This is a genomic window from Pseudomonas psychrophila (assembly GCF_001043005.1).
In the GTDB taxonomy this organism is placed as follows: domain Bacteria; phylum Pseudomonadota; class Gammaproteobacteria; order Pseudomonadales; family Pseudomonadaceae; genus Aquipseudomonas; species Aquipseudomonas psychrophila.
The window spans coordinates 1,034,564-1,089,400 of the sequence record NZ_JYKZ01000001.1 but is presented as its reverse complement, the minus strand read 5'-3'; the positions used below and the strand labels follow the sequence as shown (position 1 = coordinate 1,089,400).

General features: G+C 57.5%; 55 protein-coding genes and 4 tRNA genes (2 of these 59 only partly in view). 37 read left to right on the top strand and 22 right to left on the bottom strand.

Going from position 1 to position 54,837, the window contains the following annotated elements:
* Window positions 1-1,701 carry the 5' portion of a hypothetical protein gene (locus TU76_RS05070; protein WP_048351192.1) on the bottom strand. Its footprint begins 132 nt before the window's first position, so the window shows 1,701 of its 1,833 coding nt (coding positions 1-1,701); it begins with the start codon at window positions 1,699-1,701; its stop codon lies beyond the left edge, outside the window.
* 142 nt (window positions 1,702-1,843) lie between these two features.
* Between TU76_RS05070 and TU76_RS05065 the strand changes: the two genes are divergently transcribed.
* Both TU76_RS05065 and TU76_RS05060 read left to right on the top strand, forming a co-directional pair.
* Window positions 1,844-2,332, top strand: a complete 489-nt coding sequence (locus tag TU76_RS05065) for a TIGR00645 family protein (RefSeq protein ID WP_019824027.1) — start codon at window positions 1,844-1,846, stop codon at window positions 2,330-2,332.
* 142 nt (window positions 2,333-2,474) lie between these two features.
* The gene (locus TU76_RS05060) at window positions 2,475-3,092 is read left to right on the top strand and encodes a BamJ family beta-barrel-assembly machinery protein (RefSeq protein WP_019824026.1); all 618 of its coding nucleotides are present in this window, start codon (window positions 2,475-2,477) and stop codon (window positions 3,090-3,092) included.
* 62 nt (window positions 3,093-3,154) lie between these two features.
* On the opposite strand, the gene TU76_RS05055 is transcribed toward TU76_RS05060, so the two are convergent.
* From TU76_RS05055 to TU76_RS05045, 3 genes are all read right to left on the bottom strand, one after another.
* On the bottom strand, window positions 3,155-3,427 hold the full coding sequence (locus TU76_RS05055; RefSeq protein WP_019824025.1) for a PA4570 family protein: 273 nt from the start codon (window positions 3,425-3,427) through the stop codon (window positions 3,155-3,157).
* A 194-nt stretch (window positions 3,428-3,621) separates the two neighbouring features.
* Window positions 3,622-3,963 (bottom strand): zinc ribbon domain-containing protein YjdM, encoded by a 342-nt coding sequence (locus TU76_RS05050; protein ID WP_019824023.1) that lies wholly within the window; start codon window positions 3,961-3,963, stop codon window positions 3,622-3,624.
* A gap of 121 nt (window positions 3,964-4,084) precedes the next feature.
* Window positions 4,085-5,053: a polyprenyl synthetase family protein gene (locus TU76_RS05045; RefSeq protein WP_019824021.1), complete on the bottom strand. Its 969-nt coding sequence runs from the start codon at window positions 5,051-5,053 to the stop codon at window positions 4,085-4,087.
* 241 nt (window positions 5,054-5,294) lie between these two features.
* Between TU76_RS05045 and rplU the strand changes: the two genes are divergently transcribed.
* The 5 genes from rplU (at window position 5,295) to TU76_RS05020 (ending at window position 9,061) form a co-directional block, all read left to right on the top strand.
* The gene (gene rplU / locus TU76_RS05040; RefSeq protein WP_003443915.1) at window positions 5,295-5,609 is read left to right on the top strand and encodes a 50S ribosomal protein L21; all 315 of its coding nucleotides are present in this window, start codon (window positions 5,295-5,297) and stop codon (window positions 5,607-5,609) included.
* 34 nt (window positions 5,610-5,643) lie between these two features.
* Entirely contained in the window at window positions 5,644-5,919 is a 276-nt protein-coding gene (gene rpmA, locus TU76_RS05035) for a 50S ribosomal protein L27 (protein WP_003443913.1), read from the top strand.
* 197 nt (window positions 5,920-6,116) lie between these two features.
* On the top strand, window positions 6,117-7,343 hold the full coding sequence (gene cgtA / locus TU76_RS05030; protein ID WP_019824019.1) for an Obg family GTPase CgtA: 1,227 nt from the start codon (window positions 6,117-6,119) through the stop codon (window positions 7,341-7,343).
* Between the two features lie 123 nt (window positions 7,344-7,466).
* Window positions 7,467-8,585 carry a glutamate 5-kinase gene (gene proB, locus TU76_RS05025; RefSeq protein WP_019824017.1) on the top strand — a complete coding sequence of 373 codons (1,119 nt, stop codon included), beginning with the start codon at window positions 7,467-7,469 and terminating at the stop codon, window positions 8,583-8,585.
* A 14-nt stretch (window positions 8,586-8,599) separates the two neighbouring features.
* The gene (locus tag TU76_RS05020) at window positions 8,600-9,061 is read left to right on the top strand and encodes a CreA family protein (protein ID WP_019824015.1); all 462 of its coding nucleotides are present in this window, start codon (window positions 8,600-8,602) and stop codon (window positions 9,059-9,061) included.
* Between the two features lie 277 nt (window positions 9,062-9,338).
* Here TU76_RS05020 and rpsT read toward each other — a convergent pair whose 3' ends face one another.
* Window positions 9,339-9,617: a 30S ribosomal protein S20 gene (rpsT, locus tag TU76_RS05015; RefSeq protein ID WP_048351191.1), complete on the bottom strand. Its 279-nt coding sequence runs from the start codon at window positions 9,615-9,617 to the stop codon at window positions 9,339-9,341.
* 250 nt (window positions 9,618-9,867) lie between these two features.
* Between rpsT and murJ the strand changes: the two genes are divergently transcribed.
* From murJ to ispH, 6 genes are all read left to right on the top strand, one after another.
* On the top strand, window positions 9,868-11,406 hold the full coding sequence (murJ, locus tag TU76_RS05010) for a murein biosynthesis integral membrane protein MurJ (protein ID WP_048351190.1): 1,539 nt from the start codon (window positions 9,868-9,870) through the stop codon (window positions 11,404-11,406).
* A gap of 118 nt (window positions 11,407-11,524) precedes the next feature.
* Window positions 11,525-12,475 carry a bifunctional riboflavin kinase/FAD synthetase gene (gene ribF, locus TU76_RS05005; protein ID WP_046808593.1) on the top strand — a complete coding sequence of 317 codons (951 nt, stop codon included), beginning with the start codon at window positions 11,525-11,527 and terminating at the stop codon, window positions 12,473-12,475.
* Window positions 12,472-15,303: an isoleucine--tRNA ligase gene (gene ileS / locus TU76_RS05000; protein WP_048351189.1), complete on the top strand. Its 2,832-nt coding sequence runs from the start codon at window positions 12,472-12,474 to the stop codon at window positions 15,301-15,303. Before ribF ends, ileS begins: the two co-directional genes overlap by 4 nt.
* Window positions 15,296-15,814 carry a signal peptidase II gene (gene lspA / locus TU76_RS04995; protein WP_019824005.1) on the top strand — a complete coding sequence of 173 codons (519 nt, stop codon included), beginning with the start codon at window positions 15,296-15,298 and terminating at the stop codon, window positions 15,812-15,814. The genes ileS and lspA overlap by 8 nt, the downstream gene beginning before the upstream one ends.
* A complete protein-coding gene (fkpB, locus tag TU76_RS04990; protein ID WP_046808591.1) occupies window positions 15,807-16,244 on the top strand; it encodes an FKBP-type peptidyl-prolyl cis-trans isomerase in 438 nt (145 codons plus the stop codon). Before lspA ends, fkpB begins: the two co-directional genes overlap by 8 nt.
* Before the next feature lie 65 nt (window positions 16,245-16,309).
* Entirely contained in the window at window positions 16,310-17,257 is a 948-nt protein-coding gene (gene ispH, locus TU76_RS04985) for a 4-hydroxy-3-methylbut-2-enyl diphosphate reductase (protein WP_019824001.1), read from the top strand.
* On the opposite strand, the gene TU76_RS04980 is transcribed toward ispH, so the two are convergent.
* A complete protein-coding gene (locus TU76_RS04980; protein WP_046808601.1) occupies window positions 17,254-17,760 on the bottom strand; it encodes a GspH/FimT family protein in 507 nt (168 codons plus the stop codon). The genes ispH and TU76_RS04980 overlap by 4 nt on opposite strands.
* Before the next feature lie 256 nt (window positions 17,761-18,016).
* On the opposite strand from TU76_RS04980, the gene pilV reads away from it, so the two are divergent.
* The 5 genes from pilV to thiO are packed head-to-tail and all read left to right on the top strand — an operon-like array spanning window position 18,017 to window position 21,262.
* On the top strand, window positions 18,017-18,475 hold the full coding sequence (gene pilV / locus TU76_RS04975) for a type IV pilus modification protein PilV (protein WP_048351188.1): 459 nt from the start codon (window positions 18,017-18,019) through the stop codon (window positions 18,473-18,475).
* Window positions 18,472-19,167 (top strand): PilW family protein, encoded by a 696-nt coding sequence (locus TU76_RS04970; protein WP_019823995.1) that lies wholly within the window; start codon window positions 18,472-18,474, stop codon window positions 19,165-19,167. The genes pilV and TU76_RS04970 overlap by 4 nt, the downstream gene beginning before the upstream one ends.
* Window positions 19,168-19,174: 7 nt before the next feature.
* Window positions 19,175-19,717: a pilus assembly PilX family protein gene (locus tag TU76_RS04965; protein WP_048351187.1), complete on the top strand. Its 543-nt coding sequence runs from the start codon at window positions 19,175-19,177 to the stop codon at window positions 19,715-19,717.
* A gap of 9 nt (window positions 19,718-19,726) precedes the next feature.
* A complete protein-coding gene (locus TU76_RS04960; RefSeq protein ID WP_019823991.1) occupies window positions 19,727-20,128 on the top strand; it encodes a type IV pilin protein in 402 nt (133 codons plus the stop codon).
* 33 nt (window positions 20,129-20,161) lie between these two features.
* The gene (gene thiO / locus TU76_RS04955) at window positions 20,162-21,262 is read left to right on the top strand and encodes a glycine oxidase ThiO (RefSeq protein WP_048351186.1); all 1,101 of its coding nucleotides are present in this window, start codon (window positions 20,162-20,164) and stop codon (window positions 21,260-21,262) included.
* Between the two features lie 101 nt (window positions 21,263-21,363).
* On the opposite strand, the gene TU76_RS04950 is transcribed toward thiO, so the two are convergent.
* Both TU76_RS04950 and TU76_RS04945 read right to left on the bottom strand, forming a co-directional pair.
* The gene (locus tag TU76_RS04950) at window positions 21,364-21,594 is read right to left on the bottom strand and encodes a PP0621 family protein (protein WP_019823987.1); all 231 of its coding nucleotides are present in this window, start codon (window positions 21,592-21,594) and stop codon (window positions 21,364-21,366) included.
* Between the two features lie 118 nt (window positions 21,595-21,712).
* Entirely contained in the window at window positions 21,713-22,726 is a 1,014-nt protein-coding gene (locus tag TU76_RS04945; RefSeq protein WP_019823985.1) for an outer membrane protein assembly factor BamD, read from the bottom strand.
* A 148-nt stretch (window positions 22,727-22,874) separates the two neighbouring features.
* Here TU76_RS04945 and rluD point away from each other — a divergent pair, with 148 nt between their 5' ends.
* The 7 genes from rluD to TU76_RS04910 all read left to right on the top strand — a co-directional run bounded on the left by rluD (window position 22,875) and on the right by TU76_RS04910 (window position 27,978).
* Complete coding sequence (gene rluD, locus TU76_RS04940) at window positions 22,875-23,837, top strand: 23S rRNA pseudouridine(1911/1915/1917) synthase RluD (protein ID WP_019823983.1); 963 nt, start codon at window positions 22,875-22,877, stop codon at window positions 23,835-23,837.
* Window positions 23,834-24,565: a peptidoglycan editing factor PgeF gene (gene pgeF, locus TU76_RS04935; protein ID WP_048351185.1), complete on the top strand. Its 732-nt coding sequence runs from the start codon at window positions 23,834-23,836 to the stop codon at window positions 24,563-24,565. Before rluD ends, pgeF begins: the two co-directional genes overlap by 4 nt.
* Window positions 24,566-24,689: 124 nt before the next feature.
* Window positions 24,690-27,257 carry an ATP-dependent chaperone ClpB gene (gene clpB / locus TU76_RS04930; protein ID WP_019823979.1) on the top strand — a complete coding sequence of 856 codons (2,568 nt, stop codon included), beginning with the start codon at window positions 24,690-24,692 and terminating at the stop codon, window positions 27,255-27,257.
* 308 nt (window positions 27,258-27,565) lie between these two features.
* Window positions 27,566-27,641: transfer RNA gene (locus TU76_RS04925), tRNA-Asn, on the top strand.
* A gap of 9 nt (window positions 27,642-27,650) precedes the next feature.
* Window positions 27,651-27,727, top strand: a tRNA-Pro gene (locus TU76_RS04920).
* A gap of 5 nt (window positions 27,728-27,732) precedes the next feature.
* Window positions 27,733-27,808, top strand: a tRNA-Lys gene (locus tag TU76_RS04915).
* Window positions 27,809-27,901: 93 nt separating this feature from the next.
* A tRNA-Pro gene (locus TU76_RS04910) sits at window positions 27,902-27,978 on the top strand.
* A 228-nt stretch (window positions 27,979-28,206) separates the two neighbouring features.
* Here TU76_RS04910 and TU76_RS04905 read toward each other — a convergent pair.
* Both TU76_RS04905 and glsA read right to left on the bottom strand, forming a co-directional pair.
* Complete coding sequence (locus tag TU76_RS04905; RefSeq protein WP_048351184.1) at window positions 28,207-29,784, bottom strand: amino acid permease; 1,578 nt, start codon at window positions 29,782-29,784, stop codon at window positions 28,207-28,209.
* 24 nt (window positions 29,785-29,808) lie between these two features.
* Window positions 29,809-30,753: a glutaminase A gene (glsA, locus tag TU76_RS04900; protein WP_048351183.1), complete on the bottom strand. Its 945-nt coding sequence runs from the start codon at window positions 30,751-30,753 to the stop codon at window positions 29,809-29,811.
* A gap of 163 nt (window positions 30,754-30,916) precedes the next feature.
* Between glsA and gad the strand changes: the two genes are divergently transcribed.
* Window positions 30,917-32,314 carry a glutamate decarboxylase gene (gad, locus tag TU76_RS04895; RefSeq protein WP_019823973.1) on the top strand — a complete coding sequence of 466 codons (1,398 nt, stop codon included), beginning with the start codon at window positions 30,917-30,919 and terminating at the stop codon, window positions 32,312-32,314.
* Window positions 32,315-32,336: 22 nt separating this feature from the next.
* Here gad and TU76_RS04890 read toward each other — a convergent pair whose 3' ends face one another.
* The 4 genes from TU76_RS04890 to TU76_RS04875 all read right to left on the bottom strand — a co-directional run bounded on the left by TU76_RS04890 (window position 32,337) and on the right by TU76_RS04875 (window position 35,086).
* On the bottom strand, window positions 32,337-33,638 hold the full coding sequence (locus tag TU76_RS04890) for an NAD(P)/FAD-dependent oxidoreductase (protein WP_019823970.1): 1,302 nt from the start codon (window positions 33,636-33,638) through the stop codon (window positions 32,337-32,339).
* A 66-nt stretch (window positions 33,639-33,704) separates the two neighbouring features.
* Window positions 33,705-33,878: a DUF3094 family protein gene (locus tag TU76_RS04885; protein ID WP_019823968.1), complete on the bottom strand. Its 174-nt coding sequence runs from the start codon at window positions 33,876-33,878 to the stop codon at window positions 33,705-33,707.
* Window positions 33,879-33,932: 54 nt separating this feature from the next.
* Window positions 33,933-34,460 carry an MOSC domain-containing protein gene (locus tag TU76_RS04880; protein WP_019823965.1) on the bottom strand — a complete coding sequence of 176 codons (528 nt, stop codon included), beginning with the start codon at window positions 34,458-34,460 and terminating at the stop codon, window positions 33,933-33,935.
* Window positions 34,457-35,086: a DUF1780 domain-containing protein gene (locus tag TU76_RS04875; RefSeq protein ID WP_046810282.1), complete on the bottom strand. Its 630-nt coding sequence runs from the start codon at window positions 35,084-35,086 to the stop codon at window positions 34,457-34,459. The genes TU76_RS04880 and TU76_RS04875 overlap by 4 nt, the downstream gene beginning before the upstream one ends.
* A gap of 124 nt (window positions 35,087-35,210) precedes the next feature.
* Here TU76_RS04875 and TU76_RS04870 point away from each other — a divergent pair, with 124 nt between their 5' ends.
* Complete coding sequence (locus tag TU76_RS04870) at window positions 35,211-35,897, top strand: energy-coupling factor ABC transporter permease (RefSeq protein WP_019823961.1); 687 nt, start codon at window positions 35,211-35,213, stop codon at window positions 35,895-35,897.
* A gap of 102 nt (window positions 35,898-35,999) precedes the next feature.
* Here TU76_RS04870 and yacG read toward each other — a convergent pair whose 3' ends face one another.
* From yacG to TU76_RS04850, 4 genes are read right to left on the bottom strand one after another with little or no spacing between them, the layout of a single operon-like run.
* Window positions 36,000-36,203: a DNA gyrase inhibitor YacG gene (gene yacG, locus TU76_RS04865; RefSeq protein WP_016779444.1), complete on the bottom strand. Its 204-nt coding sequence runs from the start codon at window positions 36,201-36,203 to the stop codon at window positions 36,000-36,002.
* Complete coding sequence (gene coaE, locus TU76_RS04860; RefSeq protein WP_019823957.1) at window positions 36,200-36,823, bottom strand: dephospho-CoA kinase; 624 nt, start codon at window positions 36,821-36,823, stop codon at window positions 36,200-36,202. Before coaE ends, yacG begins: the two co-directional genes overlap by 4 nt.
* 1 nt (window position 36,824) lies before the next feature.
* Entirely contained in the window at window positions 36,825-37,691 is an 867-nt protein-coding gene (locus tag TU76_RS04855; RefSeq protein ID WP_162837098.1) for a prepilin peptidase, read from the bottom strand.
* Window positions 37,688-38,905: a type II secretion system F family protein gene (locus tag TU76_RS04850; protein WP_048351182.1), complete on the bottom strand. Its 1,218-nt coding sequence runs from the start codon at window positions 38,903-38,905 to the stop codon at window positions 37,688-37,690. Before TU76_RS04850 ends, TU76_RS04855 begins: the two co-directional genes overlap by 4 nt.
* A gap of 212 nt (window positions 38,906-39,117) precedes the next feature.
* On the opposite strand from TU76_RS04850, the gene TU76_RS04845 reads away from it, so the two are divergent.
* Window positions 39,118-39,525 (top strand): pilin, encoded by a 408-nt coding sequence (locus TU76_RS04845; RefSeq protein WP_019823951.1) that lies wholly within the window; start codon window positions 39,118-39,120, stop codon window positions 39,523-39,525.
* A gap of 68 nt (window positions 39,526-39,593) precedes the next feature.
* Here the strand turns inward: TU76_RS04845 and TU76_RS04840 are convergent, their stop codons facing one another.
* Window positions 39,594-40,487 carry a LysR family transcriptional regulator gene (locus tag TU76_RS04840; protein ID WP_048351181.1) on the bottom strand — a complete coding sequence of 298 codons (894 nt, stop codon included), beginning with the start codon at window positions 40,485-40,487 and terminating at the stop codon, window positions 39,594-39,596.
* Between the two features lie 89 nt (window positions 40,488-40,576).
* On the opposite strand from TU76_RS04840, the gene TU76_RS04835 reads away from it, so the two are divergent.
* The 3 genes from TU76_RS04835 (at window position 40,577) to TU76_RS04825 (ending at window position 43,564) form a co-directional block, all read left to right on the top strand.
* On the top strand, window positions 40,577-41,506 hold the full coding sequence (locus TU76_RS04835; RefSeq protein WP_048351180.1) for a DMT family transporter: 930 nt from the start codon (window positions 40,577-40,579) through the stop codon (window positions 41,504-41,506).
* 67 nt (window positions 41,507-41,573) lie between these two features.
* Window positions 41,574-43,070 carry a DNA-3-methyladenine glycosylase 2 gene (locus TU76_RS04830; protein ID WP_048351179.1) on the top strand — a complete coding sequence of 499 codons (1,497 nt, stop codon included), beginning with the start codon at window positions 41,574-41,576 and terminating at the stop codon, window positions 43,068-43,070.
* Entirely contained in the window at window positions 43,067-43,564 is a 498-nt protein-coding gene (locus tag TU76_RS04825) for a methylated-DNA--[protein]-cysteine S-methyltransferase (protein WP_019823942.1), read from the top strand. The genes TU76_RS04830 and TU76_RS04825 overlap by 4 nt, the downstream gene beginning before the upstream one ends.
* 55 nt (window positions 43,565-43,619) lie before the next feature.
* Here the strand turns inward: TU76_RS04825 and nadC are convergent, their stop codons facing one another.
* Window positions 43,620-44,468, bottom strand: a complete 849-nt coding sequence (gene nadC / locus TU76_RS04820; protein ID WP_048351178.1) for a carboxylating nicotinate-nucleotide diphosphorylase — start codon at window positions 44,466-44,468, stop codon at window positions 43,620-43,622.
* A gap of 347 nt (window positions 44,469-44,815) precedes the next feature.
* On the opposite strand from nadC, the gene TU76_RS04815 reads away from it, so the two are divergent.
* From TU76_RS04815 to ampE, 3 genes are all read left to right on the top strand, one after another.
* Entirely contained in the window at window positions 44,816-46,312 is a 1,497-nt protein-coding gene (locus TU76_RS04815) for a DUF1631 family protein (protein WP_019823939.1), read from the top strand.
* Window positions 46,313-46,395: 83 nt separating this feature from the next.
* Entirely contained in the window at window positions 46,396-46,959 is a 564-nt protein-coding gene (ampD, locus tag TU76_RS04810) for a 1,6-anhydro-N-acetylmuramyl-L-alanine amidase AmpD (RefSeq protein WP_019823937.1), read from the top strand.
* Window positions 46,956-47,792: a regulatory signaling modulator protein AmpE gene (gene ampE, locus TU76_RS04805; RefSeq protein WP_048351177.1), complete on the top strand. Its 837-nt coding sequence runs from the start codon at window positions 46,956-46,958 to the stop codon at window positions 47,790-47,792. Before ampD ends, ampE begins: the two co-directional genes overlap by 4 nt.
* A gap of 124 nt (window positions 47,793-47,916) precedes the next feature.
* Here ampE and TU76_RS04800 read toward each other — a convergent pair whose 3' ends face one another.
* Window positions 47,917-48,699 (bottom strand): TatD family hydrolase, encoded by a 783-nt coding sequence (locus TU76_RS04800; RefSeq protein ID WP_048351176.1) that lies wholly within the window; start codon window positions 48,697-48,699, stop codon window positions 47,917-47,919.
* 2 nt (window positions 48,700-48,701) lie between these two features.
* Window positions 48,702-49,697: a catabolite repressor/activator gene (gene cra / locus TU76_RS04795; RefSeq protein WP_019823931.1), complete on the bottom strand. Its 996-nt coding sequence runs from the start codon at window positions 49,695-49,697 to the stop codon at window positions 48,702-48,704.
* 337 nt (window positions 49,698-50,034) lie between these two features.
* Between cra and ptsP the strand changes: the two genes are divergently transcribed.
* The 3 genes in view from ptsP to TU76_RS04780 are tightly spaced (at most 11 nt apart) and all read left to right on the top strand, a layout consistent with a single transcriptional unit that may run on beyond the window.
* Window positions 50,035-52,896 (top strand): phosphoenolpyruvate--protein phosphotransferase, encoded by a 2,862-nt coding sequence (ptsP, locus tag TU76_RS04790; protein WP_048351175.1) that lies wholly within the window; start codon window positions 50,035-50,037, stop codon window positions 52,894-52,896.
* Window positions 52,896-53,837, top strand: a complete 942-nt coding sequence (gene pfkB / locus TU76_RS04785; RefSeq protein WP_048351174.1) for a 1-phosphofructokinase — start codon at window positions 52,896-52,898, stop codon at window positions 53,835-53,837. The genes ptsP and pfkB overlap by 1 nt, the downstream gene beginning before the upstream one ends.
* An 11-nt stretch (window positions 53,838-53,848) precedes the next feature.
* Window positions 53,849-54,837, top strand: partial view of a PTS fructose-like transporter subunit IIB gene (locus TU76_RS04780; protein ID WP_019823928.1) — the 5' portion only. It continues 751 nt past the right edge of the window; the window shows 989 of its 1,740 coding nt (coding positions 1-989); its start codon is at window positions 53,849-53,851; its stop codon lies off the right edge, out of view.

Below are 54,837 nucleotides of genomic sequence, written 5' to 3'. Positions count from 1 at the left end.
GGGCGGGCCATCGGGCTCGTCACTATGGCGCACCGCTATGACTTCCTTCAGGTAGTTGCCCGTTCCATCCTTGGCATAGAAGCGCCAGGCCTCGGCCGGGAACACTTTTTGATCAACGATCAGGGTATTACCCTTGAGCTCAAGGCCTTTGGGCAGGTGTGTGACCTCCAGTACCTGTTTGTCTATGTCAGCGATAAACAGGGGGATTGAGCCCACGGCATAGGCCGGTGTTTCGGGGAACAGATTCAGGTCGTAGGTGATGACGCCTGCCTCTGGGTCCACATCAAAGGCTTCGGTGGGCAGTTCGAGTGGCTCACTGCGATTACCTTTTTCGTCTTCGGCAAAGAAGGTCACGGGTGCGTCAGATCGTTGCGGTAGCGCCCCGAGCATTTCGTCGTTGAAGGTGGCGGGGTGGCTGAACTCCAGGGTTGCTGCGCTGGCGTCGTCCACTGACTGGCTGATCACTACGCTCTTCTCCAATTGCTCGGGGTCAAGGGTGGCGTTCTTGAGGTAGTTGGCGGCCTGGTCGTCGTACACCACAACGCTGATCGGTAGTGGCTGAATGTCTTTGCCCACTACGGCCTTGTCAAGTTTGAGCACTGGCAGGTCGAGAGACTTGCGGGTGAGATCGGCCGTGGAGAAATCGAGCACGTTGATATCGACATGTTTCACCGTGCCGTTGAAGTACACCTTGCTGTAATGGTGGGGGTGCTTCTGATCAAAGGCTTTTTGCTCGTTATCCAGTTGCTGCTCGAACGCATCACTCCAGGCTGTTTGCTTGAGCATCTCGGCCAGTTGCTGCTGATAAAAAGCCAGTTGCTCGGGATTTTCGTTGATCGAGCCTGAGCGCGACAGGAACTGCCCGGAGTGGTCGCGGGCCTGAATGATTAGCGGGTTTAGCGGAGTGTCTCGCACTTGCTCTGCCAGTGGGGCGCTGTTGACGATATCCACTTCGGCATAGTTCTGACCCAGTGCCAGCAGGGTCACGCTGATGGTCCCGTCAGTGCGGGTCTTGCCCATATCTTTGGCGTCCAGGTTGAAGTTGACGACCTTGCCCGGCGCGATAACTTCGACTTTGCCGTGAAGGATGAGGGGTTGAGGCTGTTGTGTGTTCTCGACCTCAATCCCGTCAATGTAAGGGTAAGTGACGGTCAGATCGTCCGGATTGCTCAGGTTGGCGCTTGAGGGGCTTAGCTGGATGCCTGGATCGGTTTCAGACCACTCTGGAGCGAAGGGCACCACTTGCTTGTTGCTCAGCGTCACAGACTGCCATTCCAGCGCGTGGGGGAAGGGGAACTCGGACGCGCTATTGAGCGGGAACGGGAAAACGGGCTCCAGGTCGGTCAAGTAATCGGAGCTTGTGTTTTTGCGCAGCACAAACAGACCGTTGATGTAGGTATCGCTGAGCGCCTGGCTGCTGGGGTAATGCTTGAGCAGCGCAAGGTCGTCCGTGCCGTATTCGGTCTCAACGGGTTTGTCTTGCAGCTTGAGGCGCGCGCGCTCCAGCAACAGCAAGGAACCGCCCAGGTCGGCGATTGCATCTTTGAGCTGTTGATCCTTGATGGTGTCCAGGCTCTGTTCAAACGCGGCGCTGCGTTCTTCCAGGCTGGCCTGCTGGTGCTCGTCGTCAGGCGAGCAACCGCCAATGGCGAGCAACGTCATCGAAAACCCAAAACAGGCCAAGGGAAATCGCAGATACATGGTTCGGTTTTCCTGTCCGTAAACGATGCTTGGGAAATGGACACTAGCAGAAAATGTTTTTACAGGCTGTTTCGAAGCCTTTAACTAAGGCGTTTTCTCACTGATATACTCGCGCCCATTTTTTTAATTCCTGTGAGATTCAATGGAACGCTTTATCGAAAACGCAATGTACGCCTCGCGCTGGATTCTGGCGCCGATTTACTTCGGGCTCTCGCTGGGTCTATTGGCTTTGGCGTTGAAGTTCTTTCAGGAAGTGTTTCACGTAATCCCCAACGTGTTCGCGTTAAGTGAGTCGGATTTGATCCTGGTCATTTTGTCGCTGATCGACATGGCGCTGGTGGGCGGTCTGTTGGTGATGGTGATGATATCCGGTTACGAGAACTTCGTTTCGCAACTGGATATCGACGACCACAAAGAGAAGCTCAGCTGGTTGGGCACCATGGACTCGACCTCGCTGAAGATGAAAGTGGCGGCATCGATCGTGGCAATCTCCTCAATCCACTTGCTACGGGTGTTCATGGATGCACGCAATATCGAGACCGAGTACCTGATGTGGTACGTGATCATTCATATGACCTTTGTGGTATCGGCCTTCGCGATGGGCTATCTGGACAAATTGACCAAACACTGACGCTTAGCCCGGGTGCACACACGCACCCGGGCTGCGAAGGCTTTGGGGGCTGTGGTAGTCTGCTGGCCCTTTTTTGGTTCAGGGTGTTCCGAAGCTACGGTTAACGTGGCATTTGCGGGCACCCCCACAGCGGAGCAGTGTTATGTCCGAAGTAAATCTGTCGACCGACGAAACTCGCGTTAGCTACGGCATTGGCCGTCAGCTGGGCGATCAACTGCGCGACAACCCGCCGCCGGGCATCAGCCTGGATGCAATCCTGGCTGGCCTGACTGACGCATTCGCGGGCAAGGAAAGCCGTGTAGGTCAGGAAGAAATGTCGGCCAGCTTCAAGGTGATCCGCGAGATCATGCAAGCTGAAGCGGCTGCCAAGGCAGAAGCTGCTGCAGGCGAAGGCAAGGCTTTCCTGGCTGAAAATGCCAAGAAAGACGGCATCACTACCCTGGCTTCCGGCTTGCAATTTGAAGTTGTGACTGCTGGTGAAGGCGCCAAGCCATCCCGTGAAGACACTGTACGTGTTCACTACCACGGCACCCTGATCGACGGCACTGTGTTTGACAGCTCCTACGATCGCGGTCAGCCAGCTGAGTTTCCGGTTGGTGGCGTGATTGCCGGCTGGACCGAAGCCCTGCAACTGATGAACGCCGGTAGCAAATGGCGCATCTACGTGCCGAGCGAACTGGCTTACGGCGCGCAAGGCGTTGGCAGCATCGCTCCGCACAGCGTGCTGGTATTCGACGTTGAGCTGCTGGACGTTCTGTAAGAACTCGGCGCTTTAACGTTGGCTGCGGGTTTGCCAGCAAACCCGCAGCTGCACCGGCGACGTCATAGTTGTATCTTGGCGTGGTGCGGGTGGGTGTCAGTTGTGCCGCAAGGGCGCAATGCCCGGGCATAGCAAAACAGAAACAAATTTCGCACCAGCTCCTTGAGCACCACCGGCTCACTTGAGTTGAGACCGTTGAAATCCAGGTCACCCTGGTCCTGCAGTTCATTCAGCGCTTCTTCTTCCAGTACCGCACAGACTTCCCCGGTTTCCCGATGCAGGATTCGCAGATAGGGATGTGGGCGGTCCAGCCAGGCATCAATTAAATAAGTCATGTCGTCATCTCCTTGATGAATACCAATGAGAATAATTCTTATTCAATTAATAGCAAGTGCCTATTGGCAGATTTATCATCTTTGAGCATTAGAGTTGCTGCGGATCAAAGTTGCTGGCTTTTTGATGTTGCGCGGGGGTGTAGCGAGGGAAGTCGTACCTTCCTGCGCGAAACGCAGGAAGGAAAGCAGCAGGATCAGACTTTACGTACGAACTCGGATTTGAGTTTCATCGGGCCGATACCGTCGATCTTGCAATCGATATCGTGGTCGCCATCGCACAGGCGAATGTTTTTGACCTTGGTGCCCACTTTGACCACCAGGGACGTGCCCTTGATTTTCAGGTCCTTGATCACGGTGATGGTGTCGCCGTCAGCCAGGACAGTGCCTGCCGAGTCTTTGTAGACTTTTACATCGCTGGCTTCTTCACTCTCGCCGTTAGCGGACCACTCATGGGCGCATTCCGGGCAGATCAGCTGGACGCCGTCTTCGTAGGTGTATTCGGAATTGCATTTTGGGCAGGGCGGCAACGTGCTCACTAAAGCTCCTTAAGAGTCAGGATGGCTAAAAGGCGCGCATTATATAGGGTTTTAGTGCGGGGCGGGAAATGGCGGGGCAGATTGACCGTGTGGGAGCGGGCAAGCCCGCTCCCACAGGCAGTTAGTGCGTGCGTGCTACCGCAAATTCGCTCAGCTCAACCAGTGCGTCGCGGTATTCGCTTGGCGGCAGGGCTTGAAGGCAAACAATTGCACGGGCCACATAGTCACGAGCCAGTTGAGCGGTGTAGTCCAGCGAGCCGGAGGCCTCAACGGCAGCACGAATGCTCTCCAGGTCCTCAATGCCGCCTTTCTGGATGGCTTTGCGCACCAGGGCAGCTTGCTCGGGCGTACCTTCGCGCATGGTGTAGATCAGCGGCAGGGTCGGCTTGCCTTCGGCCAGATCGTCACCGACGTTTTTGCCCAGGGTTTCGGCGTCGCCGCGGTAGTCGAGCAGGTCGTCAACGAGCTGGAAAGCCACGCCCAGGTGATCGCCAAAGGTACGCAGCGCTTCGCTTTGTTCTGGCGTTGCACCGGCCAGTGCTGCAGCACTGTGGGTCGACGCCTCGAAGAGCATCGCGGTTTTGCCGCGAATGACTTCCATATAGGTTTCTTCGGTCGTGCTGGCGTCGCGTACTTTGGACAACTGCAACACTTCGCCTTCGGCAATGATGCGGGTGGCTTGCGACAGGATTTTCATCACTGGCATCGAGCCCAGCTCAACCATCATTTCGAACGAGCGCGAGTAGAGGAAGTCCCCGACCAATACGCTGGGTGCGTTGCCCCACGTTGCGTTGGCTGTTTTGCGGCCACGGCGCATGCCAGACATGTCGACCACGTCGTCGTGCAGCAGGGTTGCGGTGTGCAGGAACTCGATGGTCGCGGCCAGCAGACGCATGTCGTCGCCTTCGCGGCCAAGGGCCTTGCCACACAGCAGCACTAATAAAGGACGAAGGCGTTTGCCGCCGGCTGAAGTAATGTAGTCACCGATTTTTGAGACCAGCGGTACGCGTGAAGTCAGCTGCTTCTTGATGATGCCATCGACGGCGCTAAAATCGTCCGCCACCGCGCGGTAGAAAGCTTGGGGTTGCATCAGCGACAGGTGCTCCAGAAGGGTTGCGCGGCATGCTAGGTCGGGGGGCTGGGCCTGTCAAGGCGCGATAGACGGCCCCTTGCAACCCCGGCATGGCTTGCGTACAATCGCGCACCCTGAACTTCCTGGGCAGCACCTGCCTTACGCAATTGCACTTGGGCCGTTCCAGCCCCATGCAGCCATGCCAGCCAATACCTTTACCTATAAAGCGCTGGGTGAGCAGGATTATCGGAGAAATACCATGTCGTACGCAGTAATCGTTACTGGTGGCAAGCAATACAAAGTAGCTCCAGGTGAATACCTGAAGATCGAAAAACTGGAAATCGCTACCGGCGAATCCGTAACTTTTGATCGCGTTCTGTTGGTCGCCAATGGCGACGACGTAAACATCGGCGCTCCAGTTGTTCCTGGCGCCACTGTTGTTGCTGAAGTGATCTCCCAAGGTCGTCACGATAAAATCCGCATCATCAAGTTCCGTCGTCGTAAGCACCACATGAAGCGTATGGGCCACCGCCAGTGGTACACCGAGATCAAAATCACCGGTATTCAGGCTTAATTTCAGCCTAATTCCTCACTAGGAGAATTGACTCATGGCACACAAAAAAGCTGGTGGTAGTACCCGTAACGGTCGCGACTCAGAAGCCAAACGCCTTGGCGTGAAGATGTATGGCGGCCAGGCTATCATTCCGGGCAACATCATCGTGCGTCAGCGCGGCACCCAATTCCACGCTGGCTACGGCGTTGGTATGGGCAAAGATCACACCCTGTTCGCGAAAGTGGAAGGCGTGATCAAGTTCCAGGTTAAAGGCGCCTTCGGTCGTCGCTATGTAAGCATCGTTCCGAAGACTGCAGTCGTCGCGGCGTAATAGCTTGGTAGCTGGAAGAGCCCTGTCTTGCGACGGGGCTTTTTCGTTTGTGGGGTGAGTCTCTTGCAAAACTGTTTGTATGGGCTGCTGGCGCTGGTTTTTACGGTCGTTGATTGAGGTCGCTGCGCTCATTTTTGCAAGAGTCTTATGTCTTGGTTTTTATCGGCTCGTCCTGATGACGAGAGGCGTGTTTTGTTATGAAGTTTGTTGATGAAGTATCGATCAAAGTAAAAGCAGGCGACGGCGGTAACGGTTGCATGAGCTTCCGTCGTGAGAAATTCATCGAGAACGGTGGTCCAAACGGTGGTGATGGCGGTGATGGCGGCTCGATCTACATGATCGCCGACGAAAACCTCAACACCCTGGTTGATTACCGCTACACCCGTCACTTCGATGCCCAGCGCGGCTCGAACGGCGGCAGCGCTGATTGCACGGGTCGCAAGGGTGAAGATCTGGAGCTGCGCGTTCCGGTCGGCACCACGGTGATCGACGCGGGCACTCAGGAAATCATTGGCGACCTGACCAAGGCCGGCCAGCGTTTGCTGGTTGTGCATGGCGGTTGGCACGGCCTGGGCAACACCCGTTTCAAATCCAGTACCAATCGGGCGCCACGCCAGACCACTCCGGGTAAGCCGGGTGAGCAGCGTGACCTGAAACTGGAATTGAAAGTACTGGCTGACGTGGGTCTTTTGGGCTTGCCGAATGCCGGTAAAAGTACCTTTATCCGTTCGGTGTCTGCGGCCAAGCCAAAAGTGGCGGATTATCCGTTTACCACGCTGGTGCCTAACCTGGGCGTAGTCAGTGTGGATCGCTGGAAGAGCTTTGTGATTGCCGATATTCCTGGCTTGATCGAAGGTGCTTCCGATGGTGCAGGCCTGGGGATTCGCTTCCTCAAGCATTTGGCGCGTACCCGACTGTTGTTGCACCTCGTCGACATGGCGCCGGTTGAGGGCAGTGAAAGCGCTGCCGATACCGCAGAAGTCATTGTCAATGAACTGACCAAGTTCAGCCCGTCGCTGGCTGAGCGTGATCGTTGGTTGGTCTTGAACAAGTGCGATTCGTTGCCGCAGGACGAGCATGATGCGCGCGTTAAAGAAGTTGTCGATCGTCTGGAGTGGACGGGTCCGGTATACGTGATTTCGGCCATTGCCAAGATCGGTACCGACAAGCTGTGCCACGACATCATGCGTTATCTGGAAGATCGTGCTGACCGTCTGGCCAATGACCCTGCCTACAAGGAAGAGTTGGCTGAGCTTGATCAGCGCATCGAAGATGAGGCGCGTGCGCAGTTGCAAGCGCTGGATGACAAGCGTGCCTTGCGCCGCAGCGGCGTGAAGAGCGTCCACGACATCGGCGACGATGACTGGGATGAAGAGGATGTTGAAGACGATGATGGTCCTGAAATCATTTACGTCCGCGACTGATTCGTTGCAGTAAACTACAGCGCCGCTCAATGAGCGGCGTTTTAGCATCTACGAATTGGTAATCAAAAATAATTCCATGGGTAGCGCTCGGTCGCGCTGCTCTCAGGCATAGGTTGGATGATGATGCGGAGCAAGGTGACGGGTGCGCAGCGCTGGGTTGTTAAGATCGGCAGTGCGTTGCTGACAGCGGATGGCAAAGGCCTGGATCGCGCAGCGATGGGAGTCTGGGTTGAGCAGATGGTGGCGTTGCACGAGGCTGGCGTTGAGCTGGTGCTGGTGTCTTCGGGTGCGGTTGCGGCCGGGATGAGTCGCTTGGGCTGGACGGTGCGACCGAGTGCCATGCACGAACTGCAAGCGGCTGCGGCCATTGGCCAGATGGGCCTGGTGCAGGCCTGGGAGTCGAGCTTTGCCGAGCACTCCCGGCATACCGCACAAATCTTGCTAACCCATGATGATCTGTCTGATCGCAAGCGTTATCTCAACGCCCGCAGCACCTTGCGTGCGCTGGTGGAGTTGGGCGTGATCCCGGTTATTAATGAAAATGACACGGTGGTTACGGACGAGATCCGCTTCGGTGACAACGATACGCTGGCGGCGCTGGTGGCCAATCTGGTCGAGGCGGATCTGCTGGTGATTCTGACTGACCGCGACGGCATGTTTGATGCTGATCCGCGCAATAACCCTGATGCGAAAATGATCTACGAGGCACGTGCCGACGATCCTGCGCTGGACGCGGTAGCAGGTGGCACGGGGGGGGCGCTGGGGCGTGGTGGTATGCAGACAAAATTGCGGGCAGCGCGTCTGGCAGCGCGTTCGGGTGCGCATACCATCATCGTGGGCGGGCGGCTTGAGCGGGTGCTGGATCGTCTGAAGGCTGGTGAGCGTCTGGGTACGTTGCTGTCTCCTGAGCGCGGTCTGCTGGCGGCGCGCAAGCAGTGGCTGGCCGGGCATCTGCAAACCCGCGGCACGCTGGTGCTGGATGAAGGTGCGGTTGCGGCCTTGTCCAAGGGCAATAAAAGCTTGCTGCCGGTAGGGGTCAAGGCGGTTCAGGGTGGTTTCCGTCGTGGTGAGATGGTCGTTTGTGTGGCTCCGGACGGACGAGAGATTGCCCGCGGTCTGGCTAACTACAGTGCCGCAGAGGCGCAAAAAATTATTGGGCAGTCGTCGGATGCGATTGTCGGTCTGTTGGGGTATATGGCTGAGCCGGAGTTGGTTCACCGCGATAACCTGATCCTGGTTTGAATGTGAGGTGTGACATGCGCTTGATTGGCGGTTTATTGGGGTTGATGCTGGCGGTGCCGTTGCTGGCGTCGGCCGAAGAAATCGGCACGGTATCGACCGTGTTCAAATTTGTCGGGCCGAATGATCGAATTGTGGTTGAGGCGTTCGATGATCCGAAGGTTGAGGGTGTGACCTGTTACTTGTCTCGCGCCAAGACGGGCGGGATGAAAGGTGGGCTGGGGTTGGCTGAGGATCGCGCCGAAGCATCGATTGCATGCCGTCAGACCGGGCCGATCAGCTTCAAGGGTGAGCTCAAGGATGGTGAGGAGGTGTTCAAGGAGCGCACGTCCTTGGTGTTCAAGACCATGCAGGTTGTGCGTTTCCTCGACAAGAAGCGCAATACGCTGGTGTATCTGGTGTATAGCGATCGTCTGATCGAAGGCAGCCCGCAGAACGCAGTCACGGCGATCCCGATTTTGCCGTGGGCACACGAGTAACGTTCCCAATAAAAGAGCTGCGGTCATCGCAGCTTTTTTTTGCCGATTTTTTACTGTGTTGGTGCTTTGACGTTTTTGTAGTCGCTGACGAGCGTCGCAAGGCCGTAGGGTGCGCTCATTGGGGGGTGCGCAGGTTGTCGGAATGCGACCGCTTCGCGCTCGGACCAGCCTCGCTACGCTCGTCAGCGGCTACAGGGTGAGCGTTGTGTTCAGAAGGGGGCAAATCACAGGCAATAAAAAACCGACCCTGAGGTCGGTTTTTTAAAAAGCTTATCGCTTAAGCGGCAGTCGCAAGGTTCAAAGCCTTGACGTGGCCATTCAGGCGGCTCTTATGGCGAGCAGCTTTGTTCTTGTGGATGATACCTTTATCGGCCATACGGTCGATAACAGGAACAGCCAGAACATAAGCAGCTTGCGCTTTAGCAGCGTCTTTTGCGTCGATGGCCTTAACTACATTCTTGATGTAGGTACGAACCATGGAACGCAGGCTGGCGTTGTGGCTGCGACGCGTCTCAGCCTGTTTTGCACGTTTTTTGGCGGAAGGTGTGTTGGCCACCGTCGAGCTCCTCGAAAGACTTTTGGGAAATAACAAACAAAATAGGCCGCGAATCATGCCGATGACGAGAACTCTTGTCAAGGGCGTTTGATGCGATCCGCTGAGTGGTGGATCGAGGCAGACGGGATATTTATTTCCGGCGCTTGACCTGTAAACTCGCGAGCTTGGCTCTGTGCTGTTGCGGCGCGCAGTATCGCATAAGTGGGCGCTTTGTTCGCCTGCTCTTTCTCTATAGGCAAAAACTCTTTCAATGAACCTGCTCAAGTCGTTGGCTGCCGTCAGCTCAATCACCATGATTTCCAGGGTTCTGGGCTTCATTCGCGACACCATTATTGCGCGCGCCTTTGGTGCTGGCATGGCCACGGATGCGTTCTTTATTGCTTTCAAACTGCCAAATCTGCTGCGCAGGATTTTCGCCGAGGGTGCTTTTTCCCAGGCGTTTGTGCCGATTCTGGCGGGATACAAAAGCCAGCAGGGCGATGAGGCGGCCCGTACATTTGTCGCGTATGTCGCCGGGCTTTTAACCCTGGCACTGGCCATTGTGACCGTACTGGGCATGGTGGCAGCTCCATGGGTCATCTGGGCGACCGCCCCGGGCTTTGCCACGACCCCGGAAAAATTCGAGCTGACCAGTGACATGCTCCGGGTCACGTTCCCTTATATATTGCTGATCTCGCTGTCATCGCTGGCGGGGGCAATCCTCAATACCTGGAACCGTTTTGCAGTGCCGGCCTTTGTGCCGACCCTACTCAATGTCAGCATGATCATTTTTGCGCTGTTCCTGACGCCGTATTTCGATCCGCCGATCATGGCGCTGGGTTGGGCGGTGCTGGTCGGCGGTCTGGCCCAGTTGCTGTTCCAGCTGCCTCATCTGAAGAAAATCGGCATGCTGGTGCTGCCGCGCCTCAATCTGCGTGACAGCGGGGTCTGGCGGGTGATGAAGCACATGGTGCCAGCCATTATCGGTGTCTCGGTCAGTCAGATTTCGCTGATCATCAATACGATCTTTGCTTCATTTCTTGTCGCAGGCTCCGTGTCCTGGATGTACTACGCAGACCGCTTGATGGAATTGCCATCAGGTGTGCTGGGCGTGGCGCTCGGGACGATCCTGTTGCCGACCCTGTCCAAAACCTACGCCAACAAAGATCGTCAGGAATATTCGCGGATACTCGATTGGGGCTTGAGACTGTGCTTTGTATTGGTGCTGCCGTGCTCGTTGGCGTTGGCCATTTTGTCCGAGCCGCTCACCGTTTCGCTGTTCCAGTACGGTCAGTTCACCGCCTTTGATGCGGCCATGACCCAGCGTGCATTGATCGCGTATTCGCTTGGGTTGCTCGGGATTATCATGATCAAGGTCCTGGCGCCGGGCTTTTATGCGCAACAAAACATTCGTACGCCGGTGAAAATCGCGATTTTTACCCTGGTGGTGACTCAGTTGCTCAACCTGGTATTTATTGGGCCGTTGCAGCACGCCGGTTTGGCGTTGGCCATTAGCGTGGGTGCCTGTATCAATGCCGGCTTGCTGTTCTGGCAGATGCGTCGGCAAAAGCTGTTTGTCGCGCAGCCGGGCTGGACTAAGTACCTGTTCAAGCTGGTGTTGGCAGTGCTCGTGATGTCTGCGGTACTGCTGGGTTTGATGCAGCTGATGCCTGCCTGGGATCACGGCAATATGCTGGAGCGGTTTATCCGTCTGGGCGGTCTGGTCATTGCGGGTGTGCTGGCTTATTTCGGCACGCTGCTGCTGCTGGGCCTGCGTTTGAAGGATTTCGCACGCAAGTCTCTTATGTAGGGTAATTGCAGGTCAGACGTCTATTTTGTCGAATTGACCTGATTTGCCTTGTGCTGTTGCCTGTCGTACCGGGCCGGGTGTGGTTATAATCGACCACTTTATGAGCAAGAAGCGCGTTATGCAGCTGGTTCTAGGCCTTCACAATCTGCGGCCCCAGCATCGGGGCTGCGTCGCCACTATTGGCAACTTTGACGGTGTACACCGTGGTCACCAGGCTATCCTGGGCCGGCTGCGTGAACGTGCGCTGGAGTTGGGCGTGCCCAGCTGCGTGGTGATTTTTGAGCCGCAGCCGCGCGAGTTCTTCAACCCGGATACGGCTCCGGCCCGTCTGGCCCGGTTGCGCGACAAGCTGCAACTGTTGGCCGACGCCGGGGTTGATCGGGTGCTGTGCCTGGCGTTCAACCAACGCCTGTGCAAGCTCAGTGCGGCCGAGTTCGTCGATACCATTCTGGTTGATGGCCTGGGTGTGCAGCATCTGGAGGTCGGTGACGACTTCCGTTTTGGCTGCGACCGCGTGGGCGACTTCGACTTTTTGCAGCAGGCAGGCCAGATGCAGGGCTTTACCGTCGAGGCGGCGCAAACTGTCGAACTTGAAGGTGTAAGAATCAGCAGCACCAAGGTGCGTGATGCCTTGGCTGATGCAGATTTCTCCCTCGCAGAACGTTTGTTGGGGCGCCCTTTCCAAATTACTGGCAGGGTATTGCACGGGCAGAAACTGGCGCGGCAGTTGGGCACTCCAACCGCCAATATCCAGCTCAAGCGTCGTCGTGTTCCGTTGACCGGGGTGTATCTGGTCAGCATTGAAATCGATGGTAAAACCTGGCCCGGCGTCGCCAATATTGGCGTCAGGCCAACCGTAGCAGGAGATGGCAGCGCCCATCTTGAAGTACATCTATTGGATTTCGCCGGTGATGTGTATGGCCGGCGATTGACCGTGGCATTCCACCACAAGCTGCGTGATGAGCAGCGTTTCGCCTCCCTGGAGGCGCTCAAGACGGCGATCAATGCGGACGTCGCCGCCGCCCGAGCCTATTGGCTGGGTCAACCGCTTAAAAAGAGCCTGAAATGACCGACTACAAAGCCACGCTAAACCTCCCGGACACCGCCTTCCCAATGAAGGCCGGCCTGCCACAGCGCGAACCGCAAATTTTGCAGCGCTGGGACAGCATTGGCCTGTACGGGAAGTTGCGCGAGATTGGCAAGGATCGTCCGAAGTTCGTACTTCATGACGGTCCTCCATACGCCAACGGCACGATCCACATCGGTCATGCGCTGAACAAGATTCTGAAAGACATGATCATCCGCTCCAAGACCCTGTCGGGTTTTGACGCGCCGTACGTGCCGGGCTGGGACTGCCACGGTTTGCCGATTGAGCACAAGGTTGAAGTGACTCACGGTAAAAACCTGCCTGCGGATAAAACCCGCGAGCTGTGCCGTGCCTACGCCACCGAGCAGATCGAGGGTCAGAAGGCCGAGTTCATCCGTTTGGGTGTTCTGGGTGACTTCGCCAACCCTTACAAAACCATGGACTTCAAAAACGAAGCCGGTGAAATCCGTGCTTTGGCCGAAATCGTCAAGGGCGGTTTCGTGTTTAAAGGCCTCAAGCCTGTGAACTGGTGTTTCGATTGCGGTTCGGCCCTGGCTGAAGCGGAAGTCGAGTACCAGGACAAAAAATCGGCGGCCATCGATGTTGCGTTCCCGGTTGCCGACGAAGCCAAGCTGGCCGAGGCCTTTGGCCTGTCAGCCCTGAGCAAGCCGACATCGATCGTGATCTGGACCACCACCCCGTGGACCATCCCGGCCAACCAGGCGCTCAACGTGCACCCGGAATTCACCTACGCGCTGGTCGATGTGGGTGACAAGCTGCTGGTGCTGGCTGAAGAGCTGGTCGAGTCATGCCTGGTTCGTTACAACCTGCAAGGTTCGGTCATCGCGACCACCACCGGTGCAGCCCTGGAACTGATCAATTTCCGTCACCCGTTCTACGACCGTCTGTCGCCAGTTTACCTGGCCGAGTACGTTGAGCTGGGTGCTGGCACCGGCGTGGTTCACTCCGCCCCGGCATACGGCGTGGACGACTTCGTGACCTGCAAAGCCTATGGCATGGTCAACGATGACATCATCAACCCGGTGCAAAGCAACGGCGTGTATGTGCCATCGCTGGAGTTCTTCGGTGGCCAGTTCATCTGGAAGGCCAACCAGAACATCATCGACAAGCTGATCGAAGCCGGTGCGTTGATGTTCACAGAGACCATCAGCCACAGCTACATGCACTGCTGGCGCCACAAGACTCCGCTGATCTACCGCGCAACTGCGCAGTGGTTTATCGGTATGGACAAGCAGCCGACCACCGGCGACACCTTGCGTACCCGTGCGATCAAGGCCATCGAAGACACTCAGTTCGTTCCGGCATGGGGTCAGGCTCGCCTGCACTCGATGATCGCCAACCGTCCTGACTGGTGCATCTCGCGTCAGCGCAACTGGGGCGTGCCGATCCCGTTCTTCCTGAACAAGGAAAGCGGTGAGCTGCACCCACGTACCGTCGAAATGATGGAAGAAGTGGCCAAGCGCGTTGAAGTTGAAGGCATCGAAGCCTGGTTCAAGATGGACGCTGCCGAGTTGCTGGGCGACGAAGCGCCGCTGTACGACAAAATCACCGACACGCTGGACGTGTGGTTCGACTCGGGCACTACGCATTGGCACGTTCTGCGCGGTTCGCACCCTATGGGTCACGAAACCGGCCCGCGTGCAGATTTGTACCTGGAAGGTTCCGACCAGCACCGTGGCTGGTTCCATTCCTCGTTGCTGACCGGTTGCGCCATAGACAACCACGCCCCGTACCGCGAGCTGCTGACCCACGGCTTCACCGTGGACGAAGCGGGTCGCAAGATGTCCAAGTCCCTGGGCAACGTGATTGCACCGCAAAAGGTCAACGACACCCTGGGCGCCGACATCATGCGTCTGTGGGTTGCCTCGACGGACTACTCGGGCGAAATCGCGGTATCCGACCAAATCTTGCAACGCAGTGCGGACGCCTACCGCCGTATCCGCAACACCGCCCGCTTCCTGCTGTCGAACCTGACGGGCTTCAACCCGGCCACCGACATCCTGCCCGCCGAAGAAATGCTGGCACTGGACCGTTGGGCCGTTGATCGTGCTCTGTTGCTGCAGCGCGAGCTTGAACTGCATTACGGCGAATACCGCTTCTGGAACGTGTACTCCAAAGTGCACAACTTCTGTGTTCAGGAGCTGGGCGGTTTCTACCTTGATATCATCAAGGATCGTCAATACACCACGGGTGCCGACAGCAAGGCCCGTCGTTCCTGCCAGACCGCACTGTTCCACATCTCCGAGGCGCTGGTGCGCTGGATCGCGCCGATCCTGTCGTTCACCGCAGACGAGCTGTGGCAATACCTGCCGGGCGAGCGCAACGAATCGGTGATGCTCAACACCTGGTACAAAGGCCTGACTGAAATGCCTGAAGGCACCGAGATGGATCGCGCCTACTGGGAACGGATCATGGCGGTCAAGGTTGCGGTCAACAAGGAAATGGAAAACCTGCGCGCAGCCAAGGCTATTGGCGGCAACTTGCAGGCTGAAGTCACCTTGTTCGCCGAAGATGAGCTGGCAGCTGACCTGTCCAAGCTGAGCAACGAACTGCGCTTCGTGCTGATCACCTCCACTGCCAGCGTTGCACCGTTCTCGCTTGCACCTGTGGATGCCGTGGTAACCGAAGTCGCCGGTCTCAAGCTTAAAGTGGTCAAGTCGGCCCACGCCAAGTGCGCTCGTTGCTGGCACTGCCGTGAAGACGTCGGCGTGAATCCGGAACATCCGGAAATCTGCGGTCGTTGTGTCGACAACATCAGCGGCACCGGTGAGGTACGTCACTATGCCTAATACCAGTACTGCCGGGCGCTTCGGGCGCCTGGGCTGGCTCTGGTTGACCGTGCTGGTTCTGGTCATTGACCTGACCAGCAAGGTCTACTTCGACAACTCGCTGCAGATGTACCAGCAGATTGTGGTGATCCCTGATCTCTTCAGTTGGACCCTGGCTTACAACACCGGCGCGGCCTTCAGCTTTCTGGCTGACAGCGCCGGCTGGCAGCGATGGCTGTTTGCGCTGATTGCAGTGGTGGTCAGTGCCGTGTTGGTCGTCTGGCTCAAGCGTCTGGGGCGCAATGACACCTGGTTGGCCATCGCCCTTGCCCTGATTTTGGGTGGCGCGTTGGGTAATCTGTATGACCGTATTGCCTATGGTCATGTGGTCGATTTCATTCTGGTGCATTGGCAAAATCGCTGGTACTTCCCTGCGTTCAACTTCGCCGACAGTGCAATTTGCGTAGGTGCTGTGATGCTGGCACTGGATATGTTCAAAAGTAAAAAGTCCGGAGAACCCGCTCATGACTGAACAACGTATTGGTCAGAACACGCAGGTCACTCTGCACTTCGCGTTGCGCCTGGAAACGGGCGACACCGTCGACAGCACCTTCGACAAGTCCCCGGCCACTTTCAAGGTCGGTGATGGCAGCCTGCTCCCAGGTTTTGAAGCGGCGTTGTTCGGTTTCAAGGCTGGTGACAAGCGCACGCTGGAAATCCTTCCGGAAAACGCTTTCGGCCAGCCTAACCCGCAAAATGTGCAGGTTATCCCGCGTTCGCAGTTCAAGGACATGGAGTTGTCGGAAGGCTTGCTGGTGATTTTCAACGACGCGGCCAACACCGAGCTTCCGGGTGTGGTCAAAGCCTTTGATGATGAGCAAGTAACCATCGATTTCAATCACCCGCTGGCAGGCAAGACCCTGACCTTCGATGTTGAAATCAAAGACGTTAAAGCGCTGTAAATCTGTGCCCGGCTGCGGCCGGGCCTGATTGGCATTATTTTTCTGCGCGTCCCACGAGGCCTAGCATGCATATTAAACTCGCCAACCCCCGTGGCTTCTGCGCTGGGGTGGACCGTGCGATTGAAATCGTCAATCGCGCTCTTGAAGTATTCGGTCCGCCTATCTATGTTCGCCACGAAGTGGTGCACAACAAATTTGTCGTCGAAGATCTGCGCTCCCGTGGCGCGATTTTCGTCGAAGAGCTGGACCAGGTGCCGGACAACGTCATTGTGATCTTCAGTGCCCACGGGGTTTCCCAGGCCGTGCGTGCAGAGGCTGCGGGCCGTGGTCTTAAAGTGTTTGACGCCACCTGCCCGCTGGTGACCAAAGTGCATATCGAGGTCGCGCGCTATAGCCGTGACGGTCGTGAATGCATCCTGATCGGCCATGCCGGTCATCCGGAAGTCGAAGGCACGATGGGTCAGTACGATGCCATTAATGGCGGCGCGATCTATCTGGTCGAAGACGAAAAAGACGTCGCCAATCTGCAGGTCAGGAACCCGGAAAAGCTGGCGTTTGTGACCCAGACCACCTTGTCGATGGACGACACCAGTCGTGTGATCGACGCCCTGCGCGCGCGCTTCCCGGCTATAGGCGGGCCTCGCAAGGACGACATCTGCTACGCAACGCAAAACCGTCAGGACGCGGTCAAGCAACTGGCCGATGAGTGCGATGTAGTGTTGGTGGTGGGCAGTCCTAACAGCTCCAACTCCAACCGCCTGCGCGAACTGGCGGAGCGTATGCAGACCCCGGCCTATCTGATCGATGGCGCCGAAGACCTGCAAAAAAGCTGGTTCGACGGCGTGCAGAGCATTGGTATCACGGCGGGCGCTTCAGCCCCTGAAGTGCTGGTCCGTGGCGTGATTCAACAGCTGCATGCCTGGGGTGCAACTGGTGCCGACGAGCTGGCGGGCCGCGAAGAGAACGTCACGTTCTCCATGCCCAAAGAACTGCGTGTTCGCGCCATAACCTAAGCTGGCGCACATAACGCCTGTGCAGCCTGATCGCTGCGCAGGCTGATGCGACCGCTTTTTGCCAGCACCACTTGATGGTGGCTCTGCGCAGTCTTTGCCTGACAAATATGTAGCGTTCCCGCCTGAAAGGCGCCTCGGCTTAGCAGTGGCTCGCCCAGGGGATTGAATCGCACATAGTGTTTAACGGGAGTATTACCCGCAATCGGTATGCGTTCACTGTTCTGAGTCTCGATCAGGATCGGGTTGTTCTTGTCGAGATGTCCTTCTCCACTCAAGTCCAGAATGGTCTTCCAGCCTGTGCTCCAGTCCTCATCCCGCGCATAAACCACCACGTATTGATGACGTAGCAGTGCCTCAGTGCGAGCGTTGCGCAGGCTGCTGGCCAATTCCTGCGCAGTGACCAAGCGTCGATGATGCTCAGTTAGCTCGCTGTAGGCCGGGCTGGCAAATCGGACTGTGATAGCCATGATGATCAGAGCCAGCAGTAACTGAATCAGGCTCATGCCACGTTGATACACGGTGTCCTCCTTTGACGTCACTGATGTGTTTTCTCGGTATAGCCGATCCGAACGCTGCAGCAGCCAGGTAAAGGTTTCATCATGTTTGTGGGTTTTTACGGGAGTACGGCTCACGAGATCAGGCGAATAATCGGGTTGCCTTGCTTGGCAATGTCCTACCGGTGAGAGCTGTGAGCGACGCTAGGCTTTTTGCAGGGCGACACAGGACGTGTCGCCGACATCTCAGGGATGGACGACGCAGATGGTTCGAATCTGTAAAGGCCGGCAAGCCGGGATGACTCTGATCGAAGTGCTCATCGCGCTGTTGATTTTGGTCATCACTCTTTTTGGGGCTGGCGCGGTGCAGCTCAATGCCTTGAAGTACACCGCCAGTGCGTTGAAGAGCACTCAGGCCAGCTTTATTGGTTACAGCATGCTGGATCGGATGCGCGCCAACTCAACCGGTGACTACAGGATCTCGGGGCTGGGCCAGATCAGGCCCGCCGCTACAGACGTTATCAACCAGGACCTGAATGAGTTCAAGCGCAGCATTCACCAATTTGCCGGGGATTCTGCCAGGGCCGCCATTGCGCTCAACGGTGGGCAGGTGAGTATCACGCTGCAATGGGATGACGTTCGAGCGGTCGGAAAGCCAAGTGCCTTGGGCGTATTTTCCCTGAGCAGCAATCTGGTTGCCGAAGCGGCGGCAAAAGCCTCATGAGTCGTCCAAGTTCAGGCTTTGGCCTGATTGAACTGATGGTGGCTCTCGCGTTGGGGCTGATGGTGGTGCTGGGGCTCACACAGGTTTTTTTAAGCTCTCGCGAGACTTACTTGAGTCAGCGCTCATCGGCTCTTCTGCAAGAGGACGCACGGTACGTGCTGAGTAAAATGGCTCAGGAGATTCGTATGGTTGGCATGTTTGGCTGCCTGTCGATTGATCGCATTATTGATGCGCCCCCGGTGTTCCAGACGCCTGTTTCCTGGCAAGGGGGCTCGGGGTCGAAGTCCCTGCACATGATCAGTGCAGACCTTGGGTTTCAGGCGGCCAAGCCGGACTGGACGGTAGTCTCTGACTGTACAACCACCGCCAGGGCCTATCCCGGGATGCAATTACCGTTGGCTCCGGGCGAAACAAGTTTCCGTCTGCGTGAGTTGTTTTACCGTTTTGAGAACGGCCAGTTGAGGAGCGGGCCCGGCAACGCCGTGTTGCTCGATAATGTGGCCGCGTTTGATGTGAGTTTTGGCGTAGCCGGCTCGTCGAGTACGCAGTCAATTGTGCGTTATGAAGACCGTCCGGCCAATGCTTCCAGTATCCGCAGCGTGCGCATAGGACTGACTCTGCGAGACCCTGAGGGGCGCGTCAGGGATCAGGTCTATCACCTGGTTGTCGCTTTGCGTAATCGACTGGTTTAGGGCCTGTATGTCTACTTCCTTGAACGCTCAACGTGGCATGGCGCTATTGGCCAGCCTGGTATTCATGTTGCTGCTCAGCCTGTCAGGCCTCAGCTCAATGGTCAGCGCAACACGGCAAGAAAAACTGGCCGCAGGCATCCAGCACGCCAATCAGTCATTTCAGGCTGCGGAGGCGGCGCTACGCAGTGGTGAGTCCTGGCTTCAAAATGAGTGGGGCACAGTTTTGGCCTGCTCTTCGCCTGCGAGTTGTAACCCGCCCGTCGAGGCACGTACCCAGGCGCGGCCCGTGACAGACCTCATATCAGGGGTGCGATGGGTCAGCGTTGTGGGTGGGCTGTATGGCGTTCAGAGTCTTGGGCCAAGCATTACGCCAGCCCACTTGCCAGTATCGACAACCACCCGTTTTTACCGCGTGACAGGCATTGGTTTGCATGGGCAGTCGCGCACGGTCCTGGAAAGCATTTATGCGCTTTATCAGGAGGCGAGTGAAAGTGCAGAAAGGATGACGCCCCTGCGTTTTCGAAGGGTCATGTGGCGACAACTGCAATAGGGGTACGCAATGTGTAGGCATGGAGCAGGTTTTACCCTGATCGAACTGATGATCGTCGTGGTGATCATCGGTATCCTTGGTGCATTCGTGTATCCGTTGTATGGCGACTATGTGAAGCGAGGGTATCGCTCTCAAATCCTCGTCCTGCTGTCGGAGCAAGCCCAGCGTCTTGAGCGTTTTTATACAAAAAATGCGGTTTACAGCGGCGGGCATGAATTCAGTTCAGGGAATCAGCACTACGACATTACGTTCGATCTCGCAGATCACGCTTTCTTGCTAACGGCGACGCCTAAAGAGGGCTCGGCAATGGCAGGCGACCAATGTGGCAGCTTCACGCTGGCCAACACCGGTCTTGCAGGGATTACCCAGGCAGCCCCTGACGTGACTCTGCGGCAGTGCTTGGGACGTTAACGATTAATTTTGAATGACGGGCTGGATCAATAGATGGCTAGGCAGCAACGGGTAGTGATTGTCGGGGGTGGGGTTATCGGCCTGCTGACTGCGTTTAATCTGGCTGCCGATGTAGAGCAGGTCGTTCTGCTGGAGCGTGGCGGTGTAGGGCAGGAATCTTCATGGGCGGGCGGAGGCATTGTTTCTCCGCTTTATCCGTGGCGCTACAACCGTGCGGTTACGGCGCTGGCCCACTGGTCACAAGATTTTTATCCGCAATTGGCCGAACGTTTATTTGCTTGCACGGGAGTCGATCCGCAAGTACATACCACCGGTTTGTATTGGCTGGATCTTGAGGACGAAGCACAGGCGCTGGAGTGGGCCAAGTGCGAGGGGCGCCCTCTTGCGGCAGTGGATATTTCAGCGGTTGACGATGCTGTGCCGGTGTTGGGTGGCGGTTTTTCTCGTGCCATTTACATGGCTGATGTGGCTAATGTGCGCAATCCACGGCTGGTGAAGTCGCTCAAGGCTGCATTGAAGGCAATGCCCAATGTCACGATTCACGAGCAATGCGAAGTGCTGGGGTTTGTCCGTGAAGGCGACAAAATAGCGGGGGTGAACACGGCTCAGGGTGAGATTCGTGGCGATGAGGTGGTGTTGTCGGCGGGCGCATGGAGCGGTGAACTGTTGAGTAAGTTGGGGCTTGAATTGCCCGTAGAACCGGTCAAGGGTCAGATGATCTTATACAAGTGTGCGCCCGACTTTTTGTCGTGCATGGTGTTGGCTAAAGGGCGTTATGCCATTCCGCGTCGCGACGGTCATATATTGATCGGCAGTACGCTGGAGCATGAAGGCTTTGATAAAACCCCGACTCAGACGGCCCTTGATAGCCTAAAAGCCTCGGCGGTTGAGCTTATTCCTGCACTGGCTGATGCAGAGGTAGTGGGACATTGGGCGGGATTACGCCCGGGATCGCCTGAAGGTATTCCGTATATTGGGCGTGTATCGGGCTTTGACGGGTTGTGGCTTAACTGCGGGCATTATCGCAATGGCTTGGTTTTGGCTCCGGCGTCCTGTCAGTTGTTTGCAGATCTGCTGCTGGGGCGTGAGCCGATCATCGGTCCGGCGCCCTATGCGCCAGAGGGGCGGATCTAAACATCTGATGCGCCGCGGCGCTTGAGCCGCGGCAAGCCCGCTCCCAGAAGAGCCTAATACAAATAGTGGCTGGCGCCTGTGGAGTGTGGCTTTTTGCAAAGTTAGCCGCTTTTTTTGGGCCCTTGCTCCAGATGGTTCTGGGTGCAATACCACTCCTGCTGCTGGCTCAGTGCGCGATCACGCGGCAGATGCACACCACAGTGGGCACAGCGCACCATCGGCAGGACACCTGGATCTACCGGCTTTTTAGTCTCGGCCAGATTGGCTTTGTATTTGCGCCAGAGCCACACACCTGCAGCGATCAAGGCAGCCCAGATCAGTAAACGAAACATGGTTATTCGCTATTCGAGAAAAGATGCACCAGTTTAGCCAAGGACTTGGCAGGCGCACAGCGCCAAATCAAACATAAAAAAAGAGCCCCGGAGGGCTCTTTTTTTTGGCACCGAACAATCAGTCGAACAGGCCAAGCGTCATGTAGCTGAACCATGAGCGGCTTTTACCTTCCGCTTCAGGCTCCGGTATTACATCGCCGTCAGCATCTTTTGGCTTCAGTTCAGCCGGAATAGCATCCTTGGCATCCTGATATTGCTTCTGGATATCCAGGTTGGCGCGGGTTTCACCCGGTGGCAGTGGTGTGCTGGACTCGATCAGGCCCAGTGTGGCCTTGCTCAGCCACGAGCGGCTGTCCGACTCGGAAGTCTGCGGCACAAACTGGCCGTCAACCAGGCTTGGGTGGTCAGGGTAGTTGTCCTTGAGCACTTCAAGGCTGGTGTTGGCCAGTTGATCAAGGTGCATGCGCTGGTAGGACTCGACCATCACCGCCAGGCCGTCACCCACCGAAGGGGTTTCCTGGAAGTTCTCGACCACGTAGCGACCACGGTTGGCTGAGGCTACATAAGCCTGACGAGTCAGGTAGTAGTCGGCTACGTGGATTTCATACGCTGCCAGAAGGTTGCGCAGGTAAATCATGCGCTGCTTGGCGTCTGGTGCGTAACGGCTGTCGGGGAAGCGGCTGGTGAGTTGGGCGAACTCATTGTAAGAGTCACGTGCAGCGCCAGGATCGCGCTTGGTCATGTCCAGCGGAAGGAAGCGCGCGAGCAGGCCAACGTCCTGGTCAAACGAAGTCAGGCCTTTAAGGTAATAGGCATAATCAACGTTGGGATGCTGTGGATGCAGGCGGATAAACCGTTCAGCTGCAGACTTGGCAGCTTCGGGCTCAGAGTTTTTGTAGTAGGCATAAATCAGTTCAAGCTGTGCCTGATCGGCATAGCGCCCGAACGGGTAGCGTGACTCCAAGGCCTTGAGTTTGGCGGTAGCACTGGTATAGCTGTGGTTGTCCAGGTCGGCCTGTGCCTGCTGGTACAGCTCGACTTCGCTAAGGTTTTCGTCAACTACTTCTTTAGTCGACGAGCAAGCGGCAGTCAGTGCGAGGATGGCGATCAGCAGCAGGTGTCTCACTTGCATGGCGGCTTGCGTCCCTATGACGGCCGCTGTCTTGGGCGGGTCCGTCCTGTTATGATGAGCGCCCCGTGAAAAGCCTCGGGGCAAAAGACGCCGTATTTAACCACAAGCGCGCAGCCGAAACCAAAGGCTTGGCGCGGTCCTGATGAGCATGTCCGAGAAAATTCAACTTCGCGAAGAGGTGCCGTCCGAACTGGGTGGCCAACGCCTCGATCAAGTCGCCGCACAATTATTCGCTGAGCACTCGCGCTCGCGCCTTTCCGCCTGGATCAAAGACGGCCGCCTTACTGTGGACGGAGCCGTCATACGCCCCCGTGACATCGTGCACGGCGGTTGCATCCTGGAGCTGACTGCAGAGCAGGAAGCACAGGGTGAGTGGATCGCTGAAGACATTCCCCTGGATATCGTCTACGAAGACGATGACATCCTGGTCATCAACAAGCCTGCGGGCCTGGTGGTGCACCCGGCTGCAGGGCATGCCAGTGGTACTTTGCTCAATGCCTTACTGCATCACGTGCCGGACATTATCAATGTTCCGCGTGCGGGGATCGTGCATCGCCTGGACAAAGACACCACGGGCCTGATGGTGGTCGCCAAGACCATTCAGGCGCAGACGCAACTGGTTACACAGTTGCAGAGCCGCAGTGTCAGCCGGATCTATGAGTGCATTGTTATTGGTGTCGTTACCGCCGGGGGCAAGATCGACGCGCCCATCGGTCGTCACGGCCAGCAGCGCCAGCGCATGGCGGTAATGGAAGGCGGCAAGCAGGCGGTGAGTCATTACCGCGTGCTTGAGCGTTTCCGTTCCCACACCCATGTGCGGGTCAAGCTGGAAACCGGTCGTACGCACCAGATTCGTGTGCATATGTCTCATATCAACTTTCCGTTGGTCGGAGACCCTGCCTACGGCGGTCGCTTCCGGATTCCACCGTCTGCCAGTGTGACGATGGTTGAATCGCTGAAAACCTTCCCGCGTCAGGCGCTCCATGCTCGTTTCCTGGAGCTGGATCATCCGACGACCGGTAAGCGCATGAGCTGGGAATCGCCACTGCCGGACGACTTTGTCTGGTTGTTGACGTTGCTCAAGCAAGACCGTGAGGCATTCGTCGGGTGAACACCTTCCTGATTCCTGACTGGCCTGCGCCGGCAGGCATCAGGGCCTGTGTGACCACTCGTGCGGGCGGCGTCAGCCTGGCGCCGTTCGACAGCTTCAATCTGGGCGATCATGTGGGCGACGACCCTGTCGACGTTGCACATAACCGCCAACGCCTTACCCATATTTTTGACGTACAGCCCGCTTGGCTTAGCCAGGTTCACGGGGTTGTAGTCGTACCTGCCAATCCCGACCTGATTGTCGAGGCCGACGCGAGCTGGACGGCAACCCCCGGTATCGCCTGTACGGCGATGACGGCCGACTGCCTGCCTGTGCTGTTTTGCGATCGTGCCGGAACTCGCGTAGCTGCAGCCCATGCCGGTTGGCGCGGGTTGGCAGCTGGCGTGCTTGAAGCCGCGGCGCATAGCCTCAATGTTGAGCCACAGGAAATTCTTGTGTGGCTGGGGCCTGCCATTGGCCCCAAGGCATTTGAGGTAGGTGCCGAGGTTCGGGAAGTTTTTATGGCGCACATGCCTGAGGCGGCAGGGGCTTTTGTGCCCAGCGTCAATGATGGCCGCTACATGGCTGACATCTATGAGTTGGCGCGTTTGCGTTTGGCCCGCGTCGGCATCTCTGCTGTTTACGGTGGCGGTTTTTGCACCGTGACTGATCCGCGTTTTTTCTCCTATCGGCGCAGTCCTCGTACTGGCCGTTTCGCTTCACTGGTCTGGATCGAAAAGACCGTCTAGCTGATCTACGTCATTCCTGCATGGCTTGAAACTCCCGTAATCGCCCGCATCTACTATGGTATCTGGCAGGTTTCTTCATTCAGGAGTTTCCATCCCTCCGGCCTGCTCATAAGGAAGGTGACTAATGCGTATAGATAGATTAACCAGCAAGTTGCAGTTGGCGTTGTCCGATGCTCAGTCTTTGGCCGTTGGCCTTGATCATCCGGCCATTGAGCCAGCGCACTTGATGCAGGCATTACTGGATCAGCAGGGTGGTTCGATCAAGCCATTGCTGATGCAAGTCGGTTTTGATGTAAACAGTCTGCGTAAAGAGCTGACTAAAGAGCTCGATCAACTGCCAAAAATCCAGAATCCTACTGGCGATGTGAATATGTCGCAGGATCTGGCGCGTCTGTTGAACCAGGCAGACCGTCTGGCGCAACAAAAAGGCGATCAGTACATCACCAGTGAAATGGTGTTGCTGGCCGCGATGGACGACAACAGCAAACTGGGCAAGTTGTTACTGGGCCAGGGCGTGACCAAAAAAGCCCTGGAAAACGCCATCAACAACTTGCGTGGCGGCGAAGCGGTCAATGACCCCAACGTCGAAGAGTCGCGGCAGGCGCTGGACAAATACACCATCGACCTGACCAAGCGCGCTGAAGAGGGCAAGCTCGATCCGGTGATTGGTCGTGACGATGAAATTCGTCGCACTATTCAAGTCCTGCAGCGCCGGACCAAAAACAACCCGGTGCTGATCGGTGAGCCTGGCGTGGGTAAAACTGCGATTGCCGAAGGTCTGGCACAGCGAATCATTAACGGCGAAGTGCCTGACGGGCTCAAAGGCAAACGCCTGCTGTCGCTGGATATTGGTGCGTTGATTGCCGGTGCCAAGTTTCGTGGTGAGTTCGAGGAGCGTCTTAAAGCTCTGTTGAACGAACTGTCGAAGCAGGAAGGGCAGATCATCCTGTTCATCGACGAACTGCACGTGATGGTCGGTGCCGGTAAAGGTGAAGGCGCAATGGACGCCGGCAATATGCTCAAGCCTGCGCTGGCCCGTGGCGAGTTGCACTGTGTAGGTGCCACTACGCTCAACGAGTACCGCCAATACATTGAGAAGGACGCAGCGCTTGAACGTCGCTTCCAGAAAGTATTGGTAGACGAGCCGACCGAAGAAGACACCATCGCGATCCTGCGTGGCCTCAAGGAGCGTTATGAGGTTCACCACAAGGTGGCGATCACCGACGGTGCAATTATTGCCGCGGTCAAGCTCAGCCATCGCTACATCACTGATCGTCAGTTGCCTGACAAGGCCATTGACCTGATGGACGAGGCGGCCAGCCGTATCCGCATGGAGATCGACTCCAAGCCTGAGGTACTGGACCGTCTGGAACGTCGCTTGATTCAACTCAAAGTTGAAGCCCAGGCGCTGAAGAAAGAAGAGGACGAGGCGGCTAAAAAACGCCTCGAGAAATTGCAGGAAGAAATCCAGCGTCACGAGCGCGAGTACTCTGACCTGGAAGAAATCTGGACTTCGGAAAAAGCCGAAGTGCAGGGTTCTGCCCAGATCCAGCAGAAGATCGAGCAGGCGCGTCAGGAACTTGAAGTGGCACGCCGTAGCGGCAACCTCAACCGCATGGCTGAATTGCAGTACGGGATCATTCCCGATCTGGAGCGCAGTCTGCAGATGGTCGACGAGCACAGCAGCAAAACGGAAAACCAGTTGCTGCGCAGCAAAGTGACCGAAGAGGAAATCGCTGAAGTGGTATCGAAGTGGACGGGTATCCCGGTCTCGAAGATGCTCGAAGGCGAGCGCGACAAGCTGATGAAGATGGAAAGCTTGCTGCATGAGCGCGTGATTGGTCAGGACGAAGCCGTTGTGGCGGTGTCAAACGCCGTACGCCGTTCCCGTGCAGGCCTGAGTGACCCGAATCGCCCAAGCGGCTCGTTCATGTTCCTGGGCCCTACCGGTGTGGGTAAAACCGAGTTGTGCAAGGCGCTGGCGGAGTTCCTCTTTGATACAGAAGAGGCGATGGTGCGGATCGACATGTCGGAGTTTATGGAGAAACACTCCGTGGCTCGACTGATTGGTGCGCCACCAGGCTATGTAGGGTACGAGGAAGGTGGTTACCTGACCGAAGCAGTACGGCGCAAGCCTTACTCGGTGATCCTGCTGGACGAAGTCGAGAAGGCTCATCCGGACGTGTTTAACGTGTTGCTGCAAGTGCTTGAAGACGGTCGGTTGACTGACAGTCATGGTCGCACGGTAGATTTCCGCAACACGGTGATCGTGATGACCTCCAACCTGGGTTCTGCACAGATCCAGGAGCTGGTAGGCGATCGTGAAGCACAACGTGCTGCGGTAATGGATGCGGTAAGCACTCACTTCCGTCCGGAGTTTGTAAACCGGATCGACGAAGTGGTGATCTTCGAGCCTCTGGCCCGTGATCAGATTGCTGGCATCGCTGACATCCAGTTGGGTCGTCTGCGTGGTCGTCTGGCTGAGCGCGACCTGAGCCTTGAGTTGAACCAGGAGGCTCTGGATAAGCTGATCGCGGTAGGTTACGACCCTGTGTATGGCGCACGCCCTCTGAAACGTGCAATCCAGCGCTGGATCGAAAACCCGCTGGCACAGCTGATTCTTTCGGGTCAGTTCTTGCCGGGCACGACCGTGACAGCCAGCGTGAAGGACGACGAAATCGTCTTCCTGTAAGGCTTGGATGTAGTGCTTTAAGGGAGGCCTCGCATTGCGAGGCCTTTTTTTTATTTAGGGTGTTGATCTACAAGGAAAACGCGAGTAAAGTGCGCCCCGCAGTAAGTCACCCGCAACGGCAACTTGGCCCAAACCAGGAAGCCCGCTAGAAGAGCTAAGTAATTGTCTTCTAACGAAAAATAAGGGTTGACAAGGGTTTTAAAGCTTGTAGAATAGCCGACCTCAGAGACGCCAACGCAGAGATGCGCTGAACTCAAAGAGTGTTGCAAAGTAGTAAAGCAACAATGTTGTAGATTGAAATATGTAGTTCCGCGATAGCTCAGTTGGTAGAGCAAATGACTGTTAATCATTGGGTCCCTGGTTCGAGTCCAGGTCGTGGAGCCATTTTCAAGCCGGGGTATAGCGCAGTCCGGTAGCGCGCCTGCTTTGGGAGCAGGATGTCAGGAGTTCGAATCCCCTTACCCCGACCATTTTTGGGTCGTTAGCTCAGTTGGTAGAGCAGTTGGCTTTTAACCAATTGGTCGTAGGTTCGAATCCCACACGACCCACCATTTTTGGCTCCAGTTCACTGGGGTTAGATCTTAAGATCAGAGGCCAAAAGCACTGATCGCAGAAGGCGCCTCTAGAAGGTGCCTTTTTTTTACCGGGGTATAGCGCAGTCCGGTAGCGCGCCTGCTTTGGGAGCAGGATGTCAGGAGTTCGAATCCCCTTACCCCGACCATTTTCTGCCCAGCAGTAATGGGTGTAGAAAATAAGGTGCTGATGCCAACCGCATCAGCGACCATAAAAAAAGCGTCCTTAGGGACGCTTTTTTTATGCCTGCAGAAAACCTGTAGCGCATCTGTGGCCGCTGCCGGGGTTCGAAAACTGCGATGTGCATCACGCGGTGTATCGGGTGAACCGCAGTGATGCCTTCGCAGCCTTCGTGACTCAGCAGCGGCTACATGCCTTAACTTGCGCTTGGAGCTGCAGCGGATGTTGGCGGCGGCGTGCTGGCGCTCGCGTTTGCAGCCTTGTCGTCCGCGGCTTGAAGATCCTGCAGTGCCGCAGAATATTGATCAGACTCCGCCTTGGGCACCATCTGCCACGAAGGTTTGCGCACCGCATAGAAGATAAATGGCGGCACCCCAGCCACGACCAGTCCGAGCAACAGAATCCCTGCGTACTCGAAAAACGGCATGCTGCTGAAGTTATTGGGCGGAATGAAGCCGAAAATCAGCGCCACGCACGTCGAGAACAGCCCCAGGAAGCACCAGCCATGAAGGCCTTTGAGCACATAACCACGTTTTACGTTGGGCTGTGTTTTGCGCAGCTTCATGGCCGCCATAAACATAAATACGTAAATGATCAGGTACATCAGCGCCGCCATCGCACTGATCATCCAGAACGCATCCGATACGTTGTCGAGAAAGATATAGATAGTCGAGAGTAGCGTGACGATAACGGCCTGCAGGTACAGGATATTTTTCTGCACGCCCTTGCTGTTCACTTTCTGCATCACGGGTGGAAGCATCCCGGCCTTGCCCACGAACAGCAGTCCGGTAGACGGTCCGGCAGTCCAGGCCAAGACCCCGCCCAGTGCGCCGATAATCAACAAAATAGCCATGATCGGTGTTGCCCACGGCATATTGAAACCTTCAAAGAAGGCCGCATAGGCTTGAATCACACCGGCAGTGAGGCTGGTCGAGTCTGCAGGAACCACTAGCGAGATCGCCACGGTCGGTGGGATAAACACCAGCAAGATCATAAAGAAGGCCAAAAGAATCGCCCGAGGCATTTCTTTTTGCGGGTTACGCAACTCGCGGGCGTGAATGGCGTTCATTTCGATACCGGCAAACGCCAGGAAGTTACTCACAATCAGTACCAAGCCAGTGATGGCGCCGGTAAATTCTCGCCATAAGTCCGGGTGCAGATTGTGTGAACCAGCTTTGACCGTGGAATGCGTATCGAAAATGGCCGGAATCAGCGCGTCCCAGGTTAAGGGTGTTGCGGATTTATGCCCCAGCACCAACCAGGCGACACCGAGCAGGACCAGCAGCGCGGCGGGCAGTGCGGTGCCCAGCAACATAAACCATGACGTCAGTTTCGATAGCGTCGTCAGTCCATTAAGTGCCACAAACGTTGATAACCAATACAGGACAATAATGACCGCGGCAGTGAATACACCGCTTTTGGCCAGTTCCGGGTTTATCAGATAAGCCATGGTGCTGGCGCCAAATCCGAGCACGATCGGGTACCAGACAACCACTTGGACCCACATGAACCACATGATGAAAAAGCCTGGGCGGTCACCGTAGGCTTGTCTGACCCAGCCATAAATTCCGCCGTTCCAGCCGGTTCCCAGTTCAGAGGCAACCAGCGATACCGGGATGAAAAACAGCAATGCCGGAATGACATAGAGGAAAACCGAACCCAGGCCATAGACGGCCATGCTGGGCAGGGAACGGATGCTGGCAACAGCGGCAACCATCATGAAACAGATGGTGAGCCATGACATGTAAGTTTTGGTTTTGCTGGCGGTAGTCATAAACGCCTTCCCCATTTTGCGTGATTAGTGCAGCAGGCTCAGGTTGAGCGTGCGGCTGAGGTATTCGGCGGCCAACTGGCCGCGAACGCTGTTGCCTGCCACATCCAGCGGCGGAGCAAAGGCAGCGATGGCGCATACGCCGGGAACCACCGCGAGAATCCCGCCACCGACCCCGCTTTTACCCGGCAGGCCGACCTTGTAATACCAGTCGCCTGTGGTGTCATACAGACCATTCAAGGTCATTTCGGAGAGGATGGGCGCCACGTGTTTGGCTGCCACTACTTGCTTGCCCGTAATCGGGTTGACGCCGCCATTGGCCAGGCACGCGCCCATGGTCACCAGGTCATGGCAGGTAATCGCTACCGAGCATTGACGGGTGTACACATCGCACACTTGCATGGGGTCGGCGTACATGTAGCCGTAACTTTGCAGCAGCCAGGCAATGCCGCGATTGTGTTGATTGCTGCTGGCTTCGGATTGATATACCTCGTCGTTTACCGTTAATTCACGCCCGGCAAAAGCGTTGTAGGTGGCCTGTATCTGGTCCCAGCGAGCTTGGGCAGAATCGGCCTCAACCAGGCTGACAGTGGCCATCGCGCCTGCGTTCACAAAGGGGTTGAGGGGGCGGCCCTTGTGCAGTTCCAGGGCAACCACCGAGTTGAATGGCTCACCGGTCGGGTCGCAGCCGATCTTGCTGCGCAAGGCCTGTGGACCTACCTCATCGAGCACATGGGAGAGGGTAAATACTTTGGAAATCGACTCGATGGCGAAGGCGTAATCCGTGTCGCCTACCTCGGCATGGGTGCCATCACAGAACATGATGCTGATGCCGAACAGATGGGATGGCACTGAGGCCAAGTAAGGAATGTAGCTGGCATTCTTGCCGTGCTGATTACTTGAATACCGTTGCAGTGCCTGCTCCAGTGCCTGTTTGACCGTGCTGTCTACGGTCGTGGGTCTTTGCTTCATCGCGCTCGCTCCGTGAGTACTTCCAAGAAACGGAACTATAGATCGGAAAATGCACGGTGGTCGGAAATCGGACAGCAGACTCAAAATGCTTGTCTATGCTGGCTTGGCGAAGGCTAAGTCAAAGTGAATAAAACAGACCCTGCATTACTCAAGGAGAGTTCTTATGGCGCTGCACCGCATCAAGCACAAGTCGGCCACCGATCCTGTTTTTGGTTCTTCTGAACTGGCTCACGCCGCTGCGACCAAGGGCTTCCCGGAGGCGGAGCAGTCGCCACGAGATGTTTATCAGTTAGTCCACGATGAGCTGTACCTGGATGGTAACGCCCGCCAGAACCTCGCCACTTTTTGCCAAACATGGGAAGAGGATGAAGTTCACAAGCTGATGGACCTGTCGATCGACAAGAACATGATCGACAAGGACGAATACCCGCAATCGGCGGAACTGGAGAACCGTTGCATCCATATGCTGGCGGATCTATGGCATTCCCCGGCGGCGGCCACCACCCTCGGCACGTCAACTGTGGGTTCCAGTGAAGCCTGCATGCTCAGTGGTCTGGCTGCGTTGTGGCGCTGGCGTGCGGTGCGCAAAGCGGCTGGCAAGGCTACGTCTACCCCGAATATGGTGTGCGGTCCGGTGCAAGTTTGTTGGCACAAGTTTGCCCGTTACTGGGACATAGAAATTCGTGAAGTACCGATGTCCGAAGGGCATTGGTTCATGACGCCTGAGGACATGCTGGAGCGGGTCGATGAAAACACCATCGTGGTGGTGCCGACCTTCGGCCAGACATTTACGGGTCTGTATGAAACCGTAAAACCGTTGTCCGATGCCCTGGACGATCTGGAAAAAAGCAGCGGCCTGAGTGTCGATCTTCACGTCGATGGTGCAAGTGGCGCGATGCTGGCGCCGTTTTGCGCACCGGACATTCTTTGGGACTTTCGTGTACCGCGGGTCAAGTCCATCAGCACCTCCGGGCACAAGTTCGGCCTGGCACCGATAGGCGCGGGTTGGGTGGTTTGGCGCGATGCGAAGGAACTACCGGAAGGCCTGATTTTCCATGTGAACTACCTGGGCGGCGACATGCCGACTTTCGCCCTGAACTTTTCGCGTCCGGCCGGGCAGATCATTGCCCAGTACTACAACTTCTTGCGCCTTGGGCGTGAGGGGTATGAGCGTATTCATTCGGCGTGCTACGAGACAGCACAATTCCTGGCGCGAGAGCTGGTCAAGATCGGACCGTTCGAGATGCTCTACAACGGCGATCCGCAATTGGGGATTCCGGCGCTGACCTGGCGTTTAAAGCCCGGTGCGAAAACCAATTACTCTCTGTATGACCTGGCCGATCGCCTGCGCATACGCGGTTGGCTGGTGCCCGCGTACAGCTTGCCTGCCAATGTAGAGAACGTGGTTGTGCAGCGGATTCTGGTAAAGCAGGGGATGTCGATCGACATGGCCAAATTGTTGCTGGCCGACTTTGTGCGGGATATTCAATTCTTCGAAGAGCATCAGCCCCACGGCTTTAAAGGCCGTGAGGCCGAGGCTGGAAACCACGCAGGGCGCTGATTACGCGGCTCGGTAGTCGTACTTAGTGCAGTTTCAGACGCGGCTCGGTGCCGCGTCCGATTCTGCTGCCAAGCATTAGCATCAGCGTGCGGAATGTGCCGTACAGCGCCATCTGGTGCATGCGGTACAACGAGATATAAAACATCCGCGCCAACCAGCCTTCCAACATGACAGTGCCCATCAGGCTACCCATCAAGTTACCCACAGCCGAAAAACTCGACAGTGAAATCAATGAGCCGTAATCACGGTACTTGTAGTCTGGCAGCTGCGATGAGCCTTCAATCCGCAGCTTCAGCGACTTGGCCAGCAGAGACGCTTGCTGGTGAGCGGCCTGGGCGCGAGGTGGAACCATTTTGTCGGTGCCCGGCTGCGGGCAGGCCGCGCAATCACCGAAGGCAAAAATAGTGTCATCGCGGGTGGTTTGCAGGGTAGGGCGCACAACCAGTTGATTGATGCGGTTGGTTTCCAGGCCTGCGATTTCCTGCAGAAACCCCGGGGCACGGATACCGGCCGCCCATACCTTCAGGCTTGCAGGAATCACCTGGCCGTCCTTGGTAATCAGGCTTTCGGCGGTGACTTCGCTCACCGCAGAGTTGGTCAGGACCGTCACCCCGAGTTTTTCCAGGGTTTTATGCACAGGCCCGCCAATCCGTTCCGGCAGTGCGGGCAACACCCGTGGTCCTGCTTCAATCAGGGTGATGTGCATGTTTTCAGGCTTGATGCGATCCAGACCGTAAGCCGCCAGTTCGTGCGCGGCATTGTGCAGTTCAGCAGCCAGCTCAACCCCGGTGGCGCCAGCGCCAACAATGGCAACACTGATCTGCTCGAGCACATCGCTTTGCCCGGCGTGAGCGCGCAGGTAGTGATTAAGCAATTGCTGATGAAAGCGCTCGGCCTGCTTGCGGGTGTCCAGGAACAGGCAATGTTCAGCCGCGCCCTTGGTGCCGAAATCATTGGTAGTACTGCCTACGGCAATCACCAGTGTGTCGTAACTCAGATCCCGGGCAGGCACCAACTCTTGACCGTTTTCGTCGAGGGTTGCCGACAATGATATCTTTTTCAGCTCACGATCCAGCCCGCTCATGCGTCCCAGCTGAAACTGGAAATGGTTCCACTTGGCTTGAGCGACGTAGTTGAGTTCGTCTTCCGATGAGTTCAGCGAGCCGGCAGCGACTTCATGCAGCAGCGGTTTCCAGATGTGGGTCAGGTTGGCATCGACCAGCGTGATGCTGGCCTTGCCGCGCTTGCCCAGTGTCTTACCCAGGCGGGTCGCCAACTCCAGGCCGCCGGCGCCGCCGCCGACAATAACAATACGATGGGTCATGGATATCACTCACAAGGCTTGAAAAAAATTCTGTGCCTGACCTTACCCGGGCGAGCGCAATGCAGCTCATAGCACCAGGTAACTCAGGAGGCGGCTCAAAAGGCCCATGCCGATGACCACGATCACCACCATTGCAAGGAGCAGCCAGGGCCTGAAGGGCCGGCGCTCAACCTGATGTTGTGGCAGTTGCAGGTACTCTTCGACATGCTTCAGATCATCTGGGTTCAGGCGGCTGGGCATATTTTTGGCCTCGTCAAATAGACGTTGCAGGATGTGTAAAAGCTACAGCATGGATCAACCGGGATTAAAAGAAGCATAGCCGTCAGACCCCAATGGCTCGACCCGCAGTTCGTCGTCTAGACGAATGATCCCGCTTTCGATTACCCGGGCCGTGATGCCTCCGTGGCCTCGTACTGCCTGGAATGTGCCCCGACCCAGGCGCTGTTCCAGTCGTGCACAAGGCTGGCACCAGCCTGTGGTTTCAAAAATGGCCTGGCCAATCCTGAAACGTCGGCCCTTGAGGCTGAACAGGTTGATCCCGCGAATAACCAGATTGCGTCGTAAATCCTGGGCCACTACCGGCTGATCCTCGGAGCGCCCCAGCAGTGAGTTGATGACGGCCAGGTGCTCCCATTGAATCAGCGTCACTTGTCGGGCGTTGCGGGCGCCTGGTCGTGCATGATCGCCCGTCAGTCCGGCTTCGCGGCGAGCTTCTACGGCGTCGAGTTCAAGCATGTCGGCGCGTGACTCGGGGCGCACGCCAATCCAGCACACACGACCGGTTTGCGGGACCTCGGCAATCAGTTCATGCAGTGGGCTCACAGGCTGATACCGACATCGAAAATAATGCTGCGCCCCAGGTTGTTGCGTAGAAAGTCCGGCGCATCCGGTTGGGCAAACAATACGCGGGCAAAGGTCGGTCCCACCAGTGACAGCGAGCGCCAGCCCTGGCGCAAATATTCCGTCGGTGGCGGAAAGTGGCTGTTGAGGTCGAGTACTTCGCGCTTGAGACTGGAAAACGCAATGATGTCCAACTGCCCCAAGTCGATATCGCGCTCTTGGTAGTTCTTGGCTTTTTTATGCAGGGTAGGGCCCAGGCGCTGCAATAGTTTGGTCGCCGGAATCCGCTTGGGTCGCGCCTCGCGTCGTACCAACTGGCTCAAGGAGTAAGCACTGCGTCGACGCTGAAGCTCTTCACGCCATTCGTCGTTCAGACGCCTGCCCTCATCGAGCACAAAAAACACTTCAAAGCGCGCATCGCCAAACAGCACGTCGGGTGGCTCCTGGCTTGCCTGGATGAAGTCTTCGTTGTGATAGGGAATGTTCAAGCCTTGCAGCAGGCGCTGGCAAACCCAACGCTCACGCTCCCATTTGCGGGCATTGGATAAAAAGGCATTGGCTTGCTCGGCCTGGATGGTGAGCAAGCGTAAATAATCTGAGTCGTCCATGGACGCAGCTTAGCCTTGAAACAGGTGTTACTGAAAGTCCGGGTGTAGACTCATGCGCATCACGTACACAAGCATCAGGCACGGAGGGTTGAGCGGTGTGCATTAACAAGGCTGGGTTGGCGGCATGATCAGTGCGCAGGTGTTATCCATACACACATTGGTAATCGGCTGGCTGGTCTTTGTGCCCGTTGTGTTGTGGGCTATCTGGCGAACACCCTGGGTTGAGCTGTTTGCCGATGCGCGGCGTCAGCACCTGTTGTTTGGCACGGTCTTTTCGCTGTTTTTGCTATGGCTGGTACGACGAGACTTTGAGGGGGGCGTGTCTTATCACTTTATTGGCCTGACGGTGGTCACGTTGCTGCTCGACTGGCCGCTGGCGATTGTAGGAGCATTGATCGCGCAAGTCGGGCTGGTGTTGCTGGGCCGTCAAGATCTGGCGGCAATGGGCGTCAATGGGGTGTTGCTGATTCTATTGCCGGTTGCCGTGACTGAGTTCTGCGCGCGCATGGTCGAGCGAGCGCAACCCAACAATCCCTTTGTGTATATTTTTTGCTCAGGCTTTTTCGCAGCCGCCCTGGCGGCGTTGCTCTGTGTATTGGCGGTGCTTGGGGTCTTGTTGCTGGACGGGCTGTTCGTCATGCCGCAATGGCTGGAAGATTTTATTGGTTATCTGTGGCTGATCATCTTCCCCGAGGCGTTTATCAACGGGATGCTGGTCACGGCACTGGTGGTGTTCTGCCCTGAATGGCTTGAGACCTTCAACCGCACCCGCTACCTGGCGGCGCCGGGGAAGGATGATGGCCCCGAATAAATGGCCTTGCCTGTGGGAGCCGGGCTTGCCCGCGATGGTATCGCTGAGGTTTACCTGTCAGGCCGAGTTGCCTGAATCGCGAGCAAGCCCGCTCCCACGTTTTTAGTGCAGGCGTTCGCTCAGGTCCTCTGAAAACAGATCATCTTCAGCATCCGGGCTCACCGGAATCTTGTGTTCTTCGGATGCCCAGGCTCCCAGGTCAATCAGCTTGCAGCGGTCCGAGCAAAAGGGGCGGAAAGCGTTGGTGGTATCCCATTGCACGGCTGTGCCACACGTCGGGCAGTCGATGGTCATAGGTTTAGTCATGGTTGGCCTCCACGCAAAGTTAAATAAAAGTTATGCAGGCGTTCGACCTCAGTCTGCAACGCCTTCAGATCGTTGTCATTGACCAGCACATCGTCAGCGTGGCGAAGGCGATCTTCGCGACTGGCCTGAGCCTTGAGAATGGCCTGCACCTGCTGCTCGGTGGTGTTGTCGCGCAGTAGCGTGCGTTGAATCTGTACGGCTTGCGGCGCATCGATCACCAGCACGCGCTGGGTTGTCGTGTATTGCCCTGACTCGATGAGCAGCGGCGAGACCAAAATGGCGTAGGGCGATTGTGCCTGCGCCAGGTTGTTGGCGATCTCTTCACGAATCAGCGGATGTAGCAGCGCCTCAAGCCAGCGACGTTGCTCGGGGTCGGTAAAAATGAGGGTGCGCAACGCGCCGCGATTGAGCTGCCCATCCGCTTGCAGCACCTGCTCGCCAAAATGCTCCGCAATTTTGACCAGCGCCGGGCGCCCCGGTTCGACGACCCAGCGGGCAGCATGATCGGCGTCCACCACGTGTACGCCCAGCGCGGCAAAATGTTCAGCCGCAGCACTTTTGCCGCTGCCGATACCGCCGGTTAGCCCGAGAATCCAGGGTTTGGAAGGTGGAGTCATCATGTCAAACCGAAATCTGCCAGTAGAGGCCGGTTATTTGACCACCCCAGAGCAATGCAATCCAGCCGGCAATTGCCAGATACGGCGCAAACGGGATGGGGGTCGAGGTATTGGCTCGGCGCATGGCCAAAAGGCCCACCCCCACCAGCGCACCCAGCAACGAAGACAGCAGGATGGTCAATGGCAGCACTGTAAATCCGCCCCAGGCGCCCAGCATGGCCAGTAACTTGAAGTCGCCATAGCCCATGCCGTCTTTGCCAGTGATCAGCTTGAATATCCAGAACACCGACCACAGGCTTGCATAGCCCAGTGCCGCGCCCCACACGGCCTGCTCCAGAGTCGTGAACGTGGAGAAACTGTTCAGCAACAACCCCAGCCAGAGCAGGGGGAACACCAGAGAATCGGGCACGAGTTGATGTTCGATATCAATCAGGCAAATGGCAAGTAGCCCCCACGTCAGAAGGAGCATGCACCCCGCTTGCAGGCCAAAACCGAAATGCCAGGCAACAACCGCCGACAGGGCTGCGCAAGCCACTTCAGTCAGTGGATAGCGCACACTGATAGATGTTTTGCAGTGCGAGCATTTACCGCGCAAAAACAGGTAGCTGAGTAATGGAATGTTCTCCCAGGCGCGCAGTGAATGCTGGCATGCGGGGCAATGCGAGCGGGGCTGCATCAAGTTATACACAGGGCCCTGGGTGGGCGCGGGCAGATCCAGCAGTTCGCAGGCTTGGGACTGCCAGTCTTGTGCGAGCATTATTGGCAGACGCCACACCAGCACATTGATAAAACTGCCCACCAATAACCCGAGGATCAGCCCGCAGACGATGAACGCATCGGGGTGAGTGCTCAAAAAATCATTCATGCTCAGATCACTCGACCCAGGTTGAAAATGGGCAGGTACATGGCGATGACCAACCCGCCAACCATGACTCCAAGTACCACCATGATGACTGGCTCCATCAACGTTGTCAGGTTATCGACCAGGGTGTCGACCTCGCCTTCATAATAGGCGGCTACGTGGTCAAGCATGCTGTCCAGTGTGCCGGATTCTTCGCCAATGGCGGTCATCTGGATAGCCATGCCCGGAAATATACCCGCAACGCTCATGGCTAAATGGATCTGGCTGCCTGTCGCGACCTGTTGCTTGAGGCGCAGCACGGCTTCTTTGTACACGCTATTGCCCGTGGCGCTGGCCACCGAATTCAGCGCTTCAAGCAATGGCACGCCGGCAGTCAGGGTGGTCGACAGCGTTCGGGAAAACCGGGCCATGGCGGACATGTGAAGCAGATTGCCGATGACGGGCAGTTTTAAAAGCCATCCATCAACCCGTTGGCGCAGTGCGCTGGAATGTTTATAGCGATGACGCAAGCCGGCAAGGGTGGCGCCAAGTATTCCCAGCAGCCACAGACCGTAGGTTTGCAGCCCTTGCGAGAGGGCGATCACCCATAAGGTGAATGCGGGAAGTTGTGCGTCGAATGAGCGGAACACCCCCTGAAATTGCGGGACCACTTCGATCAACAAAATGCTGCATACCACCAGCGCCACCAGCAGTACCGCGATGGGGTAGGTCATGGCTTTTTTGATTTTCTTTTTAAGCGCTTCTGTTTTCTCCTTGTAGGTGGCCACTCGACGCAGCAACACGTCCAGGGCACCGGCTTGCTCGCCTGCTTCAACCAGGCTGCAAAACAGCGAGTCAAAATGTGCCGGCTTTTTGCGCAGCGCGGCTGTCAGGCTGATACCTGCGCTGATCTGCTGTTTAAGCTCGATTACCTGTTGGCGCATTGCCCGTTGTTCAAAACCGTTGGCAATAACCTCCAGGGCTTGAAGCAGCGGGATGCCAGCGCTGATCAGCGTGGCCAACTGGCGAGTGAACAGGGTGATGTCCAGCGCGGTGATGGGCTTTCCTGTGGGGGGTTCACTGTTTGCCTGACGCCGGATTTTACTAACGGTAATACCTTGGCGACCGAGTTGGACCCGGATCATGGCGTGGCTGTCAGCGGTTATCTGTCCGCTGATATGAGCCCCCTTCAGGTCAGAGCCCTCCCATTGGTAGAGCCTGTTTTTAATGGCCTGTATTGCCATGCATCCATCCCTGGAACGCTGAGCGTCCTGCTGTGTTGTGAGTCCAAAGACTAGATGCGTCGAGCCTGGGGCCGATCGGTTGAGCGTGTCCAAAGGTGTCAGTGATGCAGTTGTGGAGCATCGGCCCACTAACCTTGATAGCCTGTGCGCACTTTTTTGGCTGCACAGCACTGCTACGGCGCTTATCAGCGCCCCTTCTTCGGAGACTCCGCGTGAAACAACAAAAAGGCTTCACCCTGATCGAACTGATGATCGTTGTTGCGATTATTGGGCTGATCGCTTCGTTTGCATTCCCGGCTTACAACGATCACGTCATGAAGACCCGTTTTGCCGAAGTGAATGCAATCAGCAACACCTACAAGACAGCCGTTGCCCTGTGTTTCAGCAAGAGCAACGACTTGGCGGTGTGCGATGCAGGCACTAATGGCATCCCGGCTCCGGCCGAAGCCACTGACAACCTGGCTGCGGGCATGACGGTGATAGATGGCGTGATTACCATGGCCGGCACTCAAGCTGCCGGCGGCTGGGTCAGCGTATTGGTTCCGACATTGAGCGGTTCAGGCGCCACCCTGACCTGGACTCAAAACGGCACTTGCCTGGCCAGCGGTGCGTGTCAATAACCAGGGTTGTGGTAGCGCTCCCTGCGGTGCCCATTTGACGGACACCGCAGGTTTAGCCCGGTCAGCGGCTACAGTGCTTGGCGCTTTTGATGCAAACCAGCAGCAATGCGAATAAAGGCTTTGGTAGCAGGGGACGCCTGACGTTCATCCAGCACCGCCAACCCGACGCTGCGTGTCACGGGCGGGTCCAGCGGTTTTTTTACATAGCTGTCTGCGTGTAATAAACCACGCTCGGGCAGTGCTTGTTCCGCCAGAATACTGACCCCGTAACCCATCTCGACCATGGCCAGCGTGCTGATCAACTGGGCGCTGCGATGCAGCACGTTGGGCATCTGTTTTTGTGCTGAAAACAGCCGTTGCAACAACGGTCCGGAACCGGCCTCGGTCATGATGAAGGGGCCTTCGCAGAGGGTCGCCAGGGTCACACTTTGTTGCGTGGTCAACGGGTGATTGGCAGGCAACAGCGCCACCATTTGATCCTCGCAGAGTACAGTTGTGTCGAATTTGTCTTCGGGCAGAACCACGAACCCCACATCCACTCGACGCTCCTGAATCCAGCTGATGACCTCCTGGTCTGTCCCTTCGTCGATGCGTACTTCAATCCCCGGGTAGGTCTGGCGAAAGTGCTTGAGGATCCCGGGCAGCAACTTCATCGATGCAGAAGGTCCAAACGAACCGATCCGCAGTGTTCCGCGCTTCATCCCCCGGGCATCGGCGGCTTCCTGATACATGGTTTCGCATAGCCCCAGCATTTCGTGAGCCCGTGACAGCAGTTGCGCGCCGATATCGGTCAGTTCAACGCCCGCTTGATGGCGGTGAATCAGCTCAACTCCCATTTCCTGTTCCAGTGCCTTGAGCGCGTGGGACACCGCTGACTGGCTGATGCCCAGGCGCGTGGCGGCCAAGGTGAAACCACGCAGTTCGGCCACGCGGGCAAAAATTTCAAGTTGGGTAAACGTCATCAAGTTGCCTCATGAGCTTTTGCTCATTTCCTTATGAGTTCATATCTATCGGAGTATAGGCCCTCCCCCTCACGCAGACGCTCATCGCCATGCACACAACGTATGTACAGACTTGGTTCTCATCGAAAAACGCGGTCTACGCCAAGCTGGTTATGGTTTCGTGTTTATGGGGCGGAACGTTCGTCGCGGGGCGCTATCTCGCGGTGGATATGGCACCTCTATTGAGCGCTTGTCTGAGATTTTTACTGGCGAGTTTGACCCTGGTGCTGATGCTTGGTCTAAAGCGCAATTTGAAAATATCGCTGAGTGCAGGCCAGTGTCTGCACCTGGCGGCTCTCGGTTTTTTTGGGGTGTTTGCCTACAACCTGTTCTTTTTTTACGGGCTGCACTTCATCAGCTCATCGCGGGCTTCGCTGATCGTGGCGCTCAACCCGGCACTGATTGCGTTGACCGCTTTTGCAATCAGCCGCGAACGGCTGCGCCCGGTCAATCTGGCGGGTATCGTGTTGTGTATTGCGGGCGCCAGCACCGTGATTATCAGCAAGGGCACGGGTTCCATTGCCTCGGTGTCGGGTGCCTGGCGCGGTGATGTGCTGATTCTGGGCTGCGTGATGAGTTGGGTGATCTACAGCGTGTTTGCCCGCCGACTGGTCAGGGAGATAGGCCCGCTGCACACCGTGGCTTACTCGGTAATGGCAGGCACATTGATGCTGTTTATTGCCGCCATCGTTCAGGGCGATTTGAATCTGCCTGCGCTGTCCCATATTCAGCAAACACAGTGGCTGAGCCTGATTTACCTCGGCGTCTTGGGCTCGGCGCTGGCGTATATCTGGTACTACGATGGCATTCAAAAAATCGGCGTTACCCAGTCAGGTTCATTTATTGCCTTAAATCCGTTATCGGCGGTGGTGTTGGGAATGCTGGTCCTCGGCGAGCGTCTGAGCCTGGCGATGGTGCTGGGTGGCGTGCTGGCCATTACGGGGATTGTGCTGTGCAATCGCAGTCCAAGGCCTGTTTGACTGGCGGCCAACATTGACGTCCGAAAATGGCGAGAACCAGCAAAATGGCAGTGCTATTGTGCGGCTTATGAACTCAGATAACTGCCTGTCCACGCCCAGCATCGCCGCCTGCGAAATCGCTCGCTTGAGCCGCGATGCGCGTTTTGACGGGGTGTTTTTTACCGCGGTGATCAGTACTCGAATCTACTGCCGCCCGGTGTGTCCGGCGCGAGCGCCCAAAGCTCAAAACGTGGTGTATTACCCCAGCGCCGCAGCGGCTCAAGCCCAGGGCTTTCGCCCCTGTTTGCGCTGTCGGCCGGAACTGGCGCCGGGCAATCAACTGTGGCTGCAGGGTGAGCATCTGGTGGCGCGAGCGCTCAAGCTGATCAATGAGGGGTATCTGGCGGATCATTCGCTGGAGGGGCTGGCCGAGCGCATGAACATCGGTGCCCGGCAATTGCGTCGCTTGTTTGTCCAGCACTTGGGGGCGCCACCGATGGCGGTGCATGCCACTCAGCGCCTGTTGTTTGCCAAGCAACTGTTGACCGAAACCGACCTGTCGATCACCGAAGTGGCCATGGCTTCTGGCTTTGGCAGTCTGCGTCGTTTTAATGCGGCCTTTGCCGAGGCCAATCATGCAGAGCCCAGGGCCTTCAGGCGCAGCCCGAAGGCGCGTGCGGACAAGGCCCTGGTGTTGCGCCTGGGTTATCGCCCGCCTTATGACTTTGCTGCCCTGCTGGGTTTTTTGCAGACTCGCGCCTTGCCCGGTATCGAACAAGTCGACGGGCACAGTTATCAGCGGATTTTTGGCAAGGCGCACGCGCCGGGTTGGCTGCGAGTCAGCGCCTGGCCGGGGGAGCAGCATGCGTTGCAGCTTGAGCTGCGCAACGTAGCGCCTAGCCAGATGCTGGGCGTAGTCACGCGAATTCGGCGGATGTTCGATCTGGATGCCGACCCTTTGGCCATCGCCCGCACGTTAAGTCTCAGCCCGCTGCTGGCGCCGGTTATCGAGCGGTATCCGGGCCTGCGATTGCCCGGTGGCTGGGACGGGTTCGAAGTCGCGGTGAGGGCCGTGCTGGGGCAGCAAGTCAGCGTGGCGGCTGCGCGAACCCTTGCCAGTCGAATCGTGCAGCGCTACGGGATTGCCATTGAGGCGGGCGCAGGTTCGGGGCTGGATCGACTGTTTCCGGGGCCAGAGCAATTGGTCGACGCCGATCTTGGGCAAATGGGCATTACCCAGGCACGTATCAATACGATCCAGGGGATTGCGGGTGCGTTGATCGATGGCCGGGTCGATTTTGCCGTGGAGCAACCGTTAGAGCACTTCATCAGCCGCTGGGTGCAACTGCCCGGTATTGGCGAATGGACCGCCCACTACATCGCCATGCGCGTGCTCAAACACCCCGATGCGTTCCCGGCAGCAGACTTGATCCTGCGCCGCGAAGCCAACCCAGGCGGTGACCCGCTTAGCACCAAAGCGCTGCAGGCGCTGGCTGAAAGCTGGCGCCCGTGGCGGGCCTACTCAGTGATGTATTTATGGCGCGCAGCAACCGACTCGGCGGCTGCCCGCAAGGTATTAACATGACGACTATTTACTACGAAGAAATACCATCACCGATAGGCCCGCTGTTTTTGGTCGCCGATGATGAAGGGCTGCGTGAAGTGCGTTTCGAGCTGGATCGCCGGCCGCATACGCCTTTGGCCGGTTGGGTGCATTCACCCCTCAAACTCGCCGAAGTTCGCCGTCAGTTGGAGGAGTATTTTTCTGGCGATCGCCTGACGTTCGACTTGGCGCTCAAGCTGCTCGGTACAGAGTTCCAGCAGTCAGTGTGGCAAGCGTTGACCACCATTCCCTACGCGGTGACCACCAGTTACGGCCAGCTATCACAGCAAATCCACCGGCCCAAGGCATCTCGGGCTGTGGGGGCTGCGAATGGGCGTAATCCGATTCCGATCATCATCCCGTGCCACCGCGTGATTGGCAGCAACGGTACGCTGACCGGTTTTGCGGGAGGACTGGCGGCCAAGCAATGGCTGCTGGAGCACGAAATGAAGTGTCAGGGCTTTGCGCTGTCCTGAGCACGTTGCACTCAACCTGTGGGAGCAGGCTTGCTCCCACAGGATACAGAGCTGTTTAGAGGCTCAAGCGCATCGACAAATCCACCGCTTTGACATCCTTGGTCATGGCACCAATCGAGATGTAGTCCACGCCGGTTTCGGCAATAGGACGCAGGGTCGTCTCGTTGATACCGCCGCTGGCTTCCAGTTTGGCTTTCCCTGCGTTCAGACGCACCGCTGCACGCATATCGTCCATGCTCAACTCGTCCAGCATGATGATGTCTGCGCCTGCTTCCAGGGCCTCCTTGAGTTCGTCCAGGCTTTCGACTTCGATCTCAACCGGCTTGCCTGGGGCGATTTTATGCGCGGCGCTGATGGCTTGAGCGATACCGCCGCAAGCAGCGATATGGTTTTCCTTGATCAGAAAGGCGTCGTAAAGACCGATACGGTGATTGTGGCAGCCGCCACAGGTCACTGCGTATTTCTGCGCCAGACGCAGACCCGGTAGTGTTTTACGAGTGTCCAGCAGCTTGACCTGAGTGTCGGCCACTTGATCGGCCAAGTGTTGCGCGTGGGTGGCAACGCCTGACAACAGCTGCAGAAAGTTCAGCGCGCTGCGTTCGCCACTGAGCAGTGAGCGAGCAGGGCCTTCAAGGTGAAACAGCACTTGGTTGGGGCTCACGCGCTCGCCATCAACAACTTGCCAATGCACGGCAACCCGGGGATCAAGCTGGCGAAACACAGTATCGACCCAAGCTGTACCGCTGATGACAGCGGCTTCACGGGTAATAATCGTGGCTTTGGCCAAGCGTTCGGCCGGGATCAGCCGTGCAGTGATATCGCCGCTGCCAATGTCTTCGGCTAACGCACGACGTACGTTGGCTTCGATTTCGGCAGTGAGGTCGGCCAGGCGTAAATTCGGCATAACGAGCTCCACAAACAAAGTGCGCCGATTATAGGGCCATGCCACGGGGGAACCCAAGGTGCGCCGAAGCGTCGTAGGCAAATGCCTGCAATGTGCTTCTTTCGGCACTTTGAGCATTATTTCGGGCCCTCACTCACTCAAATGAAGAGTCCTCTGGTACAAGCGCCTTCTTTTGCAAGATAATCCGCCTTGCGATTGGCGCCATAGGTTTGACGTACAGCCATTGCCTTAAATTCGATACACCGGCCAGTGCATACGCCACTGCCGGCCTCTGTTTGTGAGTGTCAAAAATGGCTCTGACCACGAGCCTTCACTGGCAAGCGAAGAGACCCTTCAGGGAGACCAGGATGCAAAATGACGGGAAAGTGGGGCCTGCACACAGGATCACCACTGAGTGGGCGATGCACTCGCCGCTTGCCCGCCTGCCTGTGATCCTGCTGCAGGTTCATGACAAAGCCGCCCAGCAGCTCAGGACCGAGCTGCACGTGCTGTTCGACAATGCCGATGAAACCTTGTTTGAAATGGCCGACAAGGCGCAAGGCGATACTGAGCAGAGCCTGTTTTTTGAAGCCATGCGCGATGTGCGGCTCAAGCGCAAACACATTGAACGCGGTTTTCTTGAACACCTCTTTGAAGCCTTTGTCAGGCTGGCCCAACCAGAAAACAGTGAGCCCACGTTGCAGGGCGTTGTTCCGGCACAGGCGGCCTTTTCGCTGATGGCCGATGACCTTGAGCGCGCTCAAGTGACCAGTGCGATGGTGTCGCGGGTCCTGAACCACAACCAATTGGCCTTGTGCCAGTTGAGCACTCGCCTCAATACCCTCAGTTGCGTCCCCCTGGATGAGCACAACAATCCGCTGGGCCCGGCGAAGCTGTGCGAGTACTTTTTGCAGGCCGAGCGTGATCAGGGTGTGGACATCAAGGTCAAGCTCATCATGCTGCGCCTGTTCGAGAAGTACTTGCTCAGCCGGACCCAGCATCTGTACGCCGATGCCAACCAGCTATTAATCGCCACCGGTGTCCTGCCAGATCTGTCGGACAGGACTTCGTGTTGCGCAGTAAAAACCGATGCCCTTGCGCAGGACTCTCCCGGTACCAGCGAAAATGCTAGCAATCTCGTAGGGCTTTTATTCGATTACATCCGCGATGACCGAAACCTGTCACCCCCGTTGAGAAAGCTGTTGGGACTGCTACGCGAACCGATGCTGCAGATCGCCCAAAGCGATCAGAATTTTTTTAGCTGTGACAGCCACCCGGCCCGGCGCTTGCTCAATGTGATCGCTGGCGCCGCCATTGGCTGGGGCGCCAGCGCCGATGACTGCAACGACCTGCTGTATCGCAAAATTGAGCACGTGGTACTGCAACTGGCCCGGTATGCAGGCAATAATCCGGCACTGCTTGAATCCCTTCTGCATGACTTTTCGATGTTTACCCGCGGCGAATTCAGCCGCATCGAGTTGCTCGAGCAGCGCACCCGTGATGCCGAGCAGGCGCGCAGTCGCCCCAAACTTCAGCCCGCCCCGGTGCAGTCCCTGTCTTTACCCGCTCTTGATGAACAGGGACACCTGGGGTTGTTGCTGGTCAGCCAGTTGCGTATCGGGGCCTGGATCGAACTTCAGGAAGACGACAACACGCGACTGCGTTGCAAGCTGATCACGATCCTGGAACCCGAAGGTACGCATATTTTTGTCAATCGCCTCGGGGCCAAGGTGCTGGAAAAAAACCGCACCGATTTAATCGTCCAGCTGCGCAGCGGGACGGTTTTGCTGCTTGACGACCGACTATTGATCGACCGGGCCCTGGAGTCGGTAATAGACAGTCTGCGTCAGTCCGGCGCCGAGTAATCGGCTCGTAAGCAGATTGCTCCCCATCAGCGCGCTCATCGCGGCATACTGGGCCTTTGGTTTTGCCTGTTGAAGGAGCCTGTATGCAATTGGACCCCGCGAGCGGCTGGTTTCAAGGTGTGCGCCATTGTCCGTCACCCAACTTCAATGCGCGCCCGAGCGATGAAATCTCCCTGCTGGTCATCCACAACATCAGCTTGCCGCCGGGGCAGTTCGCCACCGGCAAGGTTCAGGAGTTTTTTCAGAACCGGCTGGACGCCACAGAACACCCTTACTTTGAAGGCATTATCGACTTGAGGGTGAGTGCGCATTTCCTGATCGAGCGTGACGGAGCTGTCACCCAGTTTGTCTCTTGTCTTGATCGCGCATGGCATGCGGGGGTTTCAAGCTTTGAGGGGCGAGAAACGTGCAATGACTATTCGCTGGGCATTGAACTTGAGGGCACCGACGAACTGCCTTTTACGGATGCGCAGTATCAGGCATTGACTGCCTTGACCCGGCAATTGCAGGCAGCTTTTCCCGCCATCACCTCGCACAGGATATGCGGCCATAGCGATGTTGCTCCGGGGCGCAAGACGGATCCGGGGCCGGCTTTTGATTGGATGCGCTTTCGCAGCGCGTTGCCGCACACAGGAGAGAGACAATGAGTTTTGTGGTGTTACTGCTGGCGATTCTGGTGGAGAAATTCTCGGGTTTGCGTCAGCGTCTGCAGCGTGACGGCGGCTGGCTGCGTGAGCTGCACAAGCTCGAATCCAGCCAGAGCCTGGGTAATAAACCCTGGTGGATACTCATCATCCTGATTGCATTACCCGCTGCAGTTTTGGGCATGCTGTTGGTGGTGCTGCATCCTGTGGCTTATGGCCTGCTGGCGCTGCCGATACACCTGCTGGTGGTGATTTACAGCTTGGGTCGCGGTGACTTGCTGGGCGGGCTCGGGCCGTTTCGTGATGCCTGGCGGCGTGGCGACTTGCAGGCGGCAGCCCATGTTGCCGAGCGCGACCTGGGCGTAAGCGCAGACAGCGGCGAGCAGTTGCTGGACAAGGTGCAGGGGCATTTGTTGTGGCAGGCCTACCAAAGCTTTTTTGCGGTGATTTTCTGGTATTTCCTGCTGGGGCCTGTGGTTGTCTTGAGCTATCGCCTGCTGGCCCTGGCGGCGGAACACAGCCAGAACCCGGCGCTGGTCGAGCGTGCCGAGCAGTTGCGCCATGCCTTCGACTGGTTGCCGGTGCGGCTGCTGGCGGCAAGTTTCGCGCTGGTGGGCAACTTCGCGGCGGTCAGTCGGGTGATGTTGCATGAGTTACTGAGCTGGGACATCAGCGCCGCGCAACTGATTAACAAGGCCGGCTGTGCTGCTGCAGAAATCCCTGCACCACAAGCCGGGCCTGAAGGTGTCACCAGTCTCGACACCCTCTGGGCCCTGCTGCTGCGCGCGGCGGTGCTGTGGTACGCGTGCTTTGCGGTGTGGGCGTTGCTGCTGTAGAGCAGCATTTCATCGCCGTGGCAGCGGGCTTGCTCGCGATTCAGACGACTCGGTGGGTCAGGGATACCCAGTCGATGCCATCGCGAGCAAGCCCGCTCCCACAAGGAATTCCACAGGTTTGTGCTCAGTGCGTCCAGCCAAAGACTTCGCAGGCATTGGCCGTGGTGGCCTCGGCCAATCGCTCGGGGCTGACACCCATGACCTCGGCCAGTGCCTGGCAAATATCGGGCAGGTGTTCCGGGCTGTTGCGCTGGTTGGGGTACATGGCAGGGGCCATGTCGGGCGAGTCGGTTTCCAGCACGATGGCCTCCAGCGGCAAGTCGACCATCACTTTGCGCAGGCGCAACGCCTGCGGCCAGGTGGCCGCGCCACCCAGGCCCAGCTTGAACCCCAGCTTGATGTATTCACGCGCTTCTTCGCGACTGCCTGCAAACGCATGAATAATTCCGCCGCGCTTTAGCCTGATGCGCTTCAGGGTCGCAATCACCTGCGCATGACTGCGGCGAACGTGGAGCAGGGCGGGCAGTTGAAAGTCGGCGGCCAATTGCAGTTGCGCTTCAAACAGCTGTTGCTGGCCATCGCGGTCGAGTTCGGGAAGAAAATAATCGAGGCCGATTTCACCCACTGCACACATTTGCGGATGCTGCGCCAGGCGACTCAGCCATTGCCCAAGCTCAATAACATGCTCAGGGCGATGGTCGTCGAGGTACACCGGGTGCAAGCCAAAGGCGGCATACAGCTGGCTGTCGGTTTGCACCAGATCCCACAACCGCTGCCAATTACTCTGATAGACCCCCAGCACCACCATTTGCTTGACCCCCAACGCTCGACTGCGCGCCAGTACCTGCGGGCGGTCAGCGTCAAAGTCCGGGAAGTCGAGGTGGGTATGTGAGTCGATCAACTGCATGCTCAGGCCTGATGGATGCGCTGTTTGAAATTACGTGCGATCGCATGAATACCGGGCACGTAGTTCTGCTCTTCAATGGCTGCCAGCGCCAGGTTCAGGGCTGTCTCGGCGATCAGTTTGTGTTGCTGGCCCATGGCATTGACGGGCAGCGGCAGGAAGTCCAGCAACTGTGTGTCACCAAAGGTGGCCAGGCGCAAGGGCGGGCGTTGGGTCGGGTGCTCCAGCAATGCGTCGAACATCCCCTGCAACAGCACGTATGAGGTCGTGATCAGCGCATCCGGGAAGTGCCCCTGACGAGCCAGCAACTCATCGATGATCCGGCGTCCACATTCGCGGCTGAAGGCCGCGCCGTGTTCAATCAGGACTTCGCCTGCAAACCCTTCGACAGCCTGTTTGAAACCGGCCTCACGGGCCTGACTGACGCTCAGTTCAGGACGGGCGCCGATCAATACAATCTGCCGAGGCAATGGCTGCAACAGGCTACGGGTCAATTGCAGGCTGGCTTCGCAGTCATCACTGATGACCGAGCAAAAACGCTCCGGCTCCATCGTCCGGTCAATGGCAATGATCGGCATGCCCAGGTCTTGCAGCTGGCGGTAGCTGTCATCTTCCTCGGGCAAGCAACTGGCCACGAACAGGGCGTCGCAACGACGGGCACGAAACAGCTTGAGCAACTGGCGTTCACTTTCCGGCGCATCGTCGGAGCTGGCGATCAGCAACTGGTAGCCTCGGGCGCGGGCGCCTTGTTCGAGTTGCTTGGCCAGGCGGGCATAACTCGGGTTTTCAAGGTCCGGGAGGATAAACCCCAAGGTACGCGTGTGCCGGCTGCGCAACCCGGCTGCTTGTGGGTTGGGGGTAAAGCCGTGCTCCTCGACTACAGCGCGTACGCGCTCGACCGTGCTGCTGCTGATGCGCTGCTGCTCGGCTTTTCCATTGATGACATAGCTGGCCGTGGTTACGGAAACACCTGCCAATTGAGCAATATCACTGAGCTTCACGCCGAAAATTCCTTATTTTTTGTAGTACATGTCGACATTTTGGCCAATCCTAACCGATAAAGGCAGCCGACCATCGTCTGCCCTTCGAGTACGGCCTTTTTTGCAACATCCGCCGCGAGCACCCATCAATACGACAAGTTGGACTTCAAGCGCGAGCAATTATGCAGTAACGTGCCGGGTATTATTGATTAAACGTTTCAGCAGACGTATTTAAAGGTGTTGGTCCCGGTAGCGATGTACTTGCCACACATCCACAGACACAGCCCGTGATGAGCAACCTAAGCTGACTTAATTCAAAACAATACCGGGTGCCATGGAGCACCGGAAAGGAGAACGCATGCTCGAGCTCACCATAGAGCAGATTTCCATGGGCCAGACGGCCGTGGACAAATCTGCGGCGTTGCAATTACTCGCCGATAAACTGGTTGCCGATGGCTTGGTGGCTGAAGGTTATCTGAGCGGCTTGCAAGCGCGTGAGGCTCAAGGTTCGACCTTTTTGGGCCAGGGCATTGCAATCCCCCATGGCACGCCTGAAACCCGCGAATTGGTGTTCACCACAGGGGTGCGTTTGTTGCAGTTCCCCGAGGGCGTGGACTGGGGTGATGGCCAGATGGTGTACCTGGCGATTGGCATTGCGGCCAAGTCCGACGAACACCTGCGGTTACTCCAACTGCTGACCCGTGCCCTGGGCGAAACCGATTTGGGCGAAGCCCTGCGCCGTGCCAGTTCCGCCGAAGCCTTGCTCAAATTGCTCCAGGGTGCCCCCCAGGAGCTGGCGCTGGATGCCCAGATGATTGGCCTCGGCGTGTCTGCGGATGATTTCGAGGAGCTGGTTTGGCGCGGTGCACGCCTGTTGCGCCAGGCCGATTGCGTGAGCAATGGCTTTGCCGCCGTACTGCAACAAGTCGATGCACTCCCGCTGGGTGATGGCCTGTGGTGGCTCCACAGCGAGCAGACGGTCAAGCGCCCGGGGCTCGCGTTTGTAACACCGGACAAGCCAATACGTTATCTGGGCCAGCCACTGAGCGGTCTGTTTTGCCTGGCCAGCCTGGGCGAAGCACATCAGGCTTTACTGGAGCGCTTGTGCGCGTTGCTGATTGCTGGCCGCGGTCATGAGCTGGGTCGTGCCACCAGCCGTCGTGCAGTGCTCGAAGTGCTGGGCGGAGAGTTGCCGGCGGACTGGCCGAGTGCCCGTATTACCTTGGCCAACGCCCACGGCTTGCATGCGCGCCCGGCCAAGGTGCTGGCGCAACTGGCGAAAAGCTTTGAGGGTGAAATCCGCGTCAGAATCGTCGACGGGCAGGACTCGGCAGTCTCGGCCAAGAGCCTGAGCAAATTGCTGAGCCTGGGCGCCCGTCGCGGCCAGGTGTTGGAGTTTATTGCCGAACCAAGCATCGCCAATGACGCATTGCCCGTACTGTTGTCGGCTGTCGAAGCCGGTTTGGGTGAAGAAGTCGAGCCACTGCCGACTCTGGTCGAAGCGGCGCCGAGCGTGGCTGAAATTGCCACGCTGATCACCGCTCCGGCTGCCGGTAGCATGGTCCAGGCCATCGCGGCCTCGCCCGGCATTGCCATTGGCCCGGCTCACATTCAAGTGCTGCAAACCTTCGACTACCCGTTGCGTGGCGAGTCATCAGTGGTTGAGCGCGAACGCCTGCAAAAAGCCTTGAACGAAGTGCGTCAGGACATCGAAGGCCTGATTTCGCGCAGTCAGTCCAAGGCCATTCGTGAAATTTTCATCACTCACCAGGAAATGCTCGACGACCCGGAACTGACCGACGAGGTCGATTCGCGCCTCAAGCAGGGCGAAAGTGCTGAAGCTGCCTGGATGTCCGTGATCGAAGCCGCTGCGCATCAGCAAGAGTCCTTGCAGGATGCGCTGCTGGCTGAGCGTGCGGCTGATTTGCGTGATATCGGCCGCCGCGTATTGGCGCAGTTATGTGGCATCGAAACCCCGGCAGAACCCGATCAGCCTTATGTGCTGGTGATGGATGAAGTGGGCCCGTCGGACGTCGCGCGCCTTGATCCGGCCCGGGTTGCGGGTATTTTGACTGCCCGCGGCGGTGCCACTGCCCACAGCGCCATTGTTGCGCGTGCACTCGGCATTCCGGCGTTGGTAGGGGCGGGGGAAGCCGTGTTGTTACTGGCGCCAGGCACTCAGCTATTGATAGATGGCCAACGCGGTCGTTTGCACGTTTCTCCGGATGCCGACGCCTTGCAGCGCGCCACGCAGGAGCGCGACAGCCGCGAGTTGCGTTTGCTGGCCGCTTCAGCCCAGCGCCATGAGCCAGCTGTGACGCTGGACGGTCACGGGGTTGAAGTGTTTGCCAATATCGGCGAAAGCAAAGGCGTCGCCAGTGCAGTCGAACAGGGTGCCGAGGGCATTGGCCTGTTGCGCACCGAGCTGATATTCATGGCCCACTCCCAGGTGCCGGACGAGGCTACTCAGGAAGCGGAATACCGTCGCGTGCTGGATGGTCTGGCCGGGCGGCCCCTGGTGGTTCGCACCCTGGACGTGGGCGGCGACAAGCCGCTGCCGTACTGGCCGATCGAGAAAGAAGAGAACCCGTTTCTGGGCGTTCGTGGCATTCGTCTTACGCTGCAACGCCCGCACGTTATGGAAAGCCAGTTGCGCGCTTTGCTGCGCTCGGCAGACAACCGCCCTCTACGCATCATGTTCCCGATGGTGGGCAGCGTGGCCGAATGGCGCGCCGCCCGTGACATGACCGAGCGTCTGCGACTGGAAATCCCGGTGGCCGATTTGCAACTGGGGATCATGATCGAAGTGCCTTCTGCCGCCTTGCTGGCCCCTGTACTGGCCAAGGAAGTGGATTTTTTCAGCGTCGGCACCAACGACCTGACCCAATACACCCTGGCCATCGACCGTGGTCATCCGACCTTGTCGGCTCAGGCAGACGGCCTGCACCCGGCGGTGCTGCAACTGATCGACATCACCGTACGTGCCGCCCATGCCCACGGCAAATGGGTTGGGGTGTGCGGCGAATTGGCGGCCGACCCGCTGGCGGTGCCCGTACTGGTTGGCCTGGGCGTGGATGAACTGAGCGTTTCGGCGCGCAGCATTCCTGAAGTCAAGGCACGGGTACGGGAGTTGAGCATGGATCGCCTCAAAACCCTGGCCGCGCAAGCTTTGAGCGTTGGCAGCCCGGATGAAGTTCGTGCATTGGTGGAGGCGCTCTAATGGCCAGAATCCTGACCATCACCCTCAACCCGGCACTGGACCTGACCGTGCGTCTGGGGCATCTGGAACCGGGCGAGGTCAATCGCAGCCCGATGATGCTGACCCATGCGGCGGGCAAGGGCGTAAACGTTGCGCAAGTGCTGGCGGACCTGGGCCACACACTGACGGTGAGCGGCTTTTTGGGCGAAGACAATCAACAAGCCTTCGATGCGTTGTTCAAACGCCGGGGCTTTGTCGATGCATTTGTCCGCGTCCCCGGTGAAACCCGCAGCAATATCAAACTCGCTGAAGACGATGGCCGCGTTACAGACCTGAACGGGCTCGGGCCGCGGGTCAGCCAGCAGGCGCAGCAGGCCTTGCTCGACACACTTGAGCGTATTGCCCCCGGCCATGATGCAGTGGTCGTGGCCGGCAGCTTGCCCCAAGGCGTGAGCCCGCAGTGGCTGCACGCTCTGGTGCTGCGCTTGAAGGCTCTCGGTTTGAAAGTGATTCTGGACACCAGTGGCCAGGCCTTGAAAGAAGCATTGGCGGCTGGCCCCTGGTTGATCAAACCCAATACTGAAGAGCTCAGTGATGCCTTGGGTTGCGATATCAGCAGCCTTGAGGCCCAGATCTCAGCCGCCACCCGTTTGCAGGCGCTGGGCATTGAGCACGTGGTTATTTCCCATGGTGCTGACGGTGTGAACTGGTTCAGCCACGCCGAGGCCTTGCAGGCACTGCCGCCCAAGGTCAGCGTAGCCAGCACGGTGGGGGCGGGTGACTCGTTGCTCGCGGGCATGGTCCACGGTTTGCTCAGTGGCCACAGCCCCGAAAAGACCTTGCGCACCGCCACTGCCATTGCGGCGATGGCAGTCACCCAAATCGGTTTTGGTATCAGCGATGCGGCGCACCTGGCGCAGCTCGAAAGCGGCGTTCGCGTTCGCCCCCTGACAAAAGAATAAGAGGGATACACATGAAATTAGCCATTGTGACGGGCTGCCCAAACGGCATGGTGACCAGCGTGCTGTGCGCCCGTTTGCTGGATGCAGCGGCGCAGCGTCAGGGCTGGAGCACCAGCGTTGAAGTGCATGATCCCAAGCATCCGGAACGCCAATTGTCGGCGGCCACCCTCGATGAAGCCGAGTGGGTCTTGCTGGTCAGCAGCACGCCGCTGGACATGCAGCGTTTTATTGGCAAGCGGGTGTTTCAGAGCACCCCGGCCCAGGCCCTGCAAGATGTAGAAGCTGTGTTGCTGCGCGGGGTCCAGGAGGCGCAAGTTTATATCGCACCTGCGCCTTCATCGACTCCGGTCGAGAGCGCGAAGCGCGCCCCTAAAATTGTCGCCATCACGGCCTGCCCAACGGGCGTTGCGCACACCTTCATGGCGGCCGAAGCCTTGCAGCAAGCGGCCAAGCGTTTGGGCTACGAACTGCAGGTCGAAACCCAGGGCTCGGTCGGTGCGCGCAATCCGCTGAGCGCCGAGGCTATCCGGGACGCCGATGTGGTACTGCTGGCGGCAGATATCGAAGTGCCTACCGAACGTTTTGCCGGTAAAAAGATTTACCGCTGCGGCACCGGCATCGCCCTCAAGCAAGCCGAAGCCACCCTGAACAAGGCCCTGAGCGAAGGTCAGCAAGAGAGTGCTGCGACGGGCGGTTCAGCCCCGGCCAAGCAAGAAAAAACCGGGGTCTACAAGCATCTGCTGACCGGCGTGTCGTTCATGCTGCCCATGGTAGTGGCGGGCGGCTTGCTGATCGCGTTGTCCTTCGTGTTTGGCATCTCTGCTTATAAAGAGCCCGGCACACTGGCGGCAGCCCTGATGCAAATCGGTGGTGATGCAGCCTTTAAATTGATGGTGCCGTTGCTGGCGGGTTACATCGCCTATTCGATTGCCGACCGTCCGGGCCTGGCGCCAGGGATGATTGGTGGTCTGTTGGCGAGCACGCTGGGCGCCGGGTTTAT

What these genes read in the sequence shown, in the direction of transcription:
- TU76_RS04945 (WP_019823985.1), bottom strand. Translation starts at nt 22,726, where the DNA reads ATGCAAGTGAGACACCTGCTGCTGATCGCCATCCTCGCACTGACTGCC.
- fkpB (WP_046808591.1), top strand. Translation starts at nt 15,807, where the DNA reads ATGACTGAACAACGTATTGGTCAGAACACGCAGGTCACTCTGCACTTC.
- TU76_RS05065 (WP_019824027.1), top strand. Translation starts at nt 1,844, where the DNA reads ATGGAACGCTTTATCGAAAACGCAATGTACGCCTCGCGCTGGATTCTG.
- ampD (WP_019823937.1), top strand. Translation starts at nt 46,396, where the DNA reads ATGCAATTGGACCCCGCGAGCGGCTGGTTTCAAGGTGTGCGCCATTGT.
- rluD (WP_019823983.1), top strand. Translation starts at nt 22,875, where the DNA reads ATGTCCGAGAAAATTCAACTTCGCGAAGAGGTGCCGTCCGAACTGGGT.
- coaE (WP_019823957.1), bottom strand. Translation starts at nt 36,823, where the DNA reads ATGATGACTCCACCTTCCAAACCCTGGATTCTCGGGCTAACCGGCGGT.
- clpB (WP_019823979.1), top strand. Translation starts at nt 24,690, where the DNA reads ATGCGTATAGATAGATTAACCAGCAAGTTGCAGTTGGCGTTGTCCGAT.
- lspA (WP_019824005.1), top strand. Translation starts at nt 15,296, where the DNA reads ATGCCTAATACCAGTACTGCCGGGCGCTTCGGGCGCCTGGGCTGGCTC.
- ispH (WP_019824001.1), top strand. Translation starts at nt 16,310, where the DNA reads ATGCATATTAAACTCGCCAACCCCCGTGGCTTCTGCGCTGGGGTGGAC.
- rplU (WP_003443915.1), top strand. Translation starts at nt 5,295, where the DNA reads ATGTCGTACGCAGTAATCGTTACTGGTGGCAAGCAATACAAAGTAGCT.
- TU76_RS04980 (WP_046808601.1), bottom strand. Translation starts at nt 17,760, where the DNA reads ATGAGCCTGATTCAGTTACTGCTGGCTCTGATCATCATGGCTATCACA.
- cgtA (WP_019824019.1), top strand. Translation starts at nt 6,117, where the DNA reads ATGAAGTTTGTTGATGAAGTATCGATCAAAGTAAAAGCAGGCGACGGC.
- TU76_RS04825 (WP_019823942.1), top strand. Translation starts at nt 43,067, where the DNA reads ATGACGACTATTTACTACGAAGAAATACCATCACCGATAGGCCCGCTG.
- murJ (WP_048351190.1), top strand. Translation starts at nt 9,868, where the DNA reads ATGAACCTGCTCAAGTCGTTGGCTGCCGTCAGCTCAATCACCATGATT.
- ampE (WP_048351177.1), top strand. Translation starts at nt 46,956, where the DNA reads ATGAGTTTTGTGGTGTTACTGCTGGCGATTCTGGTGGAGAAATTCTCG.
- TU76_RS04905 (WP_048351184.1), bottom strand. Translation starts at nt 29,784, where the DNA reads ATGACTACCGCCAGCAAAACCAAAACTTACATGTCATGGCTCACCATC.
- TU76_RS04835 (WP_048351180.1), top strand. Translation starts at nt 40,577, where the DNA reads ATGCACACAACGTATGTACAGACTTGGTTCTCATCGAAAAACGCGGTC.
- TU76_RS04950 (WP_019823987.1), bottom strand. Translation starts at nt 21,594, where the DNA reads ATGTTTCGTTTACTGATCTGGGCTGCCTTGATCGCTGCAGGTGTGTGG.
- ileS (WP_048351189.1), top strand. Translation starts at nt 12,472, where the DNA reads ATGACCGACTACAAAGCCACGCTAAACCTCCCGGACACCGCCTTCCCA.
- proB (WP_019824017.1), top strand. Translation starts at nt 7,467, where the DNA reads ATGCGGAGCAAGGTGACGGGTGCGCAGCGCTGGGTTGTTAAGATCGGC.
- ribF (WP_046808593.1), top strand. Translation starts at nt 11,525, where the DNA reads ATGCAGCTGGTTCTAGGCCTTCACAATCTGCGGCCCCAGCATCGGGGC.
- TU76_RS05020 (WP_019824015.1), top strand. Translation starts at nt 8,600, where the DNA reads ATGCGCTTGATTGGCGGTTTATTGGGGTTGATGCTGGCGGTGCCGTTG.
- thiO (WP_048351186.1), top strand. Translation starts at nt 20,162, where the DNA reads ATGGCTAGGCAGCAACGGGTAGTGATTGTCGGGGGTGGGGTTATCGGC.
- yacG (WP_016779444.1), bottom strand. Translation starts at nt 36,203, where the DNA reads ATGACTAAACCTATGACCATCGACTGCCCGACGTGTGGCACAGCCGTG.
- TU76_RS04885 (WP_019823968.1), bottom strand. Translation starts at nt 33,878, where the DNA reads ATGCCCAGCCGCCTGAACCCAGATGATCTGAAGCATGTCGAAGAGTAC.
- TU76_RS04870 (WP_019823961.1), top strand. Translation starts at nt 35,211, where the DNA reads ATGATCAGTGCGCAGGTGTTATCCATACACACATTGGTAATCGGCTGG.
- TU76_RS05045 (WP_019824021.1), bottom strand. Translation starts at nt 5,053, where the DNA reads ATGCAACCCCAAGCTTTCTACCGCGCGGTGGCGGACGATTTTAGCGCC.
- TU76_RS04830 (WP_048351179.1), top strand. Translation starts at nt 41,574, where the DNA reads ATGAACTCAGATAACTGCCTGTCCACGCCCAGCATCGCCGCCTGCGAA.
- TU76_RS04970 (WP_019823995.1), top strand. Translation starts at nt 18,472, where the DNA reads ATGAGTCGTCCAAGTTCAGGCTTTGGCCTGATTGAACTGATGGTGGCT.
- pfkB (WP_048351174.1), top strand. Translation starts at nt 52,896, where the DNA reads ATGGCCAGAATCCTGACCATCACCCTCAACCCGGCACTGGACCTGACC.
- TU76_RS04875 (WP_046810282.1), bottom strand. Translation starts at nt 35,086, where the DNA reads ATGGACGACTCAGATTATTTACGCTTGCTCACCATCCAGGCCGAGCAA.
- TU76_RS04840 (WP_048351181.1), bottom strand. Translation starts at nt 40,487, where the DNA reads ATGACGTTTACCCAACTTGAAATTTTTGCCCGCGTGGCCGAACTGCGT.
- rpmA (WP_003443913.1), top strand. Translation starts at nt 5,644, where the DNA reads ATGGCACACAAAAAAGCTGGTGGTAGTACCCGTAACGGTCGCGACTCA.
- glsA (WP_048351183.1), bottom strand. Translation starts at nt 30,753, where the DNA reads ATGAAGCAAAGACCCACGACCGTAGACAGCACGGTCAAACAGGCACTG.
- nadC (WP_048351178.1), bottom strand. Translation starts at nt 44,468, where the DNA reads ATGCCGAATTTACGCCTGGCCGACCTCACTGCCGAAATCGAAGCCAAC.
- ptsP (WP_048351175.1), top strand. Translation starts at nt 50,035, where the DNA reads ATGCTCGAGCTCACCATAGAGCAGATTTCCATGGGCCAGACGGCCGTG.
- gad (WP_019823973.1), top strand. Translation starts at nt 30,917, where the DNA reads ATGGCGCTGCACCGCATCAAGCACAAGTCGGCCACCGATCCTGTTTTT.
- TU76_RS05055 (WP_019824025.1), bottom strand. Translation starts at nt 3,427, where the DNA reads ATGACTTATTTAATTGATGCCTGGCTGGACCGCCCACATCCCTATCTG.
- TU76_RS04850 (WP_048351182.1), bottom strand. Translation starts at nt 38,905, where the DNA reads ATGGCAATACAGGCCATTAAAAACAGGCTCTACCAATGGGAGGGCTCT.
- TU76_RS04815 (WP_019823939.1), top strand. Translation starts at nt 44,816, where the DNA reads ATGCAAAATGACGGGAAAGTGGGGCCTGCACACAGGATCACCACTGAG.
- pilV (WP_048351188.1), top strand. Translation starts at nt 18,017, where the DNA reads ATGGTTCGAATCTGTAAAGGCCGGCAAGCCGGGATGACTCTGATCGAA.
- TU76_RS04965 (WP_048351187.1), top strand. Translation starts at nt 19,175, where the DNA reads ATGTCTACTTCCTTGAACGCTCAACGTGGCATGGCGCTATTGGCCAGC.
- TU76_RS04800 (WP_048351176.1), bottom strand. Translation starts at nt 48,699, where the DNA reads ATGCAGTTGATCGACTCACATACCCACCTCGACTTCCCGGACTTTGAC.
- TU76_RS05060 (WP_019824026.1), top strand. Translation starts at nt 2,475, where the DNA reads ATGTCCGAAGTAAATCTGTCGACCGACGAAACTCGCGTTAGCTACGGC.
- TU76_RS04960 (WP_019823991.1), top strand. Translation starts at nt 19,727, where the DNA reads ATGTGTAGGCATGGAGCAGGTTTTACCCTGATCGAACTGATGATCGTC.
- TU76_RS04890 (WP_019823970.1), bottom strand. Translation starts at nt 33,638, where the DNA reads ATGACCCATCGTATTGTTATTGTCGGCGGCGGCGCCGGCGGCCTGGAG.